This window comes from Sphingobacterium sp. UBA6320 (genome assembly GCF_002440335.1).
In the GTDB taxonomy this organism is placed as follows: domain Bacteria; phylum Bacteroidota; class Bacteroidia; order Sphingobacteriales; family Sphingobacteriaceae; genus Sphingobacterium.
This window is the reverse complement of record NZ_DJTA01000024.1, coordinates 1-57,671: the sequence shown is the minus strand read 5'-3', so window position 1 is coordinate 57,671 and position 57,671 is coordinate 1. Positions and strand designations below refer to the sequence as shown.

Here is a 57,671-nt window from a genome sequence, read left to right as displayed (position 1 = left end):
ATTCTTTCCGATATTCCTGGTGTTGAGTTGCATGATGAGAAAAGCATCAGTAAATTGAAACGATTGATTGACGCTAGTGATCTGACCGATCTGATTTTTATTGGACCGATACTGAGTCAGTTGCCAGCTCAATTTTCATTACCAGTTACCAGTTATCCAGATACAGCATCGTTGATAGAAGATTTTAAGCATATTGAATATAGTAACGCCACGATCTTGATCAAAGGAGCGCGTGATTACCACTTTGAGCAGATCAGTAAACGACTGGTTGCGAAGTCCCATGATACCATTTTAGAAATCAATTTGAACGCCCTGGAACATAATCTTAATATATACCGAGGCTTATTGCCTGCAGGAGTAAAATTAATGGCTATGGTCAAAGCCTTCTCTTATGGTAGTGGAAGTTTTGAAATTGCTAATTTGCTGCAATTTAACCATGTGGATTATTTGACAGTAGCTTTTGCCGATGAAGGTGTTGATCTTCGAAACGGAGGTATCACACTTCCAATAGTGGTTATGAGTCCTGATGAAAATGCTTTTGATGCCATTGTACAGCATAAATTGGAACCCGAAATCTATAGTTTTAGAATTTTAGGTTCATTTCTCCGTTATTTGGAGCTGCATCAGTTAAAAAACTTTCCCGTCCATATCAAAGTTGATACGGGTATGCATCGATTGGGATTTATGCCTGATGAAATCGATGATCTGCTTGCTGTTCTGAAAAATCAAGAGGCAATGAAAGTAAAATCTGTTTTTTCGCACTTAGCATCAGCAGGAAATAAGGTGGATCATGCCTTTACAGAAAATCAAATTCATCTTTTGGATATATTTACGATCAAACTTAAGCAGGAGTTAGGTTATTCCTTTATACGGCACATCGCTGCTACATCGGGAATAGATCTATGGCCAAGTGCTTATTTTGACATGGTCAGATTGGGGATCGGTCTCTATGGAATTGATATGGATCGTGATGATCTTCCCGTTAGAGAAGTCAGTGTTTTGAAAACTAATGTGACGCAGATCAAATCGCTTGCTGCTACCGAGACAGTCGGATACAATCGTGCAGGCGTATTAAATCGCGCTAGCCGTATTGCGACCATTAAGATTGGTTATGCCGATGGCTACGACCGCCGTTTTGGAAACGGTGTGGGTAAGATGTCTATCAATGGACAAGTAGTCCGCACAATTGGTAATATCTGTATGGATATGTGTATGTTAGATGTTACCGATATTGATGTCAATGAAGAAGATGAAGTTATTGTTTATCCAGATCTGAAAGAGGCCGCATTAGCAATTGGGACCATTCCCTATGAATTGTTGGTGAATATCTCACAACGGGTTAAAAGAGTTTATTTTTACGAGTAATTCAAGGCTTATTTCGCATCTTTGTAACGTCAATAGGTACAAGTAGTATGTTATCAAAATTAATTAGAGCTTTTTTAAATTATCTTATAAAAGGAACCTTAGTTGTCGTTCCTTTAGCTGGTGCTATTTTCTTGATTGTCTGGATTGTAGCTTCTGTTGATTCGGCATTGAATCTTACGGGCATGTTTTTAGAGGATGAGACTGGACATCCCCTGTATATTCCAGGCATCGGTATTTTAACGGTTATTTTAATCTTGGTTATAGCAGGAATTGTTTTTACCAATTTTGTCACGGATCCTATTAAGCACTGGTTGAATAATCAGATTAATCGTATTCCATTGTTGAATACTTTGTACTCATCGATTAAGGATTTTACAGAAGCATTTGTTGGCGATGCCAAAAAATTCAATGTTCCTGTTTTGGTCAAAGTGAATGAAATTGGGGTGAGTAAGATCGGTTTCTTGACACAATCAGATCTATCAAAAATTAATTTGACGGACGAAGTGGTGGTTTATTTTCCATATTCTTACTCATTCGCTGGACAAGTTGTTGTCGTAAAATCTTCCTTAGTAACAAAATTAGATATGTCCGCTACAGATGCGATGAAGCTTGTTGTTTCAGGTGGTGTCAGTGGTTTGGAATAAGGTACAGAAACAAATTTTTATAAAAAACAAAAGGGAATCATTGGTAAAATGGTTCCCTTTTGTTTACATTTATTTTGTATTTTAACATCATAATTAACGATGAAGATTGAGTTTAAAACGGTAGACGAATATATCACTTCTTTTCCAAACGACGTGCAACAGATTTTGTCGCAAGTACGGAAAACCATTTTGGCACATGCTCCAGATGCAACAGAGGGTATTGCCTACGGTATGCCAGCGTATAAGTTAAAAGGAAAACCACTCGTTTATTTTGGCGGTTATCAGAAGCATATTGGATTTTATGCTACACCTACTGGTCATGAGCAATTTGAGGACCAACTTGCTCCTTATAAACAAGGTAAAGGTTCTGTACAGTTTCCTTTAAAGCAACAGATTCCTTATGAACTGATCGTAAAGATGGTGGAGTACAGAGTTGCGGAGATCTTAAAAAAGCTTAAATAGATCATTAGAATTTTAAAATAGGAGTTGCGATGGATCGATTATGGAAACGTTTGTGGAGTAGTAAGGTTCCCGAAAATGTACAGTGGCAATGGAAAGATAAGGCCGACTTATCTTTTATAAATAGCCAGATGGATGTCGCCCTTATACGCATCTGCCTAGACAGAATTAAGAGTGAACCCACAGATCCTGCCATTTTACGAGCACTTTTAGATTATCAAGATATTGCTTTGCAACCCCATAAAACACATGCTATTATTGCCGAAATCGAGTTTATGGAACAGTATGTTTCTTTGTTTAGTCAGATTTCTGATGTAGACCTTTCCATTGTGTGGACTAAAAAGATCGAATATCCTACTTTATCAGTACCGCGGTTTATCCTACTCCCATTAGTTCAGAATGCCTTGTGGCAAGGATATCATGCCGCAAAAAAGTATCCAATGAAAATCAAGGTTTCAGTATTTGAAAAAATCATTTCATTGGATGTAATCAATCATGTCAATCACCATATTGTCGATCAAAAAGATCATGCTATCATGGAAAACTACCAAGCACGATTACAGTATGAATTTGATGATCAACATACGTTGATCATGAATAGTAATGCACATACATTTCGTTCAAATCTTATTTTGAGATTTTAGATAACCTCAAAATGTGCTAGAGCATTAAAGATACCATCATTGTCGACATCGTCAGTAATATAGTCTGCGATAGCCTTCACCTCAGGATTAGCATTCCCCATTGCAATTCCATAAGCCGTATGTTTTAGCATGGTAATATCGTTTCCACCATCCCCAAATGACATGGTTTGTTTTATGTCGATATCAAAATGATCGATAAATACATCGATTCCTACCTGTTTACTTTGTCCTAAAGGATTCACATCAGCAAATAACGGTGTCCAACGGCTTGCCACAGAATTAGGCATCACAGTGTTCATAAATGTTTTCTGTTCTTCCGGTTGAATAAAGATATTGGTTTGCAGCACCGATGCCATATCAAAGTCAGCATAAGATCTTTGTTGAGGGACAGGTAAGTTTAGAAGTTCATACATGGAAGCGATCTCTGGCGTAACTTTAAAAATAGATATTTCGTGCTCCGACATCAGTGAGAAGCTGACTTCATGTTGCTCAGCGTGGTCGATCAAAGATTTAATATCTGTCGCATGTATTCCCTTTCTAAATAGTACATCACCTTCTTTCGTAATACAATAACCACCGTTAAAAGTAATAAACCCATCAAAGTCCAAGTATTTGATGTGATCTAAACTATTAATAGATCTACCCGTGGAAACAATGACTTTTATACCTTTTGATTTTAACTTTTGAATGGCTTTTTCGGTTGAAGTTGGTACTTTGTGTGTATCAAAACTAAGAAGGGTACCGTCGATATCAAAAAAAACTGCTTTAATCATGCTACTATGTAAATGTTTGTAGTACAAAGTTAATGATTAGAAAAATGTTTTTTGCCCTAGGGATGTCATAATGAAGATTAGTGTCATATAACACCAAAGACAAGAAAAAATAATATGAACTAATGTTTCAAAATTTTTGCCTTTCCAAAGTTTACTTGAATATCCAAAAAATTGAATAAGTAATCTCAATAACCAAAAAATACCCATTCCCACAGATAATTTGTTTCCGAGTTTTGTTTCGATGAGTTCTTCCGAAGATGATATGCATAGAACACCCATTAAGATTATTGTGATTGCGATAAAGAAAGTGTGGATAAACATCATCTCTTTGTTGATCAAACTCAGTGATTTTAATTCTTCCTTCCAATTAAAATATTTAGGGAAAATTAGATGTACAATACCTAAAAAAATTAAAATAAAACCAATGAATTTAAGGTGTACAATCATTTTTCATTAAATTTAAATATGCTTATAAATGGAGTATGTTTCTTTTCTTCAACAATATCAAAACCAGCGCCCTTAAAATTATTCATCCAGTTTTTTTTACTGTAAAAATGAAGAAAACCAATATTAAAAGCTAAAAAATTAGGTATATTCCTTAAATGCTCTACCATATATACCTCACCATTAGGTTTTAAAATTCGATGTATTTCTTTAAAAAATAAAGTTCGTTCATTTGAATCACGAATTTCATGTGCAGCTAGAACAAGAAATATCAAATCTATTGATTGAAATCGAATAGGAATATGCAGCGTGCTGATTGTTTGGCAGGATTTAGCTAATGGATATGCTTTTCGAGCTCTTTTGATAGAAATTTCTGTGTGTTTTTTTGCATCATAAAAATCAAGTATTTGTATCGTTGATTGTGGAAATACCTGTTTTAAATATACAGTTGTTTCGTCAAATCCGGCATTAATATTCACAATTGATTTGTTTTCATAAGATTTTTTTAACCATTTTAAAGAATAGAAATCGCTGAAATCATAAATATAAAATGATGCAAGTAAAGACATTCCCGTAGAGAGGCAGACTACACTCAGCAGTATCAGAAAATAGAATTTAAGTTGATCATCAACGAGAAAATAACCCCATAGTAATAAACCTATACATAATAAGGCAATGAGATAGAAGTGCCAATTGAATCGGATGATATTTCCTAGACCTTGAAGTGGTTTCCTTAATTGCTGCATTTTTCTTTAATTCCTTTTTTCCAAGAATAGGGTATATGATTAATAATAAAAGCATTTGCTAATATAGCATCATCTAATTTTAGCTCTTTCAAAAATTCGATATGGTATTGAGATACTATTATTGGGATAGGTTTCCAGTTATTTCTAATTCCTTCAATAATTAGCATTTCGTTTTTCTTTATATCATAATTAAAAGTAAATGGAAGTGGTCCAGCATATTTCCTGGCCTCTTTCCAATTAATAAAAGGAGATTGTGCCGGTAATTCACTGTTAATATCTCCCTCGCTATACTCAATTTGAAAATTAGATTTTTTGGAAGAAACGCAATGCTCTTTACCTTTTTTTTCTTGTTGGATATCGGTTGTGCTATAATTATAATGACTAAATATATTGCCTAAAATTTCCATTTTTTTTCGATTTGTTTCCGATTTTAGAATATATAATCCACGACGTTTCTTCCCTTTTTCATTTTCATATTTTACAAAAATTCGGTATCCAATAAGAAAGAAATCATTTCCGAATACCTTAGGAAAACCTTTAGGTCTTAATTGAGTTGTTTTAACTAAAGCTACAGCCAAAAATCCGTAGTGGCCATCAAGAGTATCCAATGTCAATGTTTTAGGAATCAGTTGAACTAATTTCTCCTTAGAAACGGCAAATGTTAAAACAATAGAACTTTCGAAATATGCTTCAACAGCAAAAGGGTGATTTTTAAGAAATGCGAACATGGCCTTTATTTTTAGAAAAATAGTATTCGTTGCTGTAGATAATAAGGATAAATATCAAAGCGTATAAGATATTCCAGTGACCCCATAGCAATAAATGAGGTGCAAATAATAGTTCTAGACTGTTCATCATAGCAATTACAATAATTTGAACAATACAATTTAAACGTGACTTAAAACCGCTTACAATCCATATAGCCATAATAATTTCTGCGAGACCAATAAGTAAAGTTAATACGCCTGCATATTGATCACCTAAAATTATGGAGACAATTTTTTGATGTCGTGGAACCAAATTCAGCACTTTACAATATAAACCATTTGCAAACCAAACGAAGGCAATACTATAAGTTAAGAAAGTGTTCAAAGAACTATTTCGCATGATTGATGAAATTTCTTATTAACTATTCAGGGTTTTCAATTAATTCAATATTTTAGTGACGCTCTACGATAGCCCATATTCATCACCATCTTATTTTTCTGATTGTAACGAGTTCACTTTTCCAAGGATTAGCGCTATAGCTTCAGGAGATCTTAATATTTTTTCATGACCAACAGCGTTCAGGTTGATAGCTTCTATTTGAGGATGATCATCCAAATACGAATGCAGATAATCATAGGGAGCAATTTTATCTTCCTTGTCATACAGGACCAAATGTTGTTGGGTGTTATCGAATGTATATAGACTATTTAAGTGAAAGTAAGTAATTTTCATATTGAACTTTTCCTCAAAATTCTGGAAGAAGTGCTCTTGAACATGTATGGGAATACCTACATAATCCATGCTGGCCGCAAAATTCGCTTTTAAGTTTACTAATGGAGTAAGGTTAATGATCCAGTGCGGCTTATGTTTGATATTGGCTAAAGCCGCAACATTGGCCATAGCTCCAAGAGAATGACCAATCGTTATGGCAGGCATGCCGTAGGCAGTTATAATAGCTTGCACAGCTTCCATATATAAGATTAAGTTGGATAGCTCACCCTCAGCCTCTCCATTTCCAGGGGCATCAAATGCAATTATCGTTAAGTCTGGATTTTCCAATAGCTGCTCAATAAGCATAGAAAAATCCGCAGCTTTTGATCCCCACCCATGTGTTAACAAAACGATGTCTTTACCCGCTCCCCAACGAAAGACAGGAAAGGATAATAGATGGCCACTGAAAAACTCATCTTTTACCGTCAATTTATTTTTTGAGGCTAATTCAATCAACTGTTCCTGATGATGTCTCACGGGCATTTTAGGAGAATAGCAGATATAAGACCAAATATCATGTATGTTTTCTGCAACAGAAATCTTTTCTAGAGATTTCAAATATTCCATGGTTTGCTTTAATTTTTTCATCGGTGCAGTAGTTCTTTCTAAATTTCCTGTCTATTCAAATAGGGCAAGTAAACGCTCTTTATTCATAAAATCCGCGATTGGATTGTATTTGCTGGAAATGATATTATCCGCTATGGCTGTTTTATTTGCCTGCAGTTTCATGATTTTGTCCTCTACAGTATCTGGGCAGATCAAACGTATAGCGGTCACATCTTTGGCTTGACCGATCCGGAAAGCACGGTCGATAGCTTGCGCTTCAACGGCTGGATTCCACCACGGATCTACCAGATAAACTAAACTCGCAGCCGTTAGATTTAGACCTGTTCCACCAGCTTTTAAACTGATCAAGATAACCCTTTGGGCATCATTTTCCTGAAATTGCGATACAATATATTGCCTATCTCTTGTTTGTCCTGTCAATTTTAGTGCCGTGATATCGTGTTTGGATAATGCTGTTTCGATTAGATTTAACATACTCACGAACTGTGAAAAGATGATAATTTTTTGATAAGGACTTTTATCCAGCACCTGTTCCACCAGCATTTCAATTTTACATGCATCTTGCTCCACACTTAGATCTTCTGTTTTTAGCAATTTTGTTGAGTTACAGATCTGTCGCAGTTTAGTCAGTCCTTTTAACACATGCATCGGACTTTTACGGATTTCATCTCCATCTTTTACAGAGATAAATTCTCGAAATTCTTTTTCATACGTATCATAGATATGCCTTTGCGCAGGTTTCATCTCGCAGTAAAGTACGATTTCATTTTTTGCGGGCAACTCTTTGGCGACCTCAGTTTTCGTGCGTCTAAGAATAAAAGGTTTTACTTTGCGTTGCAGTTCCTCCAGTCTTTTTTTATTACTAAATCCATCGATAGGCGTCGTGTACACATCTTTAAAATATTTTTTTGAACCTAATAATCCGGGATTAGCAAAGGATAGCTGAGCAAAAAGATCCATGGTGCTGTTTTCGATTGGTGTTCCAGTGATGACGATACGATTGCGCGCAGTGAGTTTGGTGACCGCTTGGTATCGTTGCGAATTGGGGTTTTTTATCTGTTGCGACTCGTCTAAAAAGATATAGTTGAAAGCCTGTTTTTTTAAATGATTGATATCGGTCAACAGGTTATGATAAGAAATTAATATCAGTTCATATTGCTCAAATCCTTGGGTGTTTTTTTGCCGATCTGCACCTTGAAGTACAAGTGTTTTAATCGATGGTGCAAATTTCTCCAATTCATTTTTCCAGTTGAAAATAAGTGTCGTTGGCAGTACCAGCAGATTGCAATTGTATTTAACTTTGATACGCTGGTTTAAAATAAAGGCAATGATCTGGATCGTTTTCCCGAGTCCCATATCATCTGCTAGGCAACCTCCAAAATTAAACTCATCTAAAAAATTCAACCAGTTCAGTCCATCATGTTGGTAACTTCGTAGGCTGCCTATAAAATCTTTGGATAGTACTACTGGCTTGACCTGATCGATATTTTTGATTTTATTTTTGATTTCCTCAAGTCGTTCTTTTGCTTTTTGGGATAACCACTCTTCTTCAAAATATTGATCGATAGCCGAATAATTAGTTTCTGCGATCTGTAAGAGGCTGTCATCGATTATTTCACCAGCTAAAAAAAACTGCTCAAATTTATGAAGCCATTCCTCGGGCAGCATACCTTGCGTACCATCATCTAGGGTGATGAATTTTGATTTGTTACGAATGGCTTTTTGAAGGTTTTTAAGAGACCCTTTACTTTTTCCAAATTGCATATCGACATGGACATTAAACCAATTCTGCCCACTGAGCACATGAATAGCTATTTTACCCTTAAAGGAATTGTATGTATTTGCTTTTATTTCGTTAAATCCGATGATAGAGATGTGGTGCTTACGCCACTCCTCAAAGACATTTAGAAACCAGTCCAATTCAAGGAAATGTTTACGATGCAGATAGAAGTGCTGAAAATCTTCATCCAGCTGCTCCTCAAAATAGGGGTGCTGTTTGATGATTAAACTGACAATCTGGAGTTCGGCTTCGAGATCCCGTTTCACTAAAAATTTCTTTCCTTTTTTATCAAATCCAAAAATGGACCGTCTACTCCGTACCGGCACCTCTACATCAGCGTACCGCATCGTTGGAATCAGATTGATGTAATCACCAGATTCTTCAAGATAGATAATTGCTTCGGTATCGCTATAGAATTGCTGTTCTTTAATTTGTTTACTACTTGCCTTTGGGATGTGTAGGTAATTGACATCTACCACTTCTTCCATGATCATTAAGAAATCCCTCTTAAAATCCTCAAATTTGGACTGATGTACTTTAAGGTGATCAGCTGTAGTATGAAACAATTTGAAAAGGGTCAGGATCTGTCGATTTTCAATAAAATAAAAATGCTGCTGGACTTGGGTGAAATAGTCAAATACTAAAGGAAGTTGCTGTAAAGAATGATCTTGCCCCGCAATTTGGACCGTACTCCGGATGGTGAAAAAATTACCAATTTGATCGATATCGATACGAATTGTTTTTGGAAGTTCTCTTAATGTGATCTGTGTTAGACTATTTGCCGAAATACTTTGGGCTAGAGATTTATCATGCTGATAAATCTCCAGCCCCAGTGGATTTTTAATCAACTTTTTAAATGCTGTTATCTGTTGATTCCCTTCTTCTACGGTATTCTGTCCTAAAAAATGAAGTGCCGTAAAGAATTGTCCTTCCGTGATATCTTTACTTGTCCAGATCATTTCCTCACAAGAAATCAGTTGTAATGGATTTTTTAGAGATCCATTTTTAGCACGTGTAGCACGATAGAGCAAGACCTGTGGATGTTTATAGTATTTATGCTCCTTTAAGACCAAGATATTGGTCTGTTGTTCGACTTCTTTGTCGTTACGTTTTATATCAGTACCTGTTGCGGTGTTGAAGATATCCGCAGATAGATCCAGCAAATTATCTTGTTTTTTGTGAATTTTTACAGCTCTGTCCACCCATTGGATTTCAAAATAGTCTTCCAGTCCCTGTTCATCCTCAAGCCCGTATTTGACTGCTATTTTTTTCAGATGATCGTGATATGCATATTTAGAAAAAAATAAATTGACGTGATCATTCTTATAGATTTCATTTAAAATCAGTTTTTGATGGATACAGAATTCTTCGCGGTCAGAACAATTACAAAATAAGGTAAGCACGGGGCTGTCATAGACCACAATGACATCGTATCTAGTGCCTAAAGAAAGAATCAAAAAATGACCTTCATTTTTCTTAAGTGAAAAAATTTGGATAGGAGCTTGGTTATCGGATAAGTTCGACATCCAGGAATAAAAGCTGTATCGATGTTCATTGTCAAAATGAATATCTGAAAACCGAAACTGGTGAAAATCATCTGAACCCTGTGGCGAAACGTCTTTTGTATACATGCTATTCAAACTTAGATAAATTTGTTTTATTTACCATTTTAATTCGTCATTTAAAACCAATTTATTCATTAATGTTTGTTTATCGTATAGTTACCTTTGTTTTGTAAGTGTTGATATCACTTCTGCAGGGTAGAATGATAATCTTAAAGTAACTAGAAAAGAGTAGAGAAGAATATTTTTTTCAATTTTTAGCACTGAGCTGTAACATTTGATAATCTGCATGCATCTAATCAGAAAAATATAAATTATGAATGAAGAAACAGTGATTGCTATTATGGTTGTATCCTTATTTAGCACAATTTTTTTTACGCTTTATTACTATTTTCAAGCTCGCAACAAAGAGCGTATGGCATTGATAGAAGCGGGGCTTGATTTATCTCAGTTTTATAAAAAGAAGGTGCAGATCTCACAATGGCTACGTTTAGGTATTTTAGCTGTAGGAATCGGAGTAGGACTGTTGATTGTTGGTCTAATGACGCAGTATCAGGTGCAGCCCGTTACTGCAGTTTTAAAAGTTTCGATTATTGTACTTTGTGGTGGTATTGCGATGGTTGTTGCAAGCTATGTAGATAAACCCAAGCAAGACAGGGATTGATGGATCAACAGTATATTGATAAAGTGTTAGCGGGAGATCGGCATTCCTTTCGGTATTTTTTACAGAAGTATCAGGATATGGTCTTTTCTGTTGCAATGAGTATTGTGAAGAACGAATCGCTTGCCGAAGAAGTCGCTCAGGATGCTTTTGTCAAATGTTACCATAAATTGGATACGTTTCACCAGCAGTCTAAATTTAGCAGCTGGTTGTACCGAATCGTCGTCAATACAGCCTTTATGCGATTGCGCAAGATCAAAATTGAAGTATTAGATTTTCAGCCTGATTATAATCAGGAGGTGATCGATGAGCATGAACTTACGTTACTGGAAGAAGAGGAGCGAAGTCAACTTATTAATGAAGCACTTTGCTTACTACCTGCCAATGAAAGTTTAGCATTACGCCTATTTTATCTGGAAGAAGAAAGCATTAAAGAGGTTTCCCTCATAACCGGATGGACTGATGCCAATACACGTGTGATCTTGCACCGCGGTCGTAAACGCATGTATGGCATATTGAAGAAATTAATGAATAAAGCAAATGTGTAGCATGGAGAATAAAGATGAACTAATGAAATCGTTGATGCAGAGCAGCAAAATTAAAATGCCTTTTTCAGATTTTGAAAGTCGGGTTATGCTGACTATCGAGCAGGATGAGAAAAAGTCTATTGCCGTTTTGCAAGATAGAAAAAAAGGAATGTACTTTTTTATGGCCGGTATGCTATTGGGCTTAGTATTGAATTATTTACTAAGCAGATCTTGGAGAGATTTTAACATTAATTTGCCACAACAGGAAAATGCACTATTGGTTTCCCAAATCATTTATGCCTTATTGATTCTGTTTTTTATTGACAGACTTGTCAAATTATATCAATTGAACCGTTTAATAAAAAATTTATAAAGAAAAAAGGAGCAAACCAATATGCTCCTTTTCTATATTATCCCCGTTCACGTTCGAGTAAGATCATCATCATAAAACAAAGAATTAATCTAGTTTCATCTTTGGGATCGACTTCTGCGAGCTTGTCCAATGTGAATTTACGACCGAAAAAAGAAGGTTTTTTCTGGAGTTGTAAGACCTTGTTTCCCTCTTTATCATACATGGTATAAGAAGGGTTGAAAAGATATCCCGTGAGGATATTAAGGATCGGGATCTCTCCTAAAAAGCTATCACCAACTTTTACCCATCCATTATCTTCTTGGATCTTGTAATCTTCTACACCATCTCGGTCAAATGCATTATAATTTGCTTTCCAAATGGACCGCATGCCTTTACGCCCTACCTTTCCAATGATTTCAGTCGTTTTATGATCCGTAAACGTATAGTTGGCATTGAAATCTAGCCAACGGTCTGCCTTTATACTGTATTGTTGTTCTGACCGACTTTCATCGGAAAAAATCATGATTTCCTCTTTTAATTTGAATAGTTTTTGACGAACGTAAAATAGCGTACGATCCTCACTATCCTTGATCGTAAAATCATTATGAAAAGTAGAAATCTTAAATAGAAAGCTTAATGGATAATTGAAATTGCTCATGGTTTTAGATACGCTTTTATATAAAGCTAGTATTTTTAAAGATATATATAAATGACTATATTATGATATGTTGTTTTTTAATTTGTTTACGTTTTTAAACGATATGAAAAAACAAGCATGTGTTTCATTTGTATGCCATGCTCAATAATAGGAACATCATAATGGTCCAAAAAGAAATTCTTGCGGATATGATCCATTTCAAATCCATTGCGCATGTAGAAACGATGCTGTAGATATCCGATATCTGCAGTACCCACCCATATCTGTTGACATTGTTGATCTCGTGCGTAAGATTTTAAGAAAGAGAGCATATCACTTCCAAAACCTTGGGACTGCTCATGGGCTGCGATTGCCATATTTTTAAGTTCAACAGTATCTTGATCCAGTTGTAAGATCGCCATCACCCCAACTAGATCATTAGACTTTTCATTGATTAAGGTAAAGATGGTACAATCAAAAATATACTTGTTAATAGCTTCTTTGGTTTCGTCCGCGAGCAACAATAGCTCATAAGGAATAGGAGTACCATCAGCAAGTTTTTGAATAGCGTAGTTCTCTTTCATTTAATAACTCAATTTTAGTCCTGCAAAAAAGTTTCGAGTAGGAGCTGCGTTATAATATCGACCCCCAAAAGCATTGATATCATTACCTAAACTATATTTTTCATTCAACAAATTGTCAACACCAAGATAAAGGTTAGCCTGTAGGTCTGTTAAAAATTTAAAGCCCCACTGCATTTTTGCTTGAATCAGATGAAAAGATTCAGCATAAGCCGTATTAGCATCATTTAATGGCATTTTTGAGGTATAATTATGTTGCAGATTAAGACCGATCTGATGAGCAAGATCCAGCTGCAGCGTATGTACAACAATCCAGTCGGGCACAGCCGTAAGCTTGTTGTTGTCGTAACGGTCTTTTCCTACTTGATAGGTGGCAAATCGATAATTATTATAGGTAACATTCGAATTGATGTACAGTGATTGTACGATATCATGTGCTGTAGACGGTGTCATGAGATAAGCTGTGATCGAACTTTCCACTCCTTTTTGTTTGATCTTACCCGCATTCTGATAATATTCGACAGCATTCTCATTCAATTGACGAATGATGGCATTATTCATTTTGTACTGATAATACGAAATATCAGCGATCAGGCGGCGATTCATTCCTTCCCATCTTAATCCAATTTCTTGGTTATAACCAGACTCCGGTTTTAATGTTGTATTGATGAGATTGTCTGAAGACCGGATTTCAGCAATGGTTGGTGCTGAAAATCCAGAGGATATCGAACCGCGTATAGCTAGATTTGGCTTCAGCAAATAAGATGTTGCCATCTTGGGCATCCAAGTTGTACCCAAAGAAAGGTGTTCCTTTTGTGCTGAAGCCGTCGGGTGCAATTGTCTATAAGCGATCTGATTTTGATTTAATCCAATAGCACCTTCTACTGTCCATTTGTTGGCGATAATCATTTTAGCTCTCGCGTAATAGAAGTTTTGCCAGTTCTCCAATTTATCCTCAGCCTGAAGATCGGTCGGAATACCACCTTTGTTATTATAGTTAGCGATATCGTACCAACCCTTTTGACCTTCCGTACCGACTTGCAATTGCCAGTTCCATTGATCTTGCGATTCGTAAGAAAAATAACTTCGGTAACCTAGATTGCGCTCGTCCCTAAATTCGTAATTGGTGATAAATGGATTTTCAACCTTGGATGAAGAACCAAAAATTGTAGTTGTATTGCTCAGTCTATCACTGATTTTAATTTTATGAGATACTCCTCCGTACCAGGTTTTATTATCGATTGCTGCTTTTTGTTGTTTTGCAGATGGGACACTTGCCGTGGCAGGTCTTGCAGCACGAGGATTTTCTTGATATTGTTCCAGCGTGAGTCCTCCCGGTGTCTGATAGTTTAAATCACTGTAAAACGCCAATACTTTTAAACTTGTCTGTGCACTATAATCCCAGTAATGCGCTGTCTGAAATGTTTTTTTATTTAATGCTGTATGCTCTCTATAACCATCAGATCGTGTAAAGCTTTGATCTACTGCAAAGCGATATTTTTTATTGATATGTTGGAGCGTAGAAAATTGCTGTTGTGCAAATCCAAAAGATCCACCCGCCATATTAAGTGATGTTTTAGATGCGCCCTCTTTTTGAAATCCATTAGGTTTTATGATCATCACCCCTCCCGAATTTGGTCCAAAAATAGAACCATCAGGTCCTTTGAGCACTTCGATCTGTGCTATGGAAGCAGGATCAATCAGATTCAGGTAGGTATTTCCTCCAGCATCAGTTATAGGAAACTCATCGCTGTATATTTTTACATTCCGGATACCAAAAGGCGAACGGATCAGACTTCCGCGGAGTGCCAGACGATAGCTACCGGGCGATCGTTCCTCCATACGTAGACCCGGTACCGTATTTAAGCCAGGCATTAAGGTCGCACTATTTTGACCAAGGATTGCTTTTTGCCCAACGATCGATACCGAGCTTGGCGTGGTCAGTAGGGCTTGTTCTGTCAAATACCCAGAAACCTTCGCCGTTTCTAATTGATAAGAAGCGATCGTGTCTTTTTTTGCATCTTGGGCGTAGAGGCACGTCGGAATAAATAATAAATAGCATAAAGCAGATTTAATCACAGGCATAGGGTATCGGGTCTCAAAATATTTGCTCTAAAATAGTGAAAAACTTTTATTAAGACTTTTTTAAAAAGTTTCATTGAGTCCCAAGAACACACCTCTTTGATGATATCCTCCTATAGCATAATCAATACATAGATTCGTGCGGGTCGCTTTATTAAATAAAATGCGTAATCCCGCACCACCTGCAGCCCGCCATGATTTAAACAGTTTGCTGTCCATATCATTGTTGGTAGACTGAATATTGAAAAATGTGGCACCACTGATAAATTTGTTTCGAAGGATCGGGAAACGATATTCAGCTTCATTATAGAAGTAAGACAGTCCTTTGAAAAAACCGAGGGTATAGCCCCTCCCTGATCTCAACGAATTATCTTTTGCAGTTCCCGGCAGGTCCAAGTAGGGGAGTCGTCCCGATATACGGTACGATCCATAGTTCCAAAAAGCAAGGACATGCTCTGGATTTTCCTCCGAGAGGCTAAAATATTTTCTAAAATCGGTCGTAAGCTGTATCGCGTTTTTACTACTACCCATCCATTCTTGGTTCATCCGTATTCCGATATCCGAATATATCCCTTTGTAAGCACGATTTGGGTTATCACGGGTCATGTATTGCACATTGAATAGGAGACCATTTGAATTGTATTTTTCTGCATTAAATCCATAACGCTGGCTATAGACATAATTAGGGTTGTCGTTATTTTCAGTCGATGCTGTGATATTTTTGCGGATATCAAATGCAAATCCGGCACCTAGAAAAAGATTATCAGAAACGCGTTTATATAACTTTTCATTGATGCTAAAGGAAGTGTACTTGTATACAAACAAGTTCTTGTCCGGATTGGTCAGGATATCATCGTCACTTTGCCCCGAAAATGTTTTTGTCATCCCTAAGCCTGCATCTGGATTGACCATTTTAACAATCGCCCATCCTCCTTGGATATTCCATTTATTCTCTTTTGTGTAGATATTGTGACTGACATAAAAGACCATGATCCCTTTTGTGGTAATAGACGCTGTCGATGCTGCAGTTGACATCATGGTGTTTGCTTTATCCCCCAATACAATGCCTGCGACGCCTTTGATACCAATTTGTGCTCCAATAGTGGGATTTAGTGCGATCCCTGGCATAAGGGTAATTCCTGAACGTTTTTTATATGGATTTCGCTCCTTCTTGGGATGAAAAATATTACGAAATAAATCCGAAATATCGTATTGATAGGTGGAGTTAGAGTCAATCTTATGCTGTACATAGTTGGATTGGGATTCAACACGTGACGAATCCGATACAAGTGTAACTTGAGCTTGGGTAGGACTAATAAAAGTGATGAAAAAAAGCGCTAAATAGGCTGTTACGATGTCAAATATGTCTAATTTAAGGAGCTGTTTTTTCATTTATCAAGTTTATTTTTCCTGTTTTTTATAAATTTTATCGGATATTATGTGCAGAGATTGTGTACAAATATAGTTAAAAGAAACACTTATGATATTTCTTGCCCCTCATTTTTCATACAGGCAGGCGACCTGAGTTGTACGGCGTTATCTAACTCCCTATCTTTAACAAAAAAATCATGACATGAAAATAAAGATTCTCTTCAGTTTAGTATACGTTTTCACTTGTAGTCTTTTAGCACATGGGCAGGAGCTTTACACGCCACGTCATATCAAGCAGGCATATCAAAAGGAAACAAGGAGTTTAACAGGAGCACCTGGTGCAAATTATTGGCAAAATAGAGGGCAATATACGATCCAAATAACCGTTGATCCAAAAACAAAAATAGTGTCGGGTCAACAACATATTGTTTATGAGAATAATAGTCCCGATGCCCTACATGATCTCGTGATCCACTTTGCTAATAATGTGCATAAACCCACTGCCGCGAGAGCATCTGACGTCAATACCGATTTCCTTACTTCGGGACTGAAGCTAAAGTCATTCAAATTAAATGGTCAGGTGTATGGTATAGACAGCAAGGAGTGGACAACTGCTAATCGGGTTAAATTAAAACAGGCTATTGGTGCTAGATCGACTGTAACTGTGGACATGGAATGGGAGTATCCTTTATCATTATCCAGTGATCGTGAGGGACAGATAGATCCAGGAACATATTATTGTGCGTACGCATATCCGCGTATTGCCGTATATGATGATTACAATGGTTGGGATATGTTGGAACATAATGGACGTCAAGAATTTTATCATGATTTCAACGATTATCAAGTTGAAATCCGCGTACCTAAAAATTTTGTAGTCTGGGCCACTGGAAGTTTTTTAAATCCTGAAGAAGTTTTGCAGCAAGACATCTTGCAGCGCTTTAAGAAATCATTGGGCACGGACCAAGTGATTCAAGTGGCGAGTTTAAAAGAAATGCAAGATCAGCAGGTTACAAAACAGCAAACTTGGAATAGCTGGAAGTTCAAGGCTGACCATATTTCTGATTTTTGCTTTGCTTTGAGCAATCACTATGTTTGGGATGCTTCCAGTGTGCAATTGAAGACCAAAAGAGTCAGCGTACAGGCAGCTTATCTCAACGGTACTAAAGATTTTGAGCAATACGTCGGTTGGGAACGATATTGTATCGATTGGTTTTCTAAACATTGGCCAGGAGTAGAGTACCCATTTACAACGATGACTGCTGTGCAGGGATTTGCCGATATGGAATATCCCATGATGGTCAATGATAGCAGTGTGCCCGACAATTTTATGGATGCGAGGCAAACAGTAGATCATGAAATAGCACACACTTACTTCCCATTTTATATGGGGACTAACGAAACCCGATATGCATTTATGGATGAAGGTTGGGCGACAGCGTTGGAGTTATTGATCGGAATAGAAGAAAATGGGGAAGAGGCGGCAAAGCAGTTATTTAAAGAATTTCGTGTGCAGGGTTGGATTCAAGATCCTGCTACGGAACAAGATCAACCACTGATATCTTTATCCTCGCAGTTAAGTGGCAAAGGTTATGGTAATAATGCCTATATCAAATCAGCATTGTCCTATCTGGCATTGAAAGACTACCTCGGGGACGAACTCTTCAAAAAAGCTTTGCACCATTATATGGACAACTGGAATGGTAAACATCCGACTCCTTGGGATTATTTTTACTCTTTTAATACGGGATCCGGAAAAAATCTAAATTGGTTTTGGAACAATTGGTATTTCAGTAATCATTATATCGATCTGAAGTTGGCAAAGGTCGATCAAAAGAAAAAGGGAATGACGTTGACCATTGAAAATGCAGGCGGGTTTGCAATACCATTTGATGTTATTCTGAATTATGCAGATGGTCAAAAAGAAAAAGTTCATTTTACACCACAAGTATGGGAAAAGAATCAAAGTTCAATCGTATTAAAACTGAAAACAAAGGGTCAGGTAAAAGAAGTTGTTTTGGATAATGATATTTTTATGGATTACACAGGCGACGATAATCGGGTAAGGCTGTAAGTCTCCTTTTATCGCTTCTCATTCGTGATCTTATTAATAACGGTTTGGGTATATTATTTTTGTTGAAAATAAAGATAACAGTACTCAGACCGTTATTAATTTATGTAGGACGTTAAGCGTCTTCGTTAATTAAGTATGATAAAACGAAGATGCAGATCTCCAGATCAATCATTTAATTTCTTAGGATGGCGTCTTTTTCTTTTTTCCTTAAACATCATCCTGCGTAGCTGAAAGATACCCAGAGTCATTTTATGATTGGATCGTAGATAAGGTATGCTCATGATGACGAGTAGCGAGATACAGGCAGAAGTACCCAAGGCACCCCCAAAGCCATCAAAAAATTTGCTGGTATTGATATAGATCAAACTATAGACAAGACCAGATAAAGAAACACCGATGAAGGTCGACAATTGATTGCTCGAGACCATACCAACGAACGAGGAACCAATGAAAATAAGCGGGATATGACTGACCAGTTCTTGGGGTATATACGAAGGAAAAAAATGAACAAATCCAGCAACTATGCTACTTAGTAACGAAGAGGATAGGACACCTCCGAGTTTGAGTTTGTTGTTAAAATAGTAGGTCAGTAAACTCCCAAATATTCCTGTAAAGATGAGGATGGCTGTATAGATCATGCTCTTGAAAAAAGAAATAATATCAGATAGGTAATGGCTACTCCAGCAAAAGCAAGTGTTCCCAGCTTGCCACCAACTCCATTTAGTAAACTTTTTGATATGATTAACAGAACTGCTGTACAGATACTAGCAGCTAATATAAAATAAATATCATGTGCTACTCTCGTGTTGGACATACCGACAAATGAACCGCAATAAATAGCAGGGGGCAGGTGCGATAGGTAGTCTGACTTTTTATTGAGGTACGGGATTAGTGCACCGGCCAGTCCAACCAAACTTGCAGAAAAAACAGAACCTAAGCCAAATTGATGATTTAAAAAATAACAGCTCACAGCTCCAATAGGTACCCAGACCGCAATATAAACTTTTTCGTAAGCTAATTTATTGTGATGGACAGGTGACTTAAAAAATGAAAAGAGTAATAGAAAAGAAATCAGAACGATGAAGAACGATAGTGCAATAGTAGAATTGTTTTCTTTGAAAATCGCTAATAAAAACAATAGTTGTATGATGAAAAGCATCACCAGAGAGCTATAGCGAATAACTCTATTTGAGGATATTTTTGACATTATTGGGCAAAAATACAAAGAAAATTGATAAAGAAACAGTAAAATCACACAATTGTTAAATACTTAAAATCGATAGCCTCAGGATTTTACTTCAATAAATATGAAAATCTGAAATAAATATTTCTATATTTAGCCTCAATTTCATAACTAAATCTAATTAATCTTACATAATGAATACTATTTTAAGTACGAAGGATTATATTGTATTTTTTGTATACTTTATAATCGTTGCTTCTTATGGTTTGTGGATCTACTACAAAAAGAAGTCAGCTTCAGAGGGTGCAAAGGATTATTTCCTAGCAGAGGGATCATTGACCTGGTGGGCCATTGGTGCTTCATTAATTGCGTCAAACATTTCTGCAGAACAATTTATTGGGATGAGCGGTTCCGGTTTTAAGATGGGACTTGCTATTGCTGCGTATGAATGGATGGCTTCCATCACATTGATTGTTGTGGCTATATTCTTTATGCCTGTCTATCTTAAAAATAAGATATTCACCATGCCTCAATTCCTCAACCAGCGTTATAACGGAACTGTAGCGATGATCATGGCTGTGTTTTGGCTCATGCTATATATTGTGGTCAATTTAATGTCTATCCTTTATCTTGGAGCTGTTGCCATCAGCGGTATTTCTGGTTTAGACTTGACCCTCTGTATTATGTTATTAGCTGTTTTCGCCATTATTATTACTCTGGGAGGAATGAAAGTAATTGGCTATACAGATGTTATTCAGGTATTTTTCTTAGTATTAGGAGGTTTAGTTGCTACGTACTTGGCATTAAACATCATATCCGATGGCAACGGGGTATTAGCAGGTTTTACGACACTACACAATGATGCTCCAGAGCATTTTCATATGATATTTAAAACAGATAATCCTAATTATATGGATCTACCAGGTATCAGTGTATTGATCGGGGGGATGTGGATTGCAAATTTAAGTTATTGGGGCTGTAATCAGTATATCACACAGCGTGCATTAGGAGCTTCTTTGCCTACGGCAAGAAATGGCCTCTTATTTGCCGCCTTTTTAAAATTACTGATGCCTGTGATCGTAGTGATACCCGGTATTGCTGTGTACTATATTGTCAATAAAAATCTAGGAGCTATCGATTCTTCCAGTTTATTGACCTCAACAGGTGCGCAAGATCCAAATAAAGCATATCCAGCATTGCTGACGCTACTTCCCGCAGGCTTGAAAGGTCTGTCTTTTGCTGCTTTAACCGCTGCTATAGTCGCATCATTAGCAGGAAAAGCAAATAGTATTGCGACCATCTTTACCTTAGATATCTATCAAAAAGCAATCAATAAAGATGCTTCTGAAAAGAACTTGGTCAATGTGGGTAAACTAGCAGTCATCGTTTCCATGGTCTTAGGTACAGGTTTAGCACTTATCTTGGGCGAATCATTGATGGGAGAAGGAAAACAAGGATTCCAATATATCCAAGAATATACAGGATTTGTTTCTCCAGGCATTTTTGCCATGTTTATTCTAGGTTTTTTCTGGAAGAAAACGACTTCAAATGCAGCTATGTTTGCAACAATTGGTGGATTTATTTTATCCGTACTTTTCAAAAAATTACCCGATCTTATGGATCTTTCATTTTTATCAAGTACAGGTTTCTCGGTATTAAATCCAGCTACAGGTATTTATGAAATTCCATTCATTGACCGGATGAGTTTTGTATTTATCATCTGTGTCATCTTCATGGTGATCATTAGTTTAATTGACAACAAACGCGGAATTGTTCCTAAAGGACTGGAAATCGATACCAAAATGTTTAAAGCACACAACGGTTTCGTAATCGGATCATTGCTGGTCGTGATGATTGTGGTCGCTTTATATTCTATTTATTGGTAAAAAATCTCGTATATAGATGCGGACAACAGGGTCGATATATATAGCATTAAAAAACGGCATCCACTGGATGCCGTTTTTATTTCCCTAAGATTTTTTATTAGACGCTGGTTTAGCGCCTTTCTTCAGATCTAATCCAGATTGCCTACTCAGGCGGTGCTGTTTCCGAAATACGTGATTCAATAGGTTCTTCCGGGAGAAATTCCTTAGGGCTACAATGAAACAATAGCGCTAGTCTATTCAATTGATCATAAGAATACATACTGTCCGAACTTTGCATTTCTATTTGACCAATATAACCCGCAGAGACCTGTATGAGTGCGGCAATCTTAGCTTGACTCATATTCAAATCTTTCCTTTTTTTGCGGACCAGGCTGACAATTTCAAATTCTATAAGTGATTTAGGCATAATAATTTAAAAAATATTTGCTTAGTATTAGCTAAGTAATTATATTTGTTTCACTTAGTTTTTACTAAGTTTTCTACCAATTGCTGTTGATATTCAAGATTCAAATGGATATAACAGCAATGAAAACAAAATAAGTTGAACAAGATTCAATAACCAATTATAAATTATGAAAATGCAAACTAGACACTGTTGGCAATGTCAATCTCAAATTCAGGTTCATTGCGTTTTCCAAGTAGTATTGACAAAGAACATCAAATGTTATCGAGAATAAATGGATAAATCTTTAAAAATTAATAGGTTATTGGTCTTCCTTTGCAGCATGTTTTCGCCTTCATGCTGTATGAAATTGATTATGGATGGTGGCCTACCTTATAATTTTTACCGACCCGCTTTTCTATTGAATGATACGATGAAAAGAAATCTGCTATTTTATTCTTGACACGATAAATATAGTATTTTTTCTTTGGTAAGTCAACGATAGCTTTATGTATTTAGACCTCTTGTTTTTACGTAATGAAGGTGGGTCGGTTTTTAATAATAATCATGGATGGTGTCTATGGGAAGATTCGGGGGAATTTGGTATTGGACAAACTTCGTGATAAAATGCTTAATAGGTAGGATAACCAAATTATAACTAATTACAATGAAAACATTACTGCTAGAACGCTTTAAGACTCGTCAGACAAGAGAATTTCAATCCCATAATCGGGAACAGCCGCTCAAGAGTATTTTAAAGATAAAGCCTAGAGAACGCTATTATTCGCAGTTCATCCCATTATTAGAAGATTTGGATTCATACAGTTGTGTAGTCCGCGATGAGCATGCGGATGTGCTCCGAATCTCCTTAGTTAATATGGCAATCTATGAATTTTATCTGTTTGCTTTTGGCCTATCTGGTGCTTTTCCTGTCTCCCGTATTTTTGTATACAATTGCGACCGATGTCACTATGTCCATGATCAGGAATGTGGAGATCTAAGAGTCTGGAAAAAAAACCATCTTTATTGTTATGAACTTACATTGCCGGCAGCAACAGAGAGGGAAGAGTATCAACAGAGAATCCTGAACGATCTGAATACTAGATTTCATCTGGAGGTGCGATTAGAAAAAGAACAGGTCGTCTCTGATATTTATTTTAATGAAATGATGGGCTGTCCAGCTGCGACCAGCTGGCACGAACAGACGGTTATGACCATTAAACCTATGGTCATGATGTCGTGATAGGCGCAGTGATGAGACCGATCTGGGGCTTACTTTTTTCCAAAACAGTTTGCAATTCCACAAGGCGTGCTGCATGATGGAGATGAGATCATATTTTTACCAATTATTATATGAAAGCGTAATCCGCTAGAAAGGCCTGTACGAATTTGTATAGGCCTTTTCTATTTTCTTTCTGCAATCTGTTACCTACCGCTGTCCAGGTAAGTAGATTTGGAAACCAAGTCCTACGCCCAGACCTGAGGCTTTTTCGCCTAAGTTTACATTTGATTTTGTGTAATTATAGCCCACAGTCGCCTCTAGTGCTACTGTTCTTGTGATGAAGTGCGCATAACCGAGATTTGCACCCAAGGCCAACGATGCCCCTTTTCCGACTGAGCTACCCGCGATACCGATATCTCCCTGTCCGAAAAAGCGACCTGACGAAGATGATCCCTCTGGGAAGTAATAGCGTACAAACGGTGCAATACCATAATTCCACTGATTATCATGATCTTTTACAGCTATAAAACCTAAGTTAGCTTGAGCTCCAATAGCGATACCATCCGAGACAAAATAACCAGCTCTTGGTTGTACATTGACATTAAAGGCTTTTCCTTCAAAACTGTAACCGAGATTTGCCAAGGAACCACCGACCATCCAGTTACCCTTTTTGATTGGAGCAGTGCCAACATCTGCTGAACTTTGTGGAATAGTTTCGATTCTTTGAGCATTTGCACCAAAAGCTATTCCCCCCATTATTGTAAGTAGTAGTGCTAATTTTTTCATGAGTCTTAAGTTTTTCTATATAATTAACGATTCTTGTTTATTATATAACAGTAAAAGAAAATAAAAGTTTTAATTTCTTTTAGTTTTAACTTACAAATTACCGCTACAGCAATTTCATTCTAATTTTTAACTGTAAAATTTTTAATAGCTAAAAAACTAATATACACGCATTAAAAATAGAAATTTGGTCTATTGACCGTTCATGTGTTACCGGATTTAAAATCTGGGATCAACTTATTGTTTTTGCAGTGCTGTTTGTGCATAAGCGCAACAAGGTGAGCGCTCAACGAATGGTTTTAAGATGGATAATGATCCATTGAAAAATGATTGGATGTTGAAGCAATGATCGGGTTCGCTTCTCTATGATCTTCAATTGAATTTGCTTTGATAAACCCCAATTATAGCCTCACTACCATCTATTTTTTTTACGTATTTTAATCATTTAAAAGCTTTGTGAATCAGCTTATTGTGTATTTTTGATTACACTGTGTATTGCATACAATTTCAAGATATTTCCTCCTCGTTATTTGCATTTTCAAGTTTTATTTTTCTTATCTTTAGCAGAAACGGAGGTTATTGAGCACCTTATAATTGCTGAAAAATAGTCTCTAAAAATAATAAAATAGGTGTCATGCATCACAGCTCGGCTTTCGCGCTAATTTTATAATATCCAATTATATGATAAAAACCGCAGGTCTTCTTTTTAGAGAAGCGATCAAGAATGAAAAACCATTACAAGTAGTTGGCGCTATCCATGCTAATCATGCGCTATTGGCTCAACAGGCCGGCTTTCAAGCCATTTATTTATCAGGAGGGGGTGTAGCAGCTGGTTCATTAGGAATTCCCGACCTTGGGATCACAACACTGGAAGATGTCTTGGTTGATGTTCAACGGATTACCAATGTATGCCCGCTGCCATTATTGGTTGATATTGATACTGGATTTGGTCCATCGGCATTTAATATAGCGCGGACTATTCAATCCTTGATAAAAGCTGGTGCCGCGGCCGTACATATGGAAGACCAGGTTGGAGCAAAACGTTGTGGCCATCGACCGGGAAAAGAATTGGTGTCAAAAACAGAAATGGTCGATCGTATCAAGGCTGCAGTAGACGCTAGAACGGATCAAACCTTTGTCATTGGTGCCCGCACGGATGCCTTAGCCTCAGAAGGACTGGAGGCCGCACTGGAAAGGGCAGTGGCCTACAAAGAAGCAGGTGCAGATTTTATTTTTGCAGAGGCTGTCCATGAATTGCAGCAATATCAAAGCTTTAGCGATGCTACCCAGCTTCCGATTTTGGCCAACATCACCGAATTTGGTCAAACGCCGCTGTTCACCCGAGAAGAATTATCCCAAGTGGGTGTTTCCATTATTCTATACCCACTTTCTGCTTTTAGAGCTGCAAATAAGGCAGCTGAAAATGTATACCAACATATACGGCAAGATGGTACGCAAGCTGCTGTAATACCCCATATGCAGACGCGGGAAGAACTGTACCGTAGCATTAATTATTACGCATATGAAAATAGATTAGATCAATTGTTCAATAGTAAGCATGATGATAGAAACAAATGAAAAGGGTTTTAAACCCAAGAAAAGCGTGGCATTATCCGGTGTGGAAGCTGGCAATACAGCGTTAAGCACAGTTGGCAAAAGTGGTAACGATTTGCACTACCGCGGTTATGATATTTTGGAACTTGCCGAACAAGCTAGTTTTGAAGAAGTAGCGTATTTGTTGATTTATGGGAGTTTACCGACCAAGGCTCAGCTCACCACTTATCAAGCGCAGTTAATTAGCCAGCGTGGGTTGCCGATTGCGATACAAAAAGTATTAAAACAATTGCCAACTACAGCGCACGCCATGGATGTGCTTCGTACCTATGTTTCCGTATTTGGGAGTATTCAACCCGAAAAAGAGAGTCATCCCATTGCTGGAGCACGTGATATTGCCAATCGTTTGATGGCCTCCATGGCTTCTGCTTTGCTATATTGGTACCACTTTAGCCAGCATGGACGTGAGATCGATGTGGAGACCACGGATGGAACATTAGGTGCACATTTTTTACATCTTTTACATGGAACTCCCCCGCCAGCATCATGGGTCAGGGCGATGCAGGTATCTCTTAATCTCTATGCCGAACATGAGTTTAATGCTTCAACCTTTACCGCACGTGTGATAGCAGGTACTGGTTCTGATCTTTATTCGAGTATTGCTGGAGCTATCGGAGCACTGCGTGGTCCAAAACATGGCGGAGCCAATGAAGTTGCTTTTGAAATACAGAGCCGGTATGCCGATGCTGACGAAGCAGAAGCTGATATTCGAAAACGGTTAGCCAATAAAGAAGTAATCATTGGTTTCGGACATCCTGTTTATACGATCTCTGATCCACGCAATCAAGTGATCAAGCAGATTGCTAAAGAGCTTTCCGAAGAAGCTGGTGATATGACACTTTATGCTATTGCCGAACGTTTGGAATCAGTGATGTGGGAGGAAAAGAAAATGTTTCCAAATCTGGATTGGTATTCGGCGGTTTCCTACCATTTGATGGGCATTCCGACTGAAATGTTTACCCCTTTATTCGTCTTGTCACGGATTACGGGCTGGTCTGCACATGTATTTGAACAGCGACAAGATGGTAAGATCATTCGACCGAGTGCGCACTACATAGGTCCCGAAAATCGACCTTTTGTTCCTCTTTCCGAGCGGTAAAATAGGCGATAGCATCTGAGGATTAGTATGGTAATTTATATATACACTTAATAGTTTTTTTTAATAAAATGGCATCACAAATTTCGAATGACAGACCGCAAGCTGATCAGGTATTAGCTGATATTGCGGATTATGTCCTGCATTATAAAGTCGAAAGTAAAGTGGCATGGAACACCGCATTTTACTGTTTTTTAGATACACTGGGATGTGGCTTTGAAGCGTTGACCTATCCCGCTTGTACCAAATTATTAGGACCTGTTGTACTGGGCACCATAGTCCCTCATGGGGCTAAAGTACCAGGCACTTCCTATCAATTGGATCCGATTCAAGCGGCCTTTAATATCGGTGCCATTATTCGCTGGTTAGACTTTAATGATACCTGGTTAGCTGCCGAGTGGGGACACCCTTCGGATAACTTGGGCGGGATCTTGGCTACGGCAGATTGGTTGAGCAGAACACGGATCGCTAATGGGGAAAAACCATTGAAAACAAAGGCGGTGCTGGAAGCGATGATCATGGCACATGAGATCCAAGGTGTGCTGGCTTTGGAAAATTCTTTTAATAAAGTCGGTTTAGACCATGTTATATTAGTGAAAGTGGCATCTACCGCTGTTGTTGGTAAATTGTTGGGTTTGAGTCGCGAGGAGTTGATCAATGCCATTTCTTTGGCCTTTGTCGATGGGCAGGCATTGCGTACCTATCGTCATGCTCCTAATACAGGGAGCCGAAAATCATGGGCTGCCGGTGATGCGACATCTCGTGCAGTGAAGTTGGCATTAATGGCTCAAACGGGAGAGATGGGATACCCTTCGGTACTTTCAGCACCTGTATGGGGATTTTACGATGTGTCCTTCAAAGGACAAGCTTTCAAATTTCAGCGGCCTTATGGCTCTTATGTCATGGAAAATATCCTATTTAAGATTTCTTTTCCAGCCGAATTTCACTCACAGACAGCAGTTGAAGCAGCGATGCAATTGCACGATCAGTTAAAAGCTATCGGAAAAACAGCAGCAGATATTGCCCATATTCAAATTCGTACCCATGAGGCAGCCATACGTATTATTGATAAGAAGGGACCGCTGCACAATCCTGCAGATCGGGATCATTGCATACAATATATGGTCGCAGTACCTTTGTTATTTGGTCGACTGACTGCTGAAGATTATGAAAATCAGGTAGCAGCAGATCAACGTATCGATGTATTGCGCGATAAAATGAGCTGTGTAGAAGATGTTCAATTTACGGAAGATTACCATAATCCTGAAAAGAGAGCCATTGCCAATGGACTTACGGTCACGCTCAACGATGGTACCGTGCTCGCGGAGGTTCTGGTTGAATATCCAATAGGCCATCCCCGTCGTCGCGATGAAGGAATTCCTAAACTAATTGAAAAATATAAAATTAATTTAGCCCGTATCTTTGCAGATAAGCAACAAAAACAGATCTTAAATGCAACATTGGACTACGATACCTTTATTGATATGGATGTCAATCAGGTCGTTGATTTGATGATGAAATAAGGTTAGAAAGTTAACAGGTTAGAAGGTTATAGTGTTAGAAAGTTAGGAATTCGCTTTGTTACTGCGTTACTGGTCACTATAGTCACTGCGTTACTAATCACTTTGTTACTGCGTCACTAGTCACTGCGTTATTAGATCACTATCGTCCATAAAAAAGGCCTGCTTATCAAATGAACAAGCAGGCTTTTTTTGAATACATCAGTTTTTGTTTTCAACAGGCCAATTTGACTGTAGTCCTGAGTAAAATTTATAATTTTCTTTTGCTAGCTCCTCCAGAGATTCTGGAATGATCCATTGCTCACCTAAATGTGCAAAAGTTTGACAGTCCTTCACAAATTGCTGAAGGCCTACCTGATCCATATGACCAAATACACCACCCGTCTGTACAGGATATCCTATACCCAGGGTTGCACCAACATCGGCATCTATGGGACGATCCAGTACACCCTCTATTAAGCATCGGTAACTATCGAGTGACATCACGTGCAACAACCTATTTTGTATGGTTTCTAGTTTTGGTAAGGTGTCCAATTTGGGTAGGGTAGCATCCTGCCAGATTGTTTTTTTTCCAGATCCCATATCGTAATCGTAAAAACCCTTACCCGATTTTCGACCATTTCGTCCAGCCTCTACCAGTGTCTCCAAATAATGGTAACACCGTTTTTGGCTAGGGTGCAGTTGTGGCAACTGATCATACACATGTAGCATCAGCGCTAAGGAAATTTCATCAAGTACTGCAAGCGGCCCTACCGCAAATCCTGCATGTTTTGCTTGTTCATCAATCAATGCCGCTGGAATACCCTCTAGCAACATTGTGACAGCTTCCAATAAATAATTAAAAAAAATACGGGAAGTAAAAAATGCGGGACCATCATGGACAATAATCGGAATCTTATCCAGTTTGCGCACGACTTTTAACGCTTTAGCCAAGGTCTCTTCACTCGTTTTTTTTCCTTTAATGACCTCCACTAAAGCCATACGATCTACCGGTGAAAAGAAATGCAGACCAATAAAGTTTTCTGGCTTAGGACTGACCAATGCCAATTCACTGATGGGTAGAGAGGTCGTGTTGGATGCAAAAAATCCTTCCTTGCTCAGGAAAGGAAGTGTTTCAATGCTCACTGCAGCTTTGAGTTTCTTATCTTCAAATACAGCTTCGACAATGAGATCCACTTCACCAAAATTGTCGAGCTGATCTGTAGGATGGATACGGGAAAGGAGTACCTGTCTTTTTTCCTCATCCATTCTTCCCAATTCTACCCATTTAGACGATACTTTCTCAGCATATGCTTTTCCTTGTTCCGCCTGATGTATGGTCACGTCTTTCAAGATGACATCAATACCTGCCCGAGCGGCTTCAAAAGCAATTCCAGATCCCATCATCCCCGCACCCAGCACCGCTATTTTTTTTACGGTGTAGGCACTGTTGTCTACAGGTCCGGAGGAACTGATCGCTTCTTGAACAGCAACATGTTGTGTGCGGATGATACTCCATGTTATTGGATCTTGGAGGACCTTGATATAGTTTTCAATTTCAAGTTCTAGCGCCTCCCTTTTTGAAATTGCTGTACTCTTATCCATTACTTGTAGACAACATGCGATGTTTGGGCTGAGAGCATACCGTTTTCTAATAGGGTCAGCTAGTTGATGCCAAAGTTCTTCGTCCCAGATACTTTTTGTACTTGACTTCGCACAGTTTACAGGATCGAGGATCCATGCTCGCGCAAGCTGTAGTGCAGCGTCTTTATCGGATGCGATTTCGTCAATAAGTCCTATCGATTTTGCTTGTCCAGCTGTTATGTTATTCCCTTGTGTCAATAAAGACAATGCAGCATCTAACGGAAGTAGTTGCGTAGCCAGTACGGTAGCTCCCAATCCTGGAAATAGCCCTAGTTTAATTTCTGGAAACCCCAATTTTACCTGTCCTAAAGCAATGCGATAATGTGCCCAGAGCATCGCCGAAAGTTGAAAGCTTTGACTATCATCCAAGATGATCCCCACGATAGGCTTACCCTGTTCTTGTAGCTGGTTCCAGCTCATGACCAGCTTGGTCAAGCGCTTTTTAAGGAGAGATCCTTCTTTTGCTTGGTTCAGCAATGCTTCGTAGTCGATGGCTTGTTGACCACGGGGGGTGTTGAAGACTATTCCTGTCACCTCTGCATCTTCGATATTTTTTGTCATAACAGCAACAAATTCTTCCAAAAGATCAAGGCATTCCCCTTGATTGGTATCGGCCGTATGAATCGGGCTGATGAATACCATTCCTTTGTCATCTTTTTCGCTCTGGAAATGCATGAAGCTGATATTTTTCACAATGTCCATAATAATCATTTATGTAAAAAATCGATCTAAACGATCGATCTCGAAATTAATTTGAAGCAATAGGCGTGCTAGCTTGTTGTTGATAGTTGACCTTATCAATGGTCATTTTAGCAATGATTTCCAGCATGATCTCAGAAGTACCACCGATAATCGTACCTACGCGAACATCACGGTACAAGCGAGCTATTTTATAATCTTCTGTAAAAGCATATCCGCCAAAAAATTGAAAACATTGGTTCACGACACGAACCGCGAGTTCACTAGCTTGTAGTTTAGCGATTGAACATTCTTTAACCGCATACATTCCCGACTGTTGTAAGTCACAGCATGAATAGATAAAAGCTTTTGTGACCGCTATATCGGCGACCATTTGTGCTACACGATGTCTGACCACTTGAAAATCCTGAATCTTTTGTTTGAAAGCTTCTCTTTTATTGATATACTCCATCGTGTAGGCAAGAGCCGAGTCAGCAGTGGAGATACTATGAATCGCAGCCGTAAGACGTTCCAGTTGCAATCCATCCATTAAATAACTAAAACCAGCACCTTCTTCTCCAATCAAGTGCGATACCGGTACTTTGACTTGATCAAAACCCAATTCAGCAGTATCCGAAGCGTGCCATCCCATTTTGTTGATTTTGGTAGCACTCACACCAGCCGCATGGCGATCGATCAAAATTAAACTGATACCCTTACTTCCCTTGCTCGGATCAGTCTTTACCGCGGTGATAAAAAAATCACCATAAAAACCGTTCGTAATAAAAGTCTTAGAACCATTGATCATGTAATGATCTCCCTCACGGATCGCAGTTGTTTTTATTTTTTGCACATCGGATCCCGCCCCTGGTTCAGTGATGGCTACAGCGCTGATCAGATCTCCAGCAATAACCCCTTTTAAATATTTTTCTTTTAATTCTTCAGACGCGTACTTCAATAAGTAAGGAGCCGACATATACTGGATCACCAATGCCGTAATGGTAAATCCTCCAGAAAAACAATGAGAAAGCTCCTCGCACAAAATCATCGAATAATAGAAATCCAAATCAAGTCCGCCATAAGCTTCCGGATAATTGAGTCCTGTGAAGCCCATATCGCCCATTTTTTTCCAAATAGAACGATCGATTTTTCCTTCCTCTTCCCATTGATCGATATGGGGGAGGATTTCTTTGCGGATGAATGCTTTTAAACTTTCGCGGAATACGTGATGCTCAACGGTTAATTGTGTTGCTTGCATATGCTATTAAGTTATATTGGTTATACTTTAATTTGGACTTAGTGTTCCAAATAAGTTTGAAGCTAAATTAAATTAAAAAGATGATCTTTTCATTTATTTGAAGGTTAAAATTTTGTGAAACTCTTTTTAAAACAGTTAGTTCCCTGTTTTTAGCTTGTTTTTAGCCTTTTTTTAGCAATTTTTCAGGTAAAATTAAAATATCTCCTTAAGCTGTTGATTTACTGTTTACTATTTTTGTACCTTTAAACATAACTTTATGATAGAGCTACTCCTAAAAGTTTATGTTTAAGTGTACACCGATCTGTATTCACGCGATGCAGATTTCAGGCTTACACAGGACAAGGTAGTAGCATAGATAACCAAAATAATAAACGATGACTAAAAAAGTATTTATTGTCGCTGCACAGCGTACAGCAATCGGAAGCTTTGGGGGAGGACTATCCACCTTGAGCTCAACAGAGCTGGGCGCTTATGCTGTAACTGCTGTTTTGCAACAGGCCACTGTTGATGGAACAGAAGTCGATGAAGTGTTAATGGGCTGTGTTTTGCAGGCTGATCTGGGACAGGCCCCAGCACGGCAGGTGGCGAAATATGCCAGTCTACCTGATCATATTCCCGCAACTACCATTAATAAGGTTTGTGCAAGTGGCATGAAGGCGGTGGCATTGGGTGCGCAAGCTATTTTATTAGGCGATGCCGAAACGGTATTGGCAGGAGGTATGGAAAGCATGAGCCGGGTTCCTTATTATGTACCTGCTGCACGTTGGGGAGCGAAGTATGGAAATCAAACTTTGGTCGATGGTGTACAGCGAGATGGACTCAGTGATGCTTATTCTCAAGATGCCATGGGTGTTTTTGGCGAATTGTGTGCCGCTAAATATGGCGTTAATCGAGAAGAACAAGATGCATATGCCGTCTCTTCTTATACCCGAAGCCGTGATGCATGGCAGCAAGGAAAGTTTGATAAAGAAGTGACCCCCGTTACTATATCCACGCGCAAAGGTGAGCAGATTGTAAAACAGGATGAAGAATTCACACAAGTTAATTTTGATAAAATATATACCTTAAAACCAGCTTTTCAGAAAGAAGGAACCATCACGGCTGCCAATGCCTCCACATTAAGTGATGGTGCCGCAGCATTATTGTTGATGTCAGGCGAAAAAATGGAAGAACTCGGTTTAAAGCCTTTAGCTGAAATTATAGCCTATGCGGATGCAGAGCAAGAACCCGAATGGTTTACCACAACACCAAGTCTGGCAGTGAAAAAAGTACTACAGAAAGCCAATCTGACTTTGGACGATATCGATTTCTTTGAATTCAATGAAGCATTCTCCGTTGTGGCATTGGCAAATGCACGGATACTGGATATTTCCTTGGAAAAAATAAACGTTTACGGTGGAGCAGTTTCATTAGGACATCCCTTAGGCTGTTCAGGTGCACGAATTCTAGTAACCTTAACAAGTGTGCTGCAACAAGAAGGTGGACAATATGGATTAGCAGCGATATGTAATGGTGGCGGAGGAGCATCTGCCATGATTCTTAAAATATGTGAGTAGTTTTGTGAAAGTAGGTTTTTAAAGACCGATTATCCATGTATAATGGATAATCGGTCTTTTTGTTTGATATGGTTTATGGATCAAAAATGAACTTTAATGGCGTGCAATTCATGGGTGATGAAAAAATATAATAATAAAAAAATTGCTTTTTAAATTTTCCTTTCTATATTAGTGTATTAATTAAATAATACAGTAGTATGATAACTATTAAAAACCTAAATTTCAGCTACAGCAAAACGCGACCATTATTTAAAAATATGGACTTAACATTAAAAGAAGGACATATTTATGGTTTGTTGGGGAAAAATGGAGCAGGCAAGTCAACCTTACTTAAGAATATGGCCGGTTTGGTCTATCCTGTCAGTGGTACGATTGAAGTGTTACATTATAATCCCTGCCATCGCGAACCTGCTCTGCTTCAGGAAATCAGTTTTATTCCTGAGGAATTTCATTTACCTGCAGTGAAATCCGCCACTTTTGTAAAGGCGAATGCCGTCTTTTACCCCAAATTTGATCATCAGTATTTTCAGCAGCTGATCCAGGAGTTTGAGATTCCGATCGAACAAAAGTTGGCCAACATGAGCTATGGGCAGAAGAAAAAATACATTATATCATTTGGTTTGGCTTCCAATACCAAAATCATGATTATGGATGAACCGACCAATGGACTGGATATTCCTTCAAAAGTACAATTTCGTAAGATTATGGCTTCAGCGATATCGGACGAACGCTGTGTTATTATTTCAACCCACCAGGTACGTGATCTTGACAACCTGATCGATGCGGTTATCCTACTGGATGAACATCGTGTGGTCTTGAATGCAGATGTGAATATCATTACAGATCGGATCAGTTTCAAAAAAGTGCGGGAGTTAAGTGACGATGTGCTCTATTCAGAACCCGCAATAGGGGGCTATAATACGATAGAGCTGAATACATTGGGCGACGATTCTAAATTAGATCTCGAACTCTTGTTTAATGCCGTTTTACAGAAAAAAGAATTGATTACAAACCTTTTAAACGTTACAGAAGATGTCGAACGTATTTAATTTTAATCGCTTATGTGCATTGATCCGCCGGCAATGGATTGCTGTGGGTAAAATCTATATGATGTCGATAGTGATCATTGCTGGAATCTTTATTGCTTTTTATGGATTTAGTATCAGTATGAGTTATGAAGATTTGAAAACTAATCCACAGCTGATGGCTAGCGTTTTGACTTTTAGACAACCTTTATTTTATCTTTTAGGATTGTTTTTTGTTACGATCATATCGAGCAGTTATTTTTCTGATTTGGGACAGAAGACTAAGGCTATTTTTGAATTGATGATTCCGGCTTCGCAGGTAGAAAAATTTCTTTCGGCATTATTTTATACTATTGTTGTCAGTATTTCGGCTTATATCTTACTCTTCTTTTTAGTCGATCTAGCATTTGTATCTTATTTGAAAAGTTTTGGAACCTATACCACAACTGAAATTTTACTATCGGGGGAGAAAGTGACACGTGAAAACCTAACCTATTTCTTTGAATTGAAAAAATGGGACTTCCTGCATTATTTTTACTTTTTACCTATTTTGTTAAACGGAATATTCTTACTGGGATCTATCGCTTATCAAAATTATCAATACATTAAAACAGCCATTACTATGATCGTGTATGTCGCCATTTGGATGATCACATTTGTTTATGTGATGAAACTAACCACGAATAATACAATTGGACTCGAGAACGGTAATTATTTTCAAGATGAAGTTCATGTATTTCAGCTCTTCTTCGGAATAGGAATTATTTTATCATTGATATTTTTAAGTTTAGCATTTTTGAAATTAAAGGAAAAGGAGGTTTAAGATGGATTTTAATGCTAATAAAGCCATTTATCTCCAGATAGCAGCGTATGTATGTGATCATATTCTGCTGGGGACTTGGAAAGTGGAGGATAAGCTGCCTTCGGTACGTGAACTTGCCGTACAATTGGAAGTAAATCCAAATACCGTGATGCGCACTTATGATCTGCTGCAACAAAAAGAAATTGTTGTCAATAAACGAGGAGTTGGATTTTTTGTGACCGGTACATCGGTAGAAAATGTAAAGGCATATCGCAAAGCCGTTTTTTTAGAAGAAGATCTCAATCCGTTTTTTAGAAATATCTATTTATTGGAAATTAGTTTAGATGAACTCAAGCAACGGTATCAATCTTTTATCGAACAAAATTTTAAAAATAACGAATTATGAAACTGAGTAGTAAAATATTGATAGGCTTGGGGATAGCATTATTTATTATTCCTATAGTCACCACTTCTTATATTGTTGGCCATAATCGAGTGGACACAAAAGTGTACGAGGATATTCTTCGTCAAGAGGGAACCGATCCCAATACAAAAGATACGTATCTCAAAACAGTTAAAGGAAATGATTTTAAAAAGATCAGCATTACGGGAAATGATAGTTTAAACTATGTTATATCTATAAAATTATTTATTGTTAAAAGTGATAAGTATGCTGTTAAAATTGCAAAATCCGATGCCGAACGGTTAACAATATCATCTAATGATCATGCCGAGTTAAATATAAAATTTCATAATTCTGATAATTTAATTAATGTTCCCATCTATATTTTCACACCAAATCTACAAGAGATAGATATAAAAGATTTGATGGTTAATGAGTTTTCGACCAAGCAGGATGAATTAACGATCGTAGGAAACCATGTTTCAGGATTTATCATCAATGATGGAACAGAAATCAATAATTTTAATTTTATACTAAAACATTCCGAATTTGCAATCAATAATGGACAGCAAAATCAACAAGTTTCATCAAGTTTAAAACACTTATATGTTGATTTAGATAGTTCCAATGTTAATTTTGCAAAACAAAATTATGAAAGTGTCCAAATTAAAGCTAAAGATTCACAGGTTTATTTTACTGGTGAAAATGAGGGAAGGTATTTGAAAAATATGAATTTAGAGACTTTTGGGACCAATACGATTGGTTTCAGTGATTATCAAATTGGGGCTTTAACCGGAAAACTTTCAGATGAAACGAAAACAGATTTTACACTTTCTACCTTGCGCAAATTTTTAAAATAACCATTTAAACAAGGCTCTTATTAAACTAGAATCGCTCTTCAATTTAAATTGAAGAGCGATTCTTATATCCCATCAAACTATTTTGTACTTTTAACAGTAACCTCCGCCGCTTGATAGGTTTCAGGTTCTGCCTTATAAATTTTAAACTTTACTTCATAACCTTCCGGAGCATAAATGACGATTGGCATTCTACCATTATATTCCGTCATCACCGATGGAGCTTGCACAAAAGTATTCTTTTTTTCACCTTGACATAGCATTTTAGTCATCCCAACATTCCCATCTGTTTTGAATACATAGTAATGATATCCCCAACCCTCCAAATCTTTCTTCTCAAATTCTCCTGCGAGAAAATAACTATTGCACGCATCCGTCTCCACATATTTACCCGCAAAAAACTCAATTTTTTTATTGTTATCAGCAGCTATTCCAGCATGAGGCACTTCGATAACATATTTGACCATGCCTTTTTCTGGAGCAGGAAACACATGAGTGTCCTGTTTAAGTAATGTTTGCGCCATAGCAGATATAGATATCAATAAAGTAGCAACGACCATTCCTGTTTTTAACATTAACTTTTTCATATCTCTCGTTTTTTATCCTGTTTATTATAGAGGATTGGAATGATAATTAAGCTATAGGTTTAATCAATACCCGCTTATTTTTATCTTGAAAGACTATTTATCTCTTGATTGTAACGTTATTCGCTTGGTAAATAAGTTGTTGCTTGGTTTTTATGATGAAATAATTTTTTTTAGATCAGTGCACACCGTCAGGTGTACCTTTTGATTTGACAATGGTTACTGGGGCAGATAGCTCGCTTTGACCGTAATATTTGCTGTCTTCTTTCTAGAGGTGGTATTGAAGGCTCCTCCATATGAAAATTCCTCATTATCGTTTTGACCGGTGATCTGAAATACGCCAAGATCAGCCTTCACTAATTGTCCCAAAGAAGAAGCCGATTCTGCTGCAATATTTGCAGCACGCTGATGGGCATTTTTAGAAGCTTGAGAAATAAGTTCCAGTTTTAAATCTTCTAACTTAGAATAATAGTAATTGGGAGTGCTGGAGCTTAATTCCAATCCCTGCGAGATCAAGGTAGAGATTTCACGAGATGCATTGTCAACCTTATTAAGATCACGTGACTCAACACCAACGGTCTGCGACAAGGTATAACCTGAAAACGTATTATAACTCGTTCCCTTACCATCCGTATGGTATTCAAAGTCCTTAATGATATTAACCGCTTCAAATCTAATCTCTTCGGATTTCAGTCCTTGAGCGATCAAAAATTTACGTACTAATTCCCGATCTTCAGCAAGCTGATCAGAGGCGATTTTTAGATCAAAATTTTTGCGACTATAACTTGCGTTCCATTTTACTAAATCAGACTCAAAATCTTTCTTTGCGTTTCCGTTTACGGTGATCGTTTGCGATGACTTAAATTTATAGCGATAGGCGTTGCTAAAAAGACATGCCGCAACAATAATGACAATACCTGCAATGAGGGCAATGATGATTGGATTGTATTTCATAATCAGCTATTCTAATAAGGTTATTTGTACTTATACAGATTACATATGTAGCAATCATGATACCAAAAAAACTGCTAAATTTGAATTTAAATAGATAATTTGCAGTTTTTGAATTAGAGTATTAATATAAGTGATAAATAATGAATAAAAAAATCATTCTTATAGGATTGTTTGCAATGCATGGGACAGCATTATTAGCCCAAAAGAAACCACTGGATCATACCGTCTATGATAGTTGGCAAAGTTTGAGTGCCAGTGAAATAAGTGTAAGTGGTCAATACATATCATTTCAGGTTATCCCTCAAGAAGGGGATGGCAATTTCTATGTAAAAGATAATTTAAATAAAGCCGTATTTTCCTTACCGCGAGGCTATAATGCCCGTCTAACGCGCGATGAAAAACATATCATTTCATTAATAAAGCCTAAGTTTGTCGATACACGCCAGGCAAAGATCAAGAAAAAGAAGGCAGAAGATATGCCGAAAGATTCTCTTGCTGTGTATGCGATAGCAACAGGAAAACTGACCAAGTACGCGGATGTTAAATCATACAAACTGGCAGAAGAGGCTAGTGGATATTTCAGTTTTTTGACTGACGGAAAAACAACTGCACCTGCAGATACAACCGCGTCAAAGACTAAAAAAACAACTAAGATCAGTACTTTACATCTTTTTGATTTAGCGACGGGTGATACCCTTAATTTTCAGCAGGTCGATCAGTACGATTTTAATAAGGCAGGAGATAAACTTGTTTTTACCAAAAAAGCAGAAGCAAAAGACTCAACTTCCAATATCGCGGGCGTTTATTTATATGATCTGACGAATAAAACCCTTAAAAAGATCACAAATGGTCGTGGTACGTATAAGAACTTTACTTTTGATGACTTCGGAAATCAATTGGCCTATTTAGGCGATAGAAGTGCAGAAAAATCGTTGGTCAAGGATTTTAATCTCTATTATTATACCGCCCAATTGGATACAGCACGTATTGCTGTTCAAAAAAATACCACAGGAGTACCTGCGAATTGGGCTGTAAGTGGCGACGGAGATTTAAAATTCAGTAAAAATGGTCAAAAGCTATTTTTAGGTTTGGCTCCTATACCACGTGTCAGAGACACCACATTAGTTGATTTTGAGCATGCGAAAGTAGATGTCTGGCATTGGCAGGACGACTACCTGCAGCCGCAGCAATTGGTAAACTTAAAAAAAGATCTTGCACAAAGTTATTTAAGTGTATTTTATCCGCAGCAGGGAAACCGAGTTATCCCTTTAGTAGATGACAAATTCAATCCAGTACGGACAACCGTTGAAGCAGATCAAGAGTATGTGTTGGCAACCACGGATTTTGGTAGAAGAGTCCAAACACAGTGGGATTATCGCAGCAAGCAAGATGTATATGTCGTGTCAACTGTTTCAGGAGCTCGTCAATTGGTCGCTGAAAACTTATCTGGACAGGCGGTTTTATCTCCTGATGCACAGTATGTACTTTACTTCAACCAAGACAATGGCAATTGGTACTCCTATCAGATTGCTTCAAAGAAAGTCATCGTATTAAATGATGGTCTTCCAGTATCTTTTGTCGATGAAGATAACGATATGCCGGCCAAACCTAGCGGTTATGGTATGGCTGCGTGGGGAGCTAACGGCAAAGGGGTATATCTCTACGATAAATTTGATATCTGGTATTTTGCCTTAGATGGATCTGATAAATATCTGGCGACAAACGGATACGGTCGTGCATCAAGTACAGTATTGCGTTATAAGAATTTGGACCATACGCAAACTAGTAAATGGAAATCAAACACACTCGATGAGCGTCAACGTGTGATTCTGACTGCTTTTAACGAAAAAACGAAGGAAAACGGATTTTATGAAATGCGTGGAAAACGTAAAGATCCGAAAGTGATCATGATGGCACCTCACGTTTTTAGAAACCTTCAAGCATCTGACGACCAAAAGCAATTCATCTATACAAAAGAAGATTATGTTCATAGTCCTGATTTATATGTGAATAACAATACCTTTAAAAAGGAAGAGCAATTGACAGCGTTAAATCCGCAACAGGCCAATTACAATTGGGGAACAGCAGAGTTGGTACAATGGTCGACACCAGCAGGTCATCAAGCAGAAGGAATTCTGTATAAACCCGAAGATTTTGATCCCAACAAGAAATACCCTGTTATTGCTTATTTCTACGAAAAGTTAACAGACGGCTTGTACAATTATCAAGCCCCTGCACCGACACCATCTCGTTTGAATATCCCATATTTCGTGAGCAATGGGTATTTGGTTTTTGCACCAGATATTTCTTATGTAACAGGACAACCGGGGAAATCAGCTGAAGAATATATCAATTCGGGTATGAAGCATCTGGCACAGAATAGCTGGGTTGATTCTTCCAAATTGGGTATTCAAGGACAAAGTTGGGGAGGCTATCAGGTGGCGCATCTCATCACGGCAACAGATATGTATGCTGCAGCATGGGCAGGTGCACCAGTTGTAAATATGACCTCAGCTTATGGCGGTATCCGTTGGCAAACCGGTATGTCAAGACAATTTCAGTATGAAAATACGCAAAGTAGAATAGGTAAAACGTTGTGGGAAGCCCAAGATGCTTACTTGGCCAATTCACCGCTTTTCCATCTAGATAAAGTCAAAACGCCTGTCGTTATTATGGCAAATGATAATGATGGAGCAGTGCCATGGTATCAAGGTATAGAAATGTTTACGGCATTGCGTCGTTTACAGAAACCGGTTTGGATGTTAAATTACAACGGTGATGAACATAATTTGTTGTTAAGACAGAATCGAAAAGATATCCAAATACGAGAGCAACAGTTTTTTGATCATTATTTGAAAGGTGCTCCTGCACCAAAATGGTTGAAGTCAGGAATTCCTGCCAAAGAAAAAGGAATAGATTGGGGATTTTCCGTAGATTAATATTAAAAAAGAGCTTATTTGTTACAAATAAGCTCTTTTTTTTATCGCTTATTTTATTTGTTGAAGGTTTTTAATAAAAAAATCAAAAAAAATTTCAATTTTTATTGAAAACAACATATTTTTACAAAGTAATTTGATGAAAAATCAAAACAAGGGTATTAAAAACTTAAAATCTGAATCATATAATGTCTAACTTAAGATTTCAATCTGTTGAAGCAGCTGCATCACGCAAAAACGCTTCTCTAAAAGTAGAAACAAAAAAAGCAACCGAAATTTACGGCAAGAATGTTTTTTCAATAGCGAAGATGAAAGAATATCTTCCTAAAAACTCCTACAAAGAGTTAGCACAAGCTATAGAGGAAGGATCTGCAATTTCTCGTGATTTGGCAGAGCATATTTCACAAGCCATGAAAAGCTGGTCACTATCTAATGGTGCTACACATTATACCCACTGGTTCCAACCGTTGACAGGATCTACAGCTGAGAAGCACGATGCTTTCTTCGAGCCGGATGATAATGGTGAGGCTATTGAGAAATTCACGGCCGATGCTCTGGTACAACAAGAGCCTGATGCGTCAAGTTTTCCAAATGGAGGTATCCGTAACACATTCGAAGCACGCGGTTACACGGCTTGGGACAGTTCATCACCCGCTTTTCTTTATGAGACAGGTTCAGGTAAGACATTATGTATTCCCACAGTTTTTGTATCCTATACAGGAGAAGCACTGGATTACAAAGCACCATTGTTAAAAGCTGTAAGTGCTATTGACAAAGCTTCTACAGATGTTGCACAATACTTTGATAAACAAATTACGAAAGTAAATGCTTCTTTAGGTATTGAGCAAGAGTATTTTTTAGTAGATCTTTCTTTATATAATGCACGTCCAGATTTACAATTGACAGGCCGTACCTTATTTGGTCACATGTCTGCCAAAGGACAACAATTAGATGATCATTATTTCGGAGCGATTCCAGAACGTGTCTTAGCGTTTATGGTAGATTTGGAAAATGAAGCCTTAAAATTAGGGATTCCATTAAAAACGCGTCACAATGAGGTAGCGCCATCTCAGTTTGAGTGTGCACCGATGTACGAAGAGATGAATCTTGCCATCGATCATAACCAATTATTACAAAATCTGATGGACCAAGTTGCATTGCGTCATCACTTTAAAGTATTATTGCATGAGAAGCCTTATAGCGGTGTCAATGGATCAGGTAAACACAACAACTGGTCATTAATTACCAACACAGGTGTTAATTTATTATCCCCAGGTAAAACTCCTAAGACCAACTTGATGTTTTTGACCTTCTTTGTCAATATCATCAAAGCCGTATATGAGCATGCTGACTTACTACGTGCTTCTATTGCAAGTGCAAGTAATGATCACCGTTTAGGTGCCAATGAGGCTCCTCCAGCTATTATCTCGATCTTCTTAGGATCACAGTTGGATGATCTTTTAGAAGAGGTAGAATCAGCTCGTGTGGCTAAGAAAGTAAAATCTGAAGCTAACTTATGGCACGGTATTCCTAAAGTTCCTGAATTGAGATTGGACAATACAGATCGTAACCGTACATCACCATTCGCATTCACAGGTAACAAATTTGAGTTTAGAGCAGTAGGTTCTTCAGCAAACTCAGCATTGCCAATGACCGTTTTAAATGTTATTGTAGCCAATCAATTGATTGAATTCAAAACCGAAGTTGACAAACAAATTAAAAAAGGAATCAAGAAAGATTTAGCTTTACTTAATGTTGTTCGCAAATACATCAAAGATTCAAAATCAATCCGTTTCGAAGGTAATGGCTATAGCGAAGAGTGGGAGAAAGAAGCAGAAGCAAGAGGTCTGTCTAATATCAAATCTACTCCTAAAGCATTAGACGTTTACGTTAAAGAAGAGACGATTCAATTATTTGAAAGACTAGGTATCTATACCAAACGCGAGAGTGAAGCACGTCACGAAATTTTGTTGGAAAACTTCTATAAAAAACTGCAGATCGAAGCACGTGTTATTGAAGAAATCGTTAACAATCAAATCGCACCTGCATGTTTGATTTACCAAAATGAATTGATCAAAAATGTTCAAGGCTTGAAAGACCTAGGTTTAGGTAAAGAAGCATATAGCTCACAATGGAATTTCTTAGAGCGTATCTCTTTACATGTAAACACGGTTCTTGAAAAAGCGGAAGCGATGCGTAAAGAGCGTAAAAAAGCAAATCAGATCGAAGATATGCGTGAGAAATCAATCGCTTATGATGAGATCGTGAAGCCTTATTTTGATGATATCCGTTACCATGTCAACAAATTGGAGAAAATTGTTGATGACCAAAAATGGCCATTACCAAAATTGCGCGAATTATTATTCATTAGCTAATCTCACTATTAAATAAACAAAGAAAAGCGATTCCGTCTGGAGTCGCTTTTCTTGTTTTTGCACATTTTGTAACAATCTCCTGTATTGTCATATTAATTTCATTTTATTGTAGGTTATGATCGCATCATTTCTTACATTTAGTTATTAAAAGAAGAAGAAAAAAATGAAGAAAATTAATTTTAAATACCGGAAATTATGCTTGGTCACGGCAGTCATTGCTGCGACGCTTTCTTTGAGTGCATTTATTCCAAATCAAGAAAAACCAAAGGAAGAAAAGTTTTCCAACCTCAAAGTATTGCCCAAAAATACGACTCCAGATCAATTGAAAGCAGTTATGCATGAATTCAATGCATCCCTAGGCGTAAAGTGCGGATTTTGCCATGCCCCTTCAAAAGATGATCCTAAGAAAATGGATTTCGCCAGCGATGAAAATAAACATAAAAATGTCGCGCGCGATATGATGAAAATGACTGCTAAAATCAATAAGAAATACTTTCATAAAAACGATAAAGAAGGGGAGATCAAAGCCATCTCCTGCAAAACTTGCCATAACGGACAGAAACATCCCGAGATGAAAATCGCGAGTCTATAAAATCGTACATAAAAAGGAAGCATCAGCTTTCTTTTTATGAGCATTGGGGATATTTTGATTCACGTTATCGTACGCACTGCGCGATCTTGGAAGACCAGATGCATATTTTCTGAGGAATGATTTTATTTGATGTAAAAATAAAATCATTCATAATCAGATATTTCCTTGCTAAGGTGTATTTTTATTTTGCATATATCAAAAGAATATCTACCTTTGCATCACTCCAAACAACGAAATACTTGTTTGAACGGACCGCCCGGATGGCGGAATTGGTAGACGCGCTAGTCTCAAACACTAGTGGGAAACCGTGCCGGTTCGATCCCGGCTCCGGGTACCGAAAAAGGATCTGAAGTTAATTCTTCAGATCCTTTTCTTTTTACATCCCCTCACACTTTATGCGCGTCAGCAGAGCTAAGCTAGATTAGAATTTCATTAGATAGCTATATTTTTACCCATTTTACCCCTAGCTTTCTTTAAATTTGTGAATTAAAGTACAATACCATGCAGATTTTAGTTGTAGAAGACGATAAACGGATCAGTGATTTTCTAATTAAAGGATTAGAAGAAAATGGTTATATGGTTACCTTATGCCGATCTGCTGAAGAAGTGATCGCAGATTTTCTGAATATCGCATGGGACTTATTGATTGTTGATATCATGCTTCCGGGTATGGATGGCAGGCAATTGGTGAGTACGCTGCGTTACAAGAACTGTCATGCGCCAGTGTTGATGCTGAGCGCATTGAATACGGTACAAGACAAGGTCGATTCCTTAGACCTAGGAGCGGATGACTACCTCACCAAACCCTTTCATTTTGATGAATTATTATCCAGGATCAAAGCATTGACCCGCCGCAGTCAGATTGGTTTCGAAATTAAAAAAAGCCAATGTATTCAAGTCGGTGCACTAACCATTGATAAGGATCAGTACAAAGTCTTTGACGGCGATCAGGAATTGGAACTGTCTCCCCGAGAATTTAAACTGCTGATGTACCTCGTTGAAAATCAAAATAAAGCAGTCAGTAGAATTCAGATCCTCAATGCTGTTTGGGGAATTAATTTTGATAATCAGACCAACGTGGTTGATGTGTATATCTCCTATGTTCGCAATAAGATCGAAAAGAAACAAAAGTATATATTTACAGTAAAGGGGGTCGGGTATCTATTTAAATTGGAGCAATGAATTTAAAGAATCGTCTTTCTGTATATGCTGCTTTTATTTTTGGAGTGATTATTTTGATCGCTTCGACGATCATCTATGTTTCCTTCTACACCAGAATGGAAGGGCAGGAGTTTCGAAATCTGGAAAGTAAAACCCTGCTGTCGGCACTTTTTTATCTGGAGAAAGATGAGGTGTCCTTTATTGAACATGAAACCATTAAAAATCAGCTTCAAAAGAATATTTCTAAACGTAATATCCTGGTCGTCGATTCGCTCAATCGACGTTATGACGGACAGATGGAAGAAGATATCCCCATTTCGGCTGAATTTTTTGATTTAGTGCGTAAACAAGACGTTGCACAACTCAAAACAGATGCATTTTTTTATAATGGACTTTATTATCATGATAATGAAGGCGATTTTGTGATCGTCACGCGAGCTTCAACCGCTGAATTTCAAGATCAAATGCAATTGCTGCTCCATATCTTATTGGCTGTTTCTTTTATCGGGCTCATCTTGATCCTCATCTTTTCCCAATTTTTAGGCAATATTGCTTATGATCCCATCCTGAAGATGATCAACCAGATTAAAAAAAGAGACGATCAAAATTTTAATGAACCGATCGTTTTAAACAAATCCTATCAAGAAGTCCAGGAGCTGGTGGATACTTACAATCATTTTGTTGAAAAACTAAGCGAAACCTTTTCCATTCAGAAAAACTTCATTGACTATGTGTCCCATGAACTGCGGACTCCACTTGCAGCCCTCTTGGGTACGCTGGAAGTCAGTAAACAGAAACCTCGTACCGTCGAGGAACATGAGCAGGTCAATTTGCAGCTCAAACGGTACACCGAAGACCTTCGCGATACGATCGATCATATGATGATCCTTTCGGGAGCAAAGACCAATTTCGAAACCAAGATCATCCGTATTGATGAGGTGCTATGGGAGATTATAGAACAATTGACTTTGGTGCATGGCGCTCAAATCAATGTTGATATCCAAGTGGTGGACACGGACATCCTAAAAGTCGATGCCAATGATAAGCTCTTGCAACTTGCCATTCAAAATATCATTTTGAATGGGGTGAAATATTCCAATAATCAACCCATCGTGGTGCATCTCAAATCGCATACAGGTAGATTATTAGTTGAAATTATAGATCAAGGTATTGGTATCGCGCCAGAAGAACTTATTCGGGTCACCGAAAACTTTTACCGAGGAGAGAATGCCCAAGATTTCAATGGAAAAGGAATCGGTCTATCCTTAGCCAATGTAATTTTTAAATTGCACCATATCCGTATGGACATCAGCTCCAATAAACAGGGAACAACAGTTTCCTTGTATTTCTAATCAAATTCTAATCTACTTCGAAATTCCTGTTAATCTACCAACACTAGCTTTGCTAAAAATAGTAAAGAGTGAAGATATATTGGTTTATCGGTGTTTTGCTGTTGACAGTTGGTCAATCGCGAGCACAAACGTACACGTTACAGGAATTGAAAGATATGCTCTTGCAGCATAATGGGCAATTGATCGCTCAAAAATATCAGATAGCAGCCTCCGATGCACTGATTGTGCAAGAAAAATTATGGTCCAATCCCACCTTAAGTATCAGTGAAGTCAATCTCTGGAAGAATGGTACATCGGAGACATTGCCTTATCTGTTCGGAAAATATGGACAACAGCAACAAGTTGCGGTAGAACTGGAGCAACTGATTGAAACGGCTGGAAAACGTCAAAAAAGAGTCCATCTCCAATCGTTAGAAAAGAAGGACGCCTTGCTCGAATACGAAGAACTGCTACGCCAATTGCAGTTTGAGCTCGATGAAGCCTATTGGAACTATACGGGAGTTTCGCGAAAAGAAGCGCTTTTAGATACCATAGTCAATCTATATCAAAATTTAGAACAGCAATATAAACGTCAGTCGGATCTTAATAATATTCCTAAATCTGACTATCTGCGTATTCAATCGGCCTTGATGAATTTTGAGAAAGATCGGGTAGAACTCTATGCCGACAAGAATAATTGGTTGACCAAAATTAAAATTTTGACCCAACAAGAAGCGATTGAAAATCTACAAATTGAACAAGCCGATATACGCTTGGATTTAACTCAAAAAATCCCGCTTGATATCGAAGATCAGTTATGGGATCAAAATATTGGCTATCAAAAGCAGATCAACGAACGGGATAAAGCACAGCAACAATTACGGATTGAAAAAGCTGAAAAGACCCCAAATCTAACCTTTCAGTTGAGCTATGATCGTGGTGGAAATATCATGCGTGATTTTGTAGGAGTAGGGCTGAGCATGGATCTACCCATATGGAATCGCAATAAAGGAAATATCAAAGCGGCAGAAAGTAGGACCAAGCATGCCGAATCCGAACAACAGGTCTTGCTCCATCAACTTAAAGGGCAGCTCCAAGATCTGAAATATCAAGTGCAACTTTATGAAGCTACCCTGTTGAAATCACAACAGATCGCATCCGAAGAACGAAAAGCCATGATTGCCAACTACCAAAAACATCTACAAAAGAAGCAAATCACCTTATTGGAGTTTATAGACTTTATCGAAGCCTATCAAGAAACCGAAACGGGTATTGTCGATATGACCCTATCTTATCAATTGGCGTTTGCTCAGCTGCAATATTTAACAGGACAAAAATTTTAATAAGATCATAATGAAAACCAAATTAACATATGTATCGATGGTTGTTTTGATAAAATTGCTATCAGGATGTGCAGCTGATAGCACCACAACTACAACCGGGCATGTTGCTGATACTACCAAATTTTGCCTGAGTGAGCAGATGAAAAAAACGACTGTTATCAGTCCAATTGATCGTTTACCGATCACCGAACAACTGTCTTTATCCGGAAAGATCGATTACAATGAGAATGATCTGGTGGCTTTTAGAAGTTTATTGGAAGGTACAGTAGAACGTGTCGGATTTGAACTGGGTGATTATGTCAAGGCAGGACAAATATTGGCCACCATCAAATCAACCCATGTACAAGAGCTATTTCAAGAACAGCGCAATTTCCAGAATCAAATCGCGATGGCGACCAAACAATTGCAGACCAAAAAAGAATTGCTACAGGACGGGATGGTTGCAGGTACCGAAGTACTGACCACAGAGCATGAATTAGCAAGCTTAAAAATAGAATTGGATCGCGTACAACAAGTCTTAAAAATGTATCGCGCCAAAGGGCAGGGATCCTTTGAAATTGTAGCACCCAAAAACGGCTACATCATTCAAAAAGCAGTCAGTGTCGGTCAGAGTATTTCGGCAGATCAAGATCCGCTTTTTTCGATATCCAATCTCAAGCAAGTGTGGGTGATGGTCAATATCTACGCCAATAATTTGAAATACATCAAGGAAGGCGATGCGGTAAAGGTAAAAACGATCGCACAGCCTGATATTTTTTATGCAGGTAAAATTGATAAAATATACCATGTATTTGATGACAATGAACACGTATTAAAAGCGCGTGTGGTTTTGGAAAATCAAAATTTACAGTTGATGCCCGGTTTAGCAGCCGATATCATTATCGACAAGTCCAATGCAGGAGCTGAAGCCTATGCAGTGCCCAATGCCGCCATTGTCTTTCACAACAATAAAGAATATGTCGTTATTTATAAAAATGACTGTGCTATTTCGACCAAACGCATTACGACGCTCGCATCCAATGAGCAATATACATTTGTTCAGGAAAAATTCGAACAAGGTGAGCAGGTCATCAGTAAAAATGCCTTGTTATTATTTGAACAGCTAAATCCCTAAGGCATGCAGAAGTTAGTACAAAATATCGTGACCTTTTCGTTGCGAAATACCACCGTTATTCTTTTTGCAACGATAGCATTGCTATTTGGGGGTATATATGCCCTACGCCATACCGCTATCGAAGCATTTCCTGATGTAACCAGTACGCGCGGCCGTATCATCACGCAGTGGCCCGGTAGAAGTGCAGAGGAGATGGAAAAACTGGTCACCTTACCGATATCAAAAGTGATGAATAGTATACCGCACAAGTCCAATATTCGGTCCATATCCTTATTTGGTCTCTCCGTGGTGACCGTACAATTTGAAGATGGAGTCGATGATTTTTATGCACAGCAGTACATCTCCAATAAGCTGAGCGGCGTCCAGCTGCCCGAAGGTGCCAGTGCTGAAATTGAACCTCCCTCGGGAGCGACAGGAGAAATCTTTCGCTATGTGATCAAAAGTGATCTTCCATTGAAGGAAATTACAGCCATACAGGACTGGGTGATTGAGCGCGAATTGCTTTCTGTCTCTGGAGTTGCCGATGTGGTGAGTTTTGGTGGAGAAGAGAAAACCTATGAAATCAAAATCAATCCAACAGAATTGAAAAATTTTGACCTTTCTCCATTAGATGTTTATGAAGCCGTATCCAAGTCCAATGTCAATGTGGGTGGAGATGTCATCGAACAGGGAAGTCAAGCGTATGTCGTGCGTGGAGTAGGTCTATTGGATAAGATCGAGGATATTGGCAATATTACGATTAAATTAAACGGTTCTACCCCCATTTTAATTAAGAATGTGGCCGAAGTGGTCATCTCCCATAAACCCCGTTTAGGACAGGTCGGCTACAATGAACACAACGATATGGTCGAAGGGATTGTGGTCATGCTGCGTGGAGAAAATCCATCAGCTGTAATTGAAAATCTGAAAGCAAAAATTACCGAACTGAACGAACGCACATTGCCCGACAATGTGAAGATCGAAACTGTTATCGATAGAACCAAATTGGTGGACAATACCGTCAAGACAGTATCTAAAAACTTGGTAGAAGGGATCCTGTTGGTATCACTGATTGTTTTTATTTTTCTTTACAACTGGAAGTCCACCTTTATCGTCGCCTCGGTCATACCGCTCGCATTCCTGTTTGCGATTATTATGCTCAAAATACAAGGATTGCCGGCCAACCTGATCTCCATGGGATCTTTAGATTTTGGACTGTTGCTGGAGGGAACTCTTGTTATTGTCGAAACTGTTTTCGTTGCCATGGCTACCTTATCGCATCGGGTAGGGGCAGAGCGTTTTGCCAAAATGAGCAAGCTGGGGGTGATCAAGAAAAGTGCAGGTAGTGTAGCCTCCTACATCTTCTTTGCACTGCTAATTTTGATCGTTGCACTATTGCCGATCTTCTCCTTTCAAAAAGTAGAGGGAAAGATGTTTACCCCATTGGCATTTACATTGGGTTACGCGTTATTAGGATCCCTGATCTTAAGTTTGACCTATGTTCCGGCGATGTGTAAATTGTTGTTTACCAAAAATATGGAGGAGAAGGAAAATATGATCACACGATTTTTCCAGAAAACAATTTTTGGTATGTATGCCACCGCATTTCGATATAAGAAAGCGACCATTGGTCTATTTTTAGGCATTTTAGCCTTATGTCTTTTCAAATTTATGCACTATGGATCTGAATTTTTACCCAAGCTCAACGAGGGAGCCATTTACATCCGTGCGACTTTGCCCAATAGCGTCAATTTGAAAGAATCGACCCGTTTGACGACAGAAATGAAAAAACTGATGCAGAAAGATTGTGAAGAGATTGATTTTATTTTAACACAAACTGGTCGGCCAAATGATGGAACAGATCCTACCGGATTTTTTAATATCGAGTTCAATGTCCAGTTGAAAGATGCGAGCGACTGGAAGAGAAACGTATCCAAAGAAGATATTATTCAAGAAATGCGAGCCAAATTAGATCACTATCCCGGTATTACATTTGGATTCAGTCAGCCCATCCAAGACAATGTGGAAGAATACGTTGCTGGTGTGAAGAGTTCATTAGTGATCAAGATCTTTGGCGACGATCTCTACGATCTGGAGAAATATGCAAATCAAGTGGCCAAATCCATTTCAAAGGTTCAGGGTATTACCGACCTCAATGTGTATAAGAATATTGGATTACCGGAATTGAAGATTCAGTTGCACGATTCAAAGATGGCAAAATATGGGATTCAGACACGCGATGTACAGGCTGTTATTGAAATGACGATCGGCGGACAGGCAGCGACGACCTTTTATGAGGGCGATCGACAGTTTGATGTCATCCTTCGTTTTCAAGAAGCCTATCGCGATACGCCCACCAAAATTGGCAATATTTTGATCCCCACCAGTAATGGGCAGAATATCCCTTTACAGGAAATAGCAAGTATCAATTACCAGACAGGACCTGCATTTATCTATCGTGAAGGCAATAGCCGTTATATCGGTGTTGGATTTAGCATCGACGGTCGTGATTTGGGCAGTACCATCGCAGAAGCCAAAGAAGTAGTAGCCGCAGAAGTCAGTCTGCCAAAAGAAAATCACATGGAGTGGGCAGGAGAGTTTGAGAGTAAAGAACGTGCTGCCAAGCAACTTGCTTTAGTAGTTCCGATTTCTTTAGTTCTGATTTTATTGTTGCTATATGCCAATTTTGGCAATGTAAAAGATACCGCTATTGCCTCGCTCACGTTGCCTTTTGCCTTTATCGGAGGATTTATTTCACTTTGGGCCACAGGTACCATCTTTGGGATATCGGCAGGTATTGGTTTCATTATCCTATTTGGCGTCGCCACGATTGATGGGATCGTACTCATTGGAGTCATCCGCGACAACCTCAAGCATAAAATGAAATTGAAAGATTCCATTATACAAGGAGTCCGAAGCCGGATCAGGCCTGTAGTCATGATCGCCTTAATGGGATCGATGGGTCTACTGCCGGCAGCCCTATCAACAGGGATGGGTTCTGAAATCCAGAAACCACTGGCCATCATGATTGTAGGTGGACTGTTGATCTGTTTGGTGCTTTCGTTCACCATTTTACCCGTTGTTTTCTATCTCGCTTATCGTAAAGAAAAAGCGTAAACCATATGGAAATATAGCGTAATAAAACCCTCAATGACTACATTGAGGGTTTTATATTGATGTTATCTGTGATTTCGATAGGGAGGTTTATTTAAGATATCGCGCAGCTCTTCTTCCGAATATTTTTTACCTCCCCTAAATGCTAACTTAAAATGACACACGAGCCGAAGACCATTCATAGAAAAAAACCTCTTTTCGTAAATATCTCTTGAATATCCGGTCAGTTCCTGTAATTTATCCCGGGGCATACCATTTGGATATCCATGTGCTAAGCTTTTTGTTTTATAAAGTTCGGCAAGTTGTTTTTTCGTGAGCTTACATCTTGTCGGTGTTTTATGTGCAGGTTCATGTCCTATCGATAGAATAAAATCATTCAAAGGTTGGTTGAGATTCCAGACGATACCACTAGGTGATATTTTCATCTTTTTAGCCAGTTCTTTTGCGGTTGGCTTACTTGTATTTTTCTTCAGATTCAAGTAGTGGTCTTTAACGCTAAATTTAGTCACCGGTATCTTTGTTCCTGCCATATAGCACAGATTATTCCACCCAAACTTTTCTTTGAGGTACCATAGCGAAGGAAAATTTTCAGGTTTCAATTTTTCATATGTTTTGCCGTATTTAATTTTATGTTTTTTGATGAGGTTGATGACCTCTTCTTTCGCTTCGGCATCAGTCATCGTGGTGATTCTAAAATAGGAACGGAGACCGACATATTCGAGTACATCTGGCCATGAATTAAGTCCAAAATGTGTAAAATACGACAAATGATTGTAAAGACCATTCTTGGCTCGGCAATCTCCAATAGTTGGGACCTTTTGATGTTTCAGATAGTATTGCAGTAAGGAGTTTTTAAGTTTCATCTTGGACGGTACCCTTCGCGAATTAGGTTCATAGCCGGCAGCAGCTATAAATTTATTCCACGATCCAAAATATTTACATATAGTACCATTTTTCCTGGTAAATTCTCGACGCATCGGGATGCGTCCATGTAATTGATAAAAATCATGTACCATTTTAAACAATTCCTCGGTAATCTGTGCTGTTGTTTTTTTTACGTTAGGTTGATAGCCTGCAGCAGCTATAAAATTATTCCAGGTTCCAAAGTACCGACGCGCGATCGTATTGATAGCTTCACGTTCACGCCTTATCGGAATCCGGCCATGTTGATCATAAAAATCTTTGATCTCGGAAAAGGCATTCGCAATAATTTGATCTTTATTTTTATTCAAGACTTATTATTTTATTAAAAATAGGGTTATAATATTGTCTTTAAATTAAGAAGTTAAGTGCAACTTTCAAAATATACTTTAAAATAGAGGATGATACAGGCCTATTTTTAATAATTTTACAACAGGATCAGATTGATCGCCAATCATTTCTTCAATTATGAGTAAATTAGCACATAGAAAGAGTAGGATTGCGTATTAAAGACCGCTCCTGTCATTTTTCTGTTCAATATATTTTTATTAAAAACTCATATGGCAACACCTGATATTAAAGTAGCCTGTTTTGGCGAAGTACTATGGGATATATTCCCGGGAGGAGATCGAAGAGCTGGAGGAGCACCTTTCAATGTCGCTTACCATCTCTCTAAAATGGGCGTTGAAGTCAATATGATCAGCAGTGTTGGACATGATGAATTAGGCCGTGAACTATTGCAAAAAATACAGGACTGGAAAATCTCGACAGCAGGAATACAGATCAACAATACCTATCCAACAAGCACCGTTGTCGCTACGATCGATGAACATCATGATGCGCACTATGATATTGTTAGCGACGTAGCGTGGGATTATATGGAGTTGAATCCTGTCAACCAGGCTATGGTAGCCACATCCGATGCACTGGTTTTTGGATCATTGGCTACCCGCAACGAACGAACAAGAAACACCCTATTCCAATTGTTAGAAGCGAGTTCATACCCTGTTTTCGATATCAATCTGCGTGCACCACATTATGATGTACATATTATAAAAGATCTGTTGTATAAAACGCACTTGGCCAAATTTAATAAAGCCGAACTGCGTATGCTGATTGATTTTATGGGTAAGTCGTATACCACAGAAGAGGATAGTGTGAATTTTCTGCGAGATACCTTTGGTATTGGAGAGGTGGTCGTATCCAAGGGGAGTAAAGGAGCGCTATATGCCGATCATCATGATTTTTATTCCATACCGACCATTCCTATTCAAGTAAAAGATACTGTTGGTAGTGGTGACTCCTTTTTGGCCGGTTTTTTATCCAAAAGATTGGAGCAGGGAACTTCCGCAACCGCAATGATGCATCAAGCCGTTTCCTTAGGCGCATTTGTTACTGCTCAGGAAGGCGCTTGTCCAGAATATACATTAGCAGATTTTATTTCCTTTCGAGAAGATGCCGCTCAGAAGCATGGATAAGAACTAAGGTAATTTTTCATTTTACTTAATGAGTGATATTTGAGGCATACAGTAGTTATTTTGCTCTTTATGCATTTTATTTCGTACATTAGATTGTGATTATTTTATATTACTTTAATGAATGAAATAATACGCATTAATACTGAAAAATTATGCTTATGAATGATATAGTGGACATTAGCTTGCTGTCGGATAAAGCCATTCTTCAAAAAGTAGGTTGGTTTATTCAACAGACCCGGATCAAGCAAAACCTAACCCAAAGCGAGTTGGCAGCACAAGCCGCTATTAGCCGCTCTACCTTAAGTTTGGTCGAGCGCGGAGACAATATATCGCTCATCAATCTGATTAAAATATTACGCACCTTAAATGCGCTGTATGTGTTAAATGATTTTGAAGTAAGAGAAGAATTAAGCCCTTTACAACTGGCAAAGGGCGAAAAGCAGCAACGTAAACGAGCCTCTAGATCACAATCTGAGCATCCAGATATAAACGATTTGGGATGGTAACGACAGCATTTATCAATATCTACGGGCGGCGCGTAGGCGCAGTCGCCTGGGATGCAGATCGAGGTCTTGCTAGTTTTGAGTACGACCCCAAATTTCCAATAGACCGCTTTCCTATTGCCCCCATTAAAATGCCGGCAAAAAATAGAATATATAATTTTCCGGAATTCAGGGATAGTGAAACTTTCAAAGGTTTGCCCGGGCTTTTAGCAGATGCTTTACCAGATCGTTACGGGAGAGATTTAATAAATGCCTGGCTTGCCCGACAGGGGCGTCCTGATAATAGTCTGAATCCCGTAGAGTTGCTCTGCTTTATTGGTAAACGTGGAATGGGAGCCTTAGAATTCGAACCCGTGTTGAGCAAGGAGTCAGCTTCTTATGAGGTAGAATTAAGTGATTTGATCGAAACCACAAAAGCTTTATTGGAGAACAAGGAGACCATCAACCTAAAAACCAATAAAAGCATGGAAGATGTGATGTTGGATGTGTTGAAAATGGGAACTTCGGCAGGAGGTGCACGTCCCAAAGCCATCATCGCTTATAATGAACAGACGGGACAGGTGAGATCTGGACAAACGTTAGTTGACGAAGGTTTTGAGCATTGGTTAATCAAGTTTGACGAGGTGAGCGACGTGCAATTTGGTGTGTCAAAAGGATACGGAAGAGTCGAGATGGCTTATTATCAGATGGCCATAGACTTTGGTATTGACATGATGGAATCGCGATTGATTGAAGAAAATAATCGGGTGCACTTCATGACCAAACGTTTTGATCGTATAGCCGGCAATCAAAAAATTCACAGCCAGACATTGTGTGCCTTGCAGCATTATGATTTTGCAAATATTTCCTCCTATAGCTATGAGCAAGTCTTTCAAACCATGCGTCAGTTGCGGTTGAGCTATGCAGAAGCAGAGCAAATGTACAAGCGCATGGTCTTTAATATCATCGCACGAAATTGTGACGATCATACCAAGAACTTTGCCTTTTTAATGGATCGCAGAGGAAAGTGGACATTAGCACCTGCATACGACATCTGTTTCGCATACCGTCCTGACAGTGTTTGGGTGAGCCAGCATAATTTAAGTGTCAACGGCAAGCGCAAGGATTTTTTGAGAGCAGATCTACTGACGATAGCCGAGCAAAATTCCATTCGATATCCGGAAAATGCAATCAATGACTGTCTGCAAATTGTACGTAATTGGAAAGATTATGCCACGAGATGTGAAATAGATCAGGAGAAAAGAGAATTAATAGACCACGCTCTTATAAAGGAATTGAAATAAACCGTTTTCTATCCTGCACCAGCAGGTTAAAAGTGAAGAAATCTTTCCCGTCGGAATGAACGAGCGGAGGTATTAACCAACCTCCTTCTTCAAGGTGATAAATTCCTTGTCAAATGCTTTAGCATAGTTATATCCAAACTGGTATATCTGATCCACTTTACTGGTGTCAAATGTTTTAAACTGATTGATCTCCTCCGGCTGTAAGAATATATCGCAATCACCAGGAGCTTCAGCCCTAATATTGGAAGTCGTGATCCGGATGATGCGTTCCACAATCTGTTTGTAGTTGAGTCGACCTTCAGAGCGGTTGACCGGATTGACATTGATGCCGATACTTTTGTTGCAGGTCGCTTTGATCTGCTCCACCGGAAAGTTATTCACTATTCCTCCATCACACAGAAAACGGTTGTTTTTATAAGCTACAGGTTGAAATACCAAAGGAAAACAGCAAGAAGATTTAACCGCAAAAGATAGTGAACCTTGATTAAAGATCAGCGACTCCGCATTAGTTAAATCCGTCACGGCAACATAAAGCGGCATTTTTAAGCCTTCGAAACTGTCGTGAGGAATATACTTTTTAATAATTTTTTCAAATATATCTGCACTAAACAGTCCATCCGTTCTAATAGAAAAGTCGGAATAGGTGAAGAATTTTTCTACTTTTACCAGTTCCAATATCTCTAGCGGAGCGTACCCTTCGGCTATAAAAGCACCAACCAAGGCTCCAGCACTTGCTCCAGATATCGCGTGAAGTTGTATATCTAATTCCTTTAGATATTGCAGGATGCCCAAATGCGCGATTCCTCTGAAACCACCACCAGATAGTGTAATTCCTATTTTGTTGTTTACAATCATTTCAATTTTTTGTAAGAATGCCTATTTCAACTCAGCACCATTCCAATATTTTTTCTATGATCGGATTGAGGCCTTTTAATTCAAATTTAAGTTTATTTAGTTAAATAACCAGTAAGTTGTAGGGTTTAAATATGGACTGGAGGTTGCTGTTTGCTTGACTGCCGAAGGTGATCAAGGCTTTGATAACTGAGTGGCGTTAATTATTTCAATTCCAAGATGGTGCGATTAAAGGTTGAGTGGCAAAAAAGATTGATCCAAGAGCTAGATAAATTTCAATTCCAAGATGGTGCGATTAAAGGTTTTGGATCCCATCGACCTGATCTAGCTATTGTAGAATTTCAATTCCAAGATGGTGCGATTAAAGGTTGAGAAAACAGGTTTTCCATCTGTCTCAATTCCAATATTTCAATTCCAAGATGGTGCGATTAAAGGCATAAGGCAGCGTTGCGACACTGATAGCAGGGTTATATTTCAATTCCAAGATGGTGCGATTAAAGGCGTGACAGGAAAGA

Annotated in this window: 49 protein-coding genes, 1 tRNA gene and 1 CRISPR repeat array (1 of these 51 running past the window's edge); of the genes, 30 read left to right on the top strand and 20 right to left on the bottom strand. The window is 38.3% G+C overall.

Going from position 1 to position 57,671, the window contains the following annotated elements; all coding sequences use genetic code 11:
• From B3P23_RS16035 to B3P23_RS16020, 4 genes are all read left to right on the top strand, one after another.
• A protein-coding gene (locus B3P23_RS16035; protein ID WP_293928002.1) for a bifunctional UDP-N-acetylmuramoyl-tripeptide:D-alanyl-D-alanine ligase/alanine racemase crosses the window boundary here: on the top strand, positions 1–1,365 show its 3' portion. Its footprint begins 1,077 nt before the window's first position; 1,365 of the gene's 2,442 nt are visible here — the last part of the coding sequence; its start codon lies off the left edge, out of view; it ends in the stop codon at positions 1,363–1,365.
• A gap of 47 nt (positions 1,366–1,412) precedes the next feature.
• On the top strand, positions 1,413–2,009 hold the full coding sequence (locus tag B3P23_RS16030; protein ID WP_045755849.1) for a DUF502 domain-containing protein: 597 nt from the start codon (positions 1,413–1,415) through the stop codon (positions 2,007–2,009).
• A gap of 99 nt (positions 2,010–2,108) precedes the next feature.
• Positions 2,109–2,471, top strand: coding sequence for an iron chaperone (locus tag B3P23_RS16025; RefSeq protein ID WP_045755850.1), 363 nt, complete (start codon positions 2,109–2,111; stop codon positions 2,469–2,471).
• Positions 2,472–2,500: 29 nt separating this feature from the next.
• The gene (locus B3P23_RS16020; protein WP_293927998.1) at positions 2,501–3,112 is read left to right on the top strand and encodes a hypothetical protein; all 612 of its coding nucleotides are present in this window, start codon (positions 2,501–2,503) and stop codon (positions 3,110–3,112) included.
• Here the strand turns inward: B3P23_RS16020 and B3P23_RS16015 are convergent.
• From B3P23_RS16015 to B3P23_RS15990, 6 genes are all read right to left on the bottom strand, one after another.
• Positions 3,109–3,885 (bottom strand): Cof-type HAD-IIB family hydrolase, encoded by a 777-nt coding sequence (locus B3P23_RS16015; RefSeq protein WP_293927995.1) that lies wholly within the window; start codon positions 3,883–3,885, stop codon positions 3,109–3,111. The two genes, B3P23_RS16020 and B3P23_RS16015, sit on opposite strands and share 4 nt — an antisense overlap.
• Before the next feature lie 443 nt (positions 3,886–4,328).
• Positions 4,329–4,898: a methyltransferase domain-containing protein gene (locus B3P23_RS16010; RefSeq protein WP_293927992.1), complete on the bottom strand. Its 570-nt coding sequence runs from the start codon at positions 4,896–4,898 to the stop codon at positions 4,329–4,331.
• Positions 4,899–5,062: 164 nt separating this feature from the next.
• Positions 5,063–5,803, bottom strand: a complete 741-nt coding sequence (locus B3P23_RS16005) for a DUF2071 domain-containing protein (protein WP_293927989.1) — start codon at positions 5,801–5,803, stop codon at positions 5,063–5,065.
• Positions 5,787–6,182 carry a DoxX-like family protein gene (locus B3P23_RS16000; protein WP_293927986.1) on the bottom strand — a complete coding sequence of 132 codons (396 nt, stop codon included), beginning with the start codon at positions 6,180–6,182 and terminating at the stop codon, positions 5,787–5,789. The genes B3P23_RS16005 and B3P23_RS16000 overlap by 17 nt, the downstream gene beginning before the upstream one ends.
• A 90-nt stretch (positions 6,183–6,272) precedes the next feature.
• The gene (locus B3P23_RS15995; RefSeq protein ID WP_293927983.1) at positions 6,273–7,142 is read right to left on the bottom strand and encodes an alpha/beta fold hydrolase; all 870 of its coding nucleotides are present in this window, start codon (positions 7,140–7,142) and stop codon (positions 6,273–6,275) included.
• A 30-nt stretch (positions 7,143–7,172) separates the two neighbouring features.
• A complete protein-coding gene (locus B3P23_RS15990; RefSeq protein WP_293927980.1) occupies positions 7,173–10,532 on the bottom strand; it encodes a DEAD/DEAH box helicase in 3,360 nt (1,119 codons plus the stop codon).
• Between the two features lie 247 nt (positions 10,533–10,779).
• Between B3P23_RS15990 and B3P23_RS15985 the strand changes: the two genes are divergently transcribed.
• The 3 genes from B3P23_RS15985 to B3P23_RS15975 are packed head-to-tail and all read left to right on the top strand — an operon-like array spanning position 10,780 to position 12,024.
• On the top strand, positions 10,780–11,127 hold the full coding sequence (locus tag B3P23_RS15985) for a DUF6249 domain-containing protein (protein WP_248754439.1): 348 nt from the start codon (positions 10,780–10,782) through the stop codon (positions 11,125–11,127).
• Positions 11,127–11,672 carry an RNA polymerase sigma factor gene (locus B3P23_RS15980; protein ID WP_045755859.1) on the top strand — a complete coding sequence of 182 codons (546 nt, stop codon included), beginning with the start codon at positions 11,127–11,129 and terminating at the stop codon, positions 11,670–11,672. Before B3P23_RS15985 ends, B3P23_RS15980 begins: the two co-directional genes overlap by 1 nt.
• 1 nt (position 11,673) lies before the next feature.
• Positions 11,674–12,024 carry a hypothetical protein gene (locus tag B3P23_RS15975; RefSeq protein WP_293927973.1) on the top strand — a complete coding sequence of 117 codons (351 nt, stop codon included), beginning with the start codon at positions 11,674–11,676 and terminating at the stop codon, positions 12,022–12,024.
• A gap of 37 nt (positions 12,025–12,061) precedes the next feature.
• Here the strand turns inward: B3P23_RS15975 and B3P23_RS15970 are convergent, their stop codons facing one another.
• The 4 genes from B3P23_RS15970 to B3P23_RS15955 form a co-directional block, all read right to left on the bottom strand.
• Entirely contained in the window at positions 12,062–12,661 is a 600-nt protein-coding gene (locus tag B3P23_RS15970) for a hypothetical protein (RefSeq protein ID WP_045755861.1), read from the bottom strand.
• Positions 12,662–12,747: 86 nt separating this feature from the next.
• A complete protein-coding gene (locus B3P23_RS15965; RefSeq protein ID WP_293927970.1) occupies positions 12,748–13,224 on the bottom strand; it encodes a GNAT family N-acetyltransferase in 477 nt (158 codons plus the stop codon).
• Positions 13,225–15,306, bottom strand: a complete 2,082-nt coding sequence (locus tag B3P23_RS15960) for a TonB-dependent receptor (protein ID WP_293927967.1) — start codon at positions 15,304–15,306, stop codon at positions 13,225–13,227.
• 60 nt (positions 15,307–15,366) lie between these two features.
• Complete coding sequence (locus B3P23_RS15955) at positions 15,367–16,695, bottom strand: BamA/TamA family outer membrane protein (protein ID WP_293927964.1); 1,329 nt, start codon at positions 16,693–16,695, stop codon at positions 15,367–15,369.
• A 181-nt stretch (positions 16,696–16,876) separates the two neighbouring features.
• On the opposite strand from B3P23_RS15955, the gene B3P23_RS15950 reads away from it, so the two are divergent.
• Positions 16,877–18,748, top strand: a complete 1,872-nt coding sequence (locus B3P23_RS15950) for a M1 family metallopeptidase (RefSeq protein WP_293927961.1) — start codon at positions 16,877–16,879, stop codon at positions 18,746–18,748.
• 164 nt (positions 18,749–18,912) lie between these two features.
• Here the strand turns inward: B3P23_RS15950 and B3P23_RS15945 are convergent, their stop codons facing one another.
• Together B3P23_RS15945 and B3P23_RS15940 are read right to left on the bottom strand one after the other, a co-directional pair.
• Positions 18,913–19,386: a hypothetical protein gene (locus tag B3P23_RS15945; RefSeq protein WP_045752478.1), complete on the bottom strand. Its 474-nt coding sequence runs from the start codon at positions 19,384–19,386 to the stop codon at positions 18,913–18,915.
• Positions 19,383–19,955 carry a hypothetical protein gene (locus B3P23_RS15940; RefSeq protein WP_045752477.1) on the bottom strand — a complete coding sequence of 191 codons (573 nt, stop codon included), beginning with the start codon at positions 19,953–19,955 and terminating at the stop codon, positions 19,383–19,385. The genes B3P23_RS15945 and B3P23_RS15940 overlap by 4 nt, the downstream gene beginning before the upstream one ends.
• A gap of 170 nt (positions 19,956–20,125) precedes the next feature.
• Here B3P23_RS15940 and B3P23_RS15935 point away from each other — a divergent pair, with 170 nt between their 5' ends.
• The gene (locus B3P23_RS15935; protein ID WP_045752476.1) at positions 20,126–21,817 is read left to right on the top strand and encodes a sodium/sugar symporter; all 1,692 of its coding nucleotides are present in this window, start codon (positions 20,126–20,128) and stop codon (positions 21,815–21,817) included.
• A gap of 142 nt (positions 21,818–21,959) precedes the next feature.
• Here the strand turns inward: B3P23_RS15935 and B3P23_RS15930 are convergent, their stop codons facing one another.
• On the bottom strand, positions 21,960–22,223 hold the full coding sequence (locus B3P23_RS15930; protein WP_293927956.1) for a helix-turn-helix domain-containing protein: 264 nt from the start codon (positions 22,221–22,223) through the stop codon (positions 21,960–21,962).
• A gap of 643 nt (positions 22,224–22,866) precedes the next feature.
• Here B3P23_RS15930 and B3P23_RS15925 point away from each other — a divergent pair.
• Positions 22,867–23,442 carry a hypothetical protein gene (locus B3P23_RS15925; RefSeq protein ID WP_293927953.1) on the top strand — a complete coding sequence of 192 codons (576 nt, stop codon included), beginning with the start codon at positions 22,867–22,869 and terminating at the stop codon, positions 23,440–23,442.
• A gap of 186 nt (positions 23,443–23,628) precedes the next feature.
• On the opposite strand, the gene B3P23_RS15920 is transcribed toward B3P23_RS15925, so the two are convergent.
• Entirely contained in the window at positions 23,629–24,207 is a 579-nt protein-coding gene (locus B3P23_RS15920) for a hypothetical protein (RefSeq protein WP_045752473.1), read from the bottom strand.
• Between the two features lie 678 nt (positions 24,208–24,885).
• Between B3P23_RS15920 and prpB the strand changes: the two genes are divergently transcribed.
• The 3 genes from prpB (at position 24,886) to B3P23_RS15905 (ending at position 28,437) form a co-directional block, all read left to right on the top strand.
• A complete protein-coding gene (gene prpB, locus B3P23_RS15915; protein ID WP_293927950.1) occupies positions 24,886–25,782 on the top strand; it encodes a methylisocitrate lyase in 897 nt (298 codons plus the stop codon).
• Entirely contained in the window at positions 25,763–26,917 is a 1,155-nt protein-coding gene (gene prpC, locus B3P23_RS15910) for a bifunctional 2-methylcitrate synthase/citrate synthase (RefSeq protein ID WP_293927947.1), read from the top strand. Before prpB ends, prpC begins: the two co-directional genes overlap by 20 nt.
• Positions 26,918–26,985: 68 nt before the next feature.
• Positions 26,986–28,437, top strand: coding sequence for a bifunctional 2-methylcitrate dehydratase/aconitate hydratase (locus B3P23_RS15905; protein ID WP_293927944.1), 1,452 nt, complete (start codon positions 26,986–26,988; stop codon positions 28,435–28,437).
• 198 nt (positions 28,438–28,635) lie between these two features.
• Here B3P23_RS15905 and B3P23_RS15900 read toward each other — a convergent pair whose 3' ends face one another.
• Positions 28,636–30,759, bottom strand: coding sequence for a 3-hydroxyacyl-CoA dehydrogenase NAD-binding domain-containing protein (locus tag B3P23_RS15900; RefSeq protein WP_293927941.1), 2,124 nt, complete (start codon positions 30,757–30,759; stop codon positions 28,636–28,638).
• A gap of 46 nt (positions 30,760–30,805) precedes the next feature.
• Positions 30,806–31,993, bottom strand: a complete 1,188-nt coding sequence (locus B3P23_RS15895; protein WP_248754425.1) for an acyl-CoA dehydrogenase family protein — start codon at positions 31,991–31,993, stop codon at positions 30,806–30,808.
• A gap of 374 nt (positions 31,994–32,367) precedes the next feature.
• Between B3P23_RS15895 and B3P23_RS15890 the strand changes: the two genes are divergently transcribed.
• The 5 genes from B3P23_RS15890 to B3P23_RS15870 all read left to right on the top strand — a co-directional run bounded on the left by B3P23_RS15890 (position 32,368) and on the right by B3P23_RS15870 (position 36,639).
• A complete protein-coding gene (locus tag B3P23_RS15890; protein ID WP_293927936.1) occupies positions 32,368–33,549 on the top strand; it encodes a thiolase family protein in 1,182 nt (393 codons plus the stop codon).
• Positions 33,550–33,806: 257 nt separating this feature from the next.
• The gene (locus tag B3P23_RS15885) at positions 33,807–34,598 is read left to right on the top strand and encodes an ATP-binding cassette domain-containing protein (protein ID WP_293927933.1); all 792 of its coding nucleotides are present in this window, start codon (positions 33,807–33,809) and stop codon (positions 34,596–34,598) included.
• Positions 34,582–35,397, top strand: a complete 816-nt coding sequence (locus B3P23_RS15880) for a hypothetical protein (RefSeq protein ID WP_293927930.1) — start codon at positions 34,582–34,584, stop codon at positions 35,395–35,397. The genes B3P23_RS15885 and B3P23_RS15880 overlap by 17 nt, the downstream gene beginning before the upstream one ends.
• A 1-nt stretch (position 35,398) precedes the next feature.
• Positions 35,399–35,782, top strand: coding sequence for a GntR family transcriptional regulator (locus B3P23_RS15875; RefSeq protein WP_045755740.1), 384 nt, complete (start codon positions 35,399–35,401; stop codon positions 35,780–35,782).
• Positions 35,779–36,639: a hypothetical protein gene (locus B3P23_RS15870; RefSeq protein ID WP_045755739.1), complete on the top strand. Its 861-nt coding sequence runs from the start codon at positions 35,779–35,781 to the stop codon at positions 36,637–36,639. The genes B3P23_RS15875 and B3P23_RS15870 overlap by 4 nt, the downstream gene beginning before the upstream one ends.
• Positions 36,640–36,716: 77 nt before the next feature.
• Here the strand turns inward: B3P23_RS15870 and B3P23_RS15865 are convergent, their stop codons facing one another.
• Both B3P23_RS15865 and B3P23_RS15860 read right to left on the bottom strand, forming a co-directional pair.
• The gene (locus B3P23_RS15865; RefSeq protein WP_248754419.1) at positions 36,717–37,223 is read right to left on the bottom strand and encodes an ecotin family protein; all 507 of its coding nucleotides are present in this window, start codon (positions 37,221–37,223) and stop codon (positions 36,717–36,719) included.
• A 216-nt stretch (positions 37,224–37,439) separates the two neighbouring features.
• Positions 37,440–38,174 carry an SIMPL domain-containing protein gene (locus B3P23_RS15860; RefSeq protein ID WP_045755737.1) on the bottom strand — a complete coding sequence of 245 codons (735 nt, stop codon included), beginning with the start codon at positions 38,172–38,174 and terminating at the stop codon, positions 37,440–37,442.
• 140 nt (positions 38,175–38,314) lie between these two features.
• Between B3P23_RS15860 and B3P23_RS15855 the strand changes: the two genes are divergently transcribed.
• From B3P23_RS15855 to B3P23_RS15815, 9 genes are all read left to right on the top strand, one after another.
• Entirely contained in the window at positions 38,315–41,113 is a 2,799-nt protein-coding gene (locus B3P23_RS15855) for an alpha/beta hydrolase family protein (protein WP_293927925.1), read from the top strand.
• Positions 41,114–41,298: 185 nt separating this feature from the next.
• Positions 41,299–43,485 (top strand): glutamine synthetase III, encoded by a 2,187-nt coding sequence (locus B3P23_RS15850; protein ID WP_094772772.1) that lies wholly within the window; start codon positions 41,299–41,301, stop codon positions 43,483–43,485.
• Between the two features lie 163 nt (positions 43,486–43,648).
• Positions 43,649–44,077 (top strand): c-type cytochrome, encoded by a 429-nt coding sequence (locus B3P23_RS15845; protein ID WP_052627568.1) that lies wholly within the window; start codon positions 43,649–43,651, stop codon positions 44,075–44,077.
• A gap of 254 nt (positions 44,078–44,331) precedes the next feature.
• A tRNA-Leu gene (locus B3P23_RS15840) sits at positions 44,332–44,411 on the top strand.
• Positions 44,412–44,578: 167 nt separating this feature from the next.
• Positions 44,579–45,259, top strand: coding sequence for a response regulator transcription factor (locus tag B3P23_RS15835; RefSeq protein ID WP_045753743.1), 681 nt, complete (start codon positions 44,579–44,581; stop codon positions 45,257–45,259).
• The gene (locus B3P23_RS15830; protein ID WP_293927918.1) at positions 45,256–46,590 is read left to right on the top strand and encodes a sensor histidine kinase; all 1,335 of its coding nucleotides are present in this window, start codon (positions 45,256–45,258) and stop codon (positions 46,588–46,590) included. The genes B3P23_RS15835 and B3P23_RS15830 overlap by 4 nt, the downstream gene beginning before the upstream one ends.
• Positions 46,591–46,658: 68 nt before the next feature.
• On the top strand, positions 46,659–47,912 hold the full coding sequence (locus B3P23_RS15825; RefSeq protein WP_293927915.1) for a TolC family protein: 1,254 nt from the start codon (positions 46,659–46,661) through the stop codon (positions 47,910–47,912).
• Positions 47,913–47,922: 10 nt separating this feature from the next.
• On the top strand, positions 47,923–49,026 hold the full coding sequence (locus B3P23_RS15820; protein ID WP_045753740.1) for an efflux RND transporter periplasmic adaptor subunit: 1,104 nt from the start codon (positions 47,923–47,925) through the stop codon (positions 49,024–49,026).
• A 3-nt stretch (positions 49,027–49,029) separates the two neighbouring features.
• Positions 49,030–52,122 carry an efflux RND transporter permease subunit gene (locus B3P23_RS15815; protein ID WP_248754413.1) on the top strand — a complete coding sequence of 1,031 codons (3,093 nt, stop codon included), beginning with the start codon at positions 49,030–49,032 and terminating at the stop codon, positions 52,120–52,122.
• 62 nt (positions 52,123–52,184) lie between these two features.
• Here the strand turns inward: B3P23_RS15815 and B3P23_RS15810 are convergent, their stop codons facing one another.
• On the bottom strand, positions 52,185–53,351 hold the full coding sequence (locus B3P23_RS15810; RefSeq protein WP_293927909.1) for a homing endonuclease associated repeat-containing protein: 1,167 nt from the start codon (positions 53,349–53,351) through the stop codon (positions 52,185–52,187).
• A gap of 249 nt (positions 53,352–53,600) precedes the next feature.
• On the opposite strand from B3P23_RS15810, the gene B3P23_RS15805 reads away from it, so the two are divergent.
• The 3 genes from B3P23_RS15805 (at position 53,601) to B3P23_RS15795 (ending at position 56,304) form a co-directional block, all read left to right on the top strand.
• The gene (locus tag B3P23_RS15805; RefSeq protein WP_293927906.1) at positions 53,601–54,518 is read left to right on the top strand and encodes a carbohydrate kinase family protein; all 918 of its coding nucleotides are present in this window, start codon (positions 53,601–53,603) and stop codon (positions 54,516–54,518) included.
• A gap of 158 nt (positions 54,519–54,676) precedes the next feature.
• Positions 54,677–55,024 (top strand): helix-turn-helix domain-containing protein, encoded by a 348-nt coding sequence (locus tag B3P23_RS15800; RefSeq protein ID WP_293927903.1) that lies wholly within the window; start codon positions 54,677–54,679, stop codon positions 55,022–55,024.
• On the top strand, positions 55,018–56,304 hold the full coding sequence (locus B3P23_RS15795) for a type II toxin-antitoxin system HipA family toxin (protein WP_045753736.1): 1,287 nt from the start codon (positions 55,018–55,020) through the stop codon (positions 56,302–56,304). The genes B3P23_RS15800 and B3P23_RS15795 overlap by 7 nt, the downstream gene beginning before the upstream one ends.
• A gap of 72 nt (positions 56,305–56,376) precedes the next feature.
• Here the strand turns inward: B3P23_RS15795 and B3P23_RS15790 are convergent, their stop codons facing one another.
• Positions 56,377–57,159 carry a patatin-like phospholipase family protein gene (locus tag B3P23_RS15790; RefSeq protein WP_293927900.1) on the bottom strand — a complete coding sequence of 261 codons (783 nt, stop codon included), beginning with the start codon at positions 57,157–57,159 and terminating at the stop codon, positions 56,377–56,379.
• A 202-nt stretch (positions 57,160–57,361) separates the two neighbouring features.
• A CRISPR array of direct repeats spans positions 57,362–57,657; the repeat unit is 30 nt; unit sequence ATTTCAATTCCAAGATGGTGCGATTAAAGG.
• Positions 57,658–57,671 lie beyond the last annotated feature (14 nt).

What these genes read in the sequence shown, in the direction of transcription:
- B3P23_RS16030 (WP_045755849.1), top strand. Translation starts at nt 1,413, where the DNA reads ATGTTATCAAAATTAATTAGAGCTTTTTTAAATTATCTTATAAAAGGA.
- B3P23_RS15995 (WP_293927983.1), bottom strand. Translation starts at nt 7,142, where the DNA reads ATGAAAAAATTAAAGCAAACCATGGAATATTTGAAATCTCTAGAAAAG.
- B3P23_RS16020 (WP_293927998.1), top strand. Translation starts at nt 2,501, where the DNA reads ATGGATCGATTATGGAAACGTTTGTGGAGTAGTAAGGTTCCCGAAAAT.
- B3P23_RS15970 (WP_045755861.1), bottom strand. Translation starts at nt 12,661, where the DNA reads ATGAGCAATTTCAATTATCCATTAAGCTTTCTATTTAAGATTTCTACT.
- B3P23_RS15975 (WP_293927973.1), top strand. Translation starts at nt 11,674, where the DNA reads ATGGAGAATAAAGATGAACTAATGAAATCGTTGATGCAGAGCAGCAAA.
- B3P23_RS15875 (WP_045755740.1), top strand. Translation starts at nt 35,399, where the DNA reads ATGGATTTTAATGCTAATAAAGCCATTTATCTCCAGATAGCAGCGTAT.
- B3P23_RS15860 (WP_045755737.1), bottom strand. Translation starts at nt 38,174, where the DNA reads ATGAAATACAATCCAATCATCATTGCCCTCATTGCAGGTATTGTCATT.
- B3P23_RS15790 (WP_293927900.1), bottom strand. Translation starts at nt 57,159, where the DNA reads ATGATTGTAAACAACAAAATAGGAATTACACTATCTGGTGGTGGTTTC.
- B3P23_RS15930 (WP_293927956.1), bottom strand. Translation starts at nt 22,223, where the DNA reads ATGCCTAAATCACTTATAGAATTTGAAATTGTCAGCCTGGTCCGCAAA.
- B3P23_RS15960 (WP_293927967.1), bottom strand. Translation starts at nt 15,306, where the DNA reads ATGCCTGTGATTAAATCTGCTTTATGCTATTTATTATTTATTCCGACG.
- B3P23_RS15965 (WP_293927970.1), bottom strand. Translation starts at nt 13,224, where the DNA reads ATGAAAGAGAACTACGCTATTCAAAAACTTGCTGATGGTACTCCTATT.
- B3P23_RS15905 (WP_293927944.1), top strand. Translation starts at nt 26,986, where the DNA reads ATGGCATCACAAATTTCGAATGACAGACCGCAAGCTGATCAGGTATTA.
- B3P23_RS15890 (WP_293927936.1), top strand. Translation starts at nt 32,368, where the DNA reads ATGACTAAAAAAGTATTTATTGTCGCTGCACAGCGTACAGCAATCGGA.
- B3P23_RS15865 (WP_248754419.1), bottom strand. Translation starts at nt 37,223, where the DNA reads ATGAAAAAGTTAATGTTAAAAACAGGAATGGTCGTTGCTACTTTATTG.
- B3P23_RS15870 (WP_045755739.1), top strand. Translation starts at nt 35,779, where the DNA reads ATGAAACTGAGTAGTAAAATATTGATAGGCTTGGGGATAGCATTATTT.
- B3P23_RS16010 (WP_293927992.1), bottom strand. Translation starts at nt 4,898, where the DNA reads ATGTCTTTACTTGCATCATTTTATATTTATGATTTCAGCGATTTCTAT.
- B3P23_RS15835 (WP_045753743.1), top strand. Translation starts at nt 44,579, where the DNA reads ATGCAGATTTTAGTTGTAGAAGACGATAAACGGATCAGTGATTTTCTA.
- B3P23_RS15950 (WP_293927961.1), top strand. Translation starts at nt 16,877, where the DNA reads ATGAAAATAAAGATTCTCTTCAGTTTAGTATACGTTTTCACTTGTAGT.
- B3P23_RS15845 (WP_052627568.1), top strand. Translation starts at nt 43,649, where the DNA reads ATGAAGAAAATTAATTTTAAATACCGGAAATTATGCTTGGTCACGGCA.
- B3P23_RS15815 (WP_248754413.1), top strand. Translation starts at nt 49,030, where the DNA reads ATGCAGAAGTTAGTACAAAATATCGTGACCTTTTCGTTGCGAAATACC.
- B3P23_RS15945 (WP_045752478.1), bottom strand. Translation starts at nt 19,386, where the DNA reads ATGATCTATACAGCCATCCTCATCTTTACAGGAATATTTGGGAGTTTA.
- B3P23_RS15830 (WP_293927918.1), top strand. Translation starts at nt 45,256, where the DNA reads ATGAATTTAAAGAATCGTCTTTCTGTATATGCTGCTTTTATTTTTGGA.
- B3P23_RS16005 (WP_293927989.1), bottom strand. Translation starts at nt 5,803, where the DNA reads ATGTTCGCATTTCTTAAAAATCACCCTTTTGCTGTTGAAGCATATTTC.
- B3P23_RS15920 (WP_045752473.1), bottom strand. Translation starts at nt 24,207, where the DNA reads ATGAAAAAATTAGCACTACTACTTACAATAATGGGGGGAATAGCTTTT.
- B3P23_RS15990 (WP_293927980.1), bottom strand. Translation starts at nt 10,532, where the DNA reads ATGTATACAAAAGACGTTTCGCCACAGGGTTCAGATGATTTTCACCAG.
- B3P23_RS15885 (WP_293927933.1), top strand. Translation starts at nt 33,807, where the DNA reads ATGGACTTAACATTAAAAGAAGGACATATTTATGGTTTGTTGGGGAAA.
- B3P23_RS15800 (WP_293927903.1), top strand. Translation starts at nt 54,677, where the DNA reads ATGAATGATATAGTGGACATTAGCTTGCTGTCGGATAAAGCCATTCTT.
- B3P23_RS15935 (WP_045752476.1), top strand. Translation starts at nt 20,126, where the DNA reads ATGAATACTATTTTAAGTACGAAGGATTATATTGTATTTTTTGTATAC.
- prpC (WP_293927947.1), top strand. Translation starts at nt 25,763, where the DNA reads ATGATGATAGAAACAAATGAAAAGGGTTTTAAACCCAAGAAAAGCGTG.
- B3P23_RS15925 (WP_293927953.1), top strand. Translation starts at nt 22,867, where the DNA reads ATGAAAACATTACTGCTAGAACGCTTTAAGACTCGTCAGACAAGAGAA.
- B3P23_RS15850 (WP_094772772.1), top strand. Translation starts at nt 41,299, where the DNA reads ATGTCTAACTTAAGATTTCAATCTGTTGAAGCAGCTGCATCACGCAAA.
- B3P23_RS16025 (WP_045755850.1), top strand. Translation starts at nt 2,109, where the DNA reads ATGAAGATTGAGTTTAAAACGGTAGACGAATATATCACTTCTTTTCCA.
- B3P23_RS16015 (WP_293927995.1), bottom strand. Translation starts at nt 3,885, where the DNA reads ATGATTAAAGCAGTTTTTTTTGATATCGACGGTACCCTTCTTAGTTTT.
- B3P23_RS15980 (WP_045755859.1), top strand. Translation starts at nt 11,127, where the DNA reads ATGGATCAACAGTATATTGATAAAGTGTTAGCGGGAGATCGGCATTCC.
- B3P23_RS15955 (WP_293927964.1), bottom strand. Translation starts at nt 16,695, where the DNA reads ATGAAAAAACAGCTCCTTAAATTAGACATATTTGACATCGTAACAGCC.
- B3P23_RS15795 (WP_045753736.1), top strand. Translation starts at nt 55,018, where the DNA reads ATGGTAACGACAGCATTTATCAATATCTACGGGCGGCGCGTAGGCGCA.
- B3P23_RS15940 (WP_045752477.1), bottom strand. Translation starts at nt 19,955, where the DNA reads ATGTCAAAAATATCCTCAAATAGAGTTATTCGCTATAGCTCTCTGGTG.
- B3P23_RS15900 (WP_293927941.1), bottom strand. Translation starts at nt 30,759, where the DNA reads ATGGACATTGTGAAAAATATCAGCTTCATGCATTTCCAGAGCGAAAAA.
- B3P23_RS15895 (WP_248754425.1), bottom strand. Translation starts at nt 31,993, where the DNA reads ATGCAAGCAACACAATTAACCGTTGAGCATCACGTATTCCGCGAAAGT.
- B3P23_RS16000 (WP_293927986.1), bottom strand. Translation starts at nt 6,182, where the DNA reads ATGCGAAATAGTTCTTTGAACACTTTCTTAACTTATAGTATTGCCTTC.
- B3P23_RS15985 (WP_248754439.1), top strand. Translation starts at nt 10,780, where the DNA reads ATGAATGAAGAAACAGTGATTGCTATTATGGTTGTATCCTTATTTAGC.
- B3P23_RS15880 (WP_293927930.1), top strand. Translation starts at nt 34,582, where the DNA reads ATGTCGAACGTATTTAATTTTAATCGCTTATGTGCATTGATCCGCCGG.
- prpB (WP_293927950.1), top strand. Translation starts at nt 24,886, where the DNA reads ATGATAAAAACCGCAGGTCTTCTTTTTAGAGAAGCGATCAAGAATGAA.
- B3P23_RS15855 (WP_293927925.1), top strand. Translation starts at nt 38,315, where the DNA reads ATGAATAAAAAAATCATTCTTATAGGATTGTTTGCAATGCATGGGACA.
- B3P23_RS15820 (WP_045753740.1), top strand. Translation starts at nt 47,923, where the DNA reads ATGAAAACCAAATTAACATATGTATCGATGGTTGTTTTGATAAAATTG.
- B3P23_RS15805 (WP_293927906.1), top strand. Translation starts at nt 53,601, where the DNA reads ATGGCAACACCTGATATTAAAGTAGCCTGTTTTGGCGAAGTACTATGG.